The sequence below is a fragment of the Streptomyces sp. NPDC050263 genome, assembly GCF_040655955.1.
GTDB lineage: Bacteria > Actinomycetota > Actinomycetes > Streptomycetales > Streptomycetaceae > Streptomyces.
In genome coordinates, this window is the sequence record NZ_JBFAKW010000065.1 from 3,898 (window position 1) to 53,309 (window position 49,412).

Sequence of the window (49,412 nt, forward strand, 5' to 3'; positions counted from 1 at the left end):
TGGACGCGCCCCGTCCCGGGCCGCCGGGGGTCAGGGGGCACCCCCCCCTGGGCGGGGGGGCCCCGCCCCTAAACCGCCGGCCCAGGTCCGCGACCCTGGCCCGCTCCCCGCCAGGGGCCGCCTCACCCAGCGCCGAAGCCGCGCGCAGCGCACCCGCGCCCGGCAGCTGCCCCCGGCGCGGGGCGGGCAGCGGCACGTCCCGACGCTGCTGTTGCTGGTGGCGTGCCGGGACCGCGTCACCCCCCTGGCTTCCCGCCGCCCCGGCCACGGCGATCTGCACCCCCTGGTCGGCCAGGGCCTGGAGTTCGGTGGCGGCACGGTCGTCGTGCGCGGGCGGCTCGTCGGTGACCAGGCGGGTGATGAGGTCCGTGGGCACGGTCTGGAACATGGTGTCGGTGCCGAGCTTGGTGTGGTCGGCGAGGACGACGACCTCGGCGGCCGCCTGCACCAGCGCCCGGTCCACGGACGCCGACAGCATGTTGGACGTGGACAGCCCGCGCTCTGCGGTCAGTCCGCTCCCGGAGAGGAAGGCCCGCGACACTCTGAGCCCCTGGAGGGACTGCTCGGCGCCGCTTCCGACGAGGGCGTAGTTGGAACCGCGCAGGGTGCCGCCGGTCATCACGACCTCGACCCGGTTTGCATGGGCCAATGCCTGGGCCACCAGAAGGGAATTGGTGACGACGGTCAGTCCGGGCACCCGGGCGAGCCGGCGGGCCAGCTCCTGTGTCGTGGTTCCCGCCCCGACCACAATGGCCTCGCCTTCTTCGACGAAGTTGGCGGCGAGGTCCGCGATGGCGGTTTTTTCGGCGGTCGCGAGATGGGATTTCTGCGGAAAGCCGGACTCTCGCGTGAACCCGCCCGGCAATACCGCACCGCCATGCCGGCGGTCGAGGAGTCCTTCTGCCTCCAGTGCGCGCACGTCCCGCCGCACGGTCACTTCGGAGGTCTGGACGACGCGGGCGAGTTCACGGAGCGACACGGCCCCGTTCGCTCGCACCATTTCGAGGATCAATTGACGACGTTCTGCAGCGAACACGAAACTGACAGTAACGCGGACGACCGTCTGCTTTCAGCTCTTTGCGCCGAATAGTAGAAGTTGTTCGCACAGGGGGACGGGAGGTGGTATAGGGCCCACTTCCGAAAATGACGCGCCGTCAACTCGTCCGCGACACGTCGTCAACCGGCCGTCAACTCCCCGCGCCCGGCGGGGAGTCGAAACCGTCCCGCGCCGGGCCGTCAGGCCTCGCCCGCCGCCTTGCGCGTGTGCAGCTGTCGCGCGACCTCCGCGATCGACCCCGAAAGGGACGGGTACACGGTGAACGCGTTCGCGATCTGTTCGACCGTCAGATTGTTGTCGACGGCGATCGAGATGGGGTGGATCAGTTCCGAGGCGCGCGGCGACACGACCACACCGCCGACGACGATGCCCGTGCCGGGCCGGCAGAAGATCTTGACGAAGCCGTCCCGGATGCCCTGCATCTTGGCGCGCGGGTTGCGCAGCAGCGGCAGCTTGACGACGCGCGCGTCGATCTTGCCGCCGTCGACGTCGGCCTGGCTGTAGCCGACGGTGGCGATCTCGGGGTCGGTGAAGACGTTGGAGGAGACGGTCTTCAGGTTGAGCGGGGCCACCGCGTCGCCGAGGAAGTGGTACATGGCGATCCGGCCCTGCATGGCGGCGACGGAGGCCAGGGCGAAGACGCCCGTCACGTCACCGGCCGCGTAGACGCCGGGGGCGGTGGTGCGGGAGACCTTGTCGGTCCAGATGTGGCCGGACTCGCGGACCCGCACGCCCGCCTCCTCCAGCCCCATGCCCTCGCTGTTGGGGATGGCGCCGACCGCCATCAGACAGTGCGAGCCGGAGATGACCCGGCCGTCGGACAGCGTCACCTCGACCCGGTCGCCGACCCGCTTGGCGGACTCGGCGCGCGAGCGGGCCATGACGTTCATGCCGCGGCGGCGGAAGACGTCCTCCAGGACGGCGGCGGCGTCCGGGTCCTCGCCGGGCAGCACGCGGTCGCGGGAGGAGACCAGGGTGACCTTGGAGCCGAGGGCCTGGTAGGCGCCGGCGAACTCCGCGCCGGTCACACCGGAGCCGACCACGATGAGCTCCTCGGGGAGCTCGGCGAGGTCGTAGACCTGGGTCCAGTTCAGGATGCGCTCGCCGTCGGGCTGGGCGTCCGGCAGCTCGCGCGGGTGGGCGCCGGTGGCGAGCAGGACGGCGTCGGCGACGAGGGTCTCCTCGGTGCCGTCCGCGGCCGTGACGACGACCTTGCGAGAGCCGTCCAGGGCCTGCATGCCCTCCAGCCGGCCGCGGCCGCGCAGCACGCGGGCGCCCGCCCGGGTGACGGAGGCGGTGATGTCGTGCGACTGGGCGAGCGCGAGGCGCTTCACCCGCCGGTTGACCTTGCCGAGGTCGACCCCGACGACCCGGGCCGCCTGCTCCAGCGCGGGGGTGTCGTCGGCGACGATGATGCCCAGTTCCTCGTACGACGAGTCGAAGGTGGTCATCACCTCTGCCGTGGCGATCAGGGTCTTCGACGGCACGCAGTCGGTCAGCACCGACGCTCCGCCCAGACCGTCGCAGTCGACGACGGTCACCTCCGCGCCGAGCTGCGCGGCCACCAGGGCCGCCTCATAGCCGCCGGGTCCGCCACCGATGATCACGATCCGAGTCACGTACTCCATTCTCCCGCACGGCCGACGGTGACACCGCCCCGGGGGCGGGGCGAGGCCGCACTGTTACGGGAGTGACGCGCGCGGGCTGCCGTACTCTCCTCTACATGTCGCTCTACGCCGCGTACGCCGGCAACCTCGACGCGCGGCTGATGACCCGCCGTGCTCCCCACTCGCCGCTGCGCGCCACCGGCTGGCTGAACGGCTGGCGGCTGACCTTCGGCGGGGAGCAGCTGGGCTGGGAGGGCGCGCTGGCCATGGTCGTGGAGGACCCCGCCGCGCAGGTCTTCGTCGCGCTGTACGACGTCGCCCCCATGGACGAGGACTCCCTGGACCGCTGGGAGGGCGTCGGCCTCGGCATCTACCGGCGCGCCCGGGTCCAGGTCCACACGCTGGACGGGACGGAGTCCGCGTGGATGTACGTCCTCGACGGCTACGAGGGCGGCCTCCCGTCGGCCCGCTACCTCGGCGAGATCGCCGACGCGGCGGAATCCGCGGGCGCGCCACACGATTACGTGATGGAGCTGCGGAAACGACCCTGCTGAAAGGGTCTGCTCCATAGACTCGAGGCATCTGCGTACCAACGGGAGAGCGCATGTCGCGGGCTGCCTACGAAGTCTTTTGCACGGTGCAGGCCGCCGAGGCCCGCGACCGGCTCGACGACCGGCAGCGCACCGCGTTCGACAAGGGCATCGCCCTGTTGGCCCGAGACCCGTTCCCTTCCGTGTCACGGCCCATAGGGTCCACCGGCGACGACCGCACGATCCGCCTCACCCAGAACGTCCTCGTGGAGTACACGGTCAGCCGCGGTCGCCTGCTGATCTTCATCGTCGAGGTCTTCAGCGACGAGGACATCCTGATCACGGACGCCTGACCGTCCTCCGATCGCGCTCCCCTCGTTGGAAACGACAAGACAACGATCGCCTTCCGGTGGGCTCTGTCATCTACGCGCGTAGGCCCGAACCGGCTACCCTCAGTCGCGTGAACGCATCTCTTCTCCCGGACGACATCCAGGGCGACCCCCACGCCGCCGCCGACGCCGCGGCCGCGCGCCTGCGCGAACTGACCGGCGCCGAGACCCACGACGTCGCCCTCGTGATGGGCTCCGGCTGGGCGCCGGCCGTGGACGCCCTCGGCGCTCCCGACGCCGAGTTCGAGGTCACCGAGCTGCCCGGTTTCCCGCCGCCCGCGGTCGAGGGGCACGGGGGCAAGGTCCGCTCGTACAAGATCGGCGAGAAGCGGGCGCTGGTCTTCCTGGGCCGCACCCACTACTACGAGGGCCGCGGCGTCGCCGCCGTCGCCCACGGCGTCCGTACGGCGGTGGCGGCCGGCTGCAAGACGATCGTGCTGACCAACGGCTGCGGCGGCCTGCGCGAGGGCATGCGCCCCGGCCAGCCGGTGCTGATCAGCGACCACATCAACCTCACGGCGACGTCCCCCGTCGTCGGCGCGAACTTCGTCGACCTGACGGACCTGTACTCGCCGCGGCTGCGCGCGCTCTGCAAGGAGATCGACGACTCGCTGGAGGAGGGCGTCTACGCCCAGTTCCCCGGCCCGCACTACGAGACGCCCGCCGAGATCCGGATGGCCCGTGTCATCGGGGCGGACCTGGTGGGCATGTCCACGGTGCTGGAGGCGATCGCCGCGCGTGAGGCCGGCGCCGAGGTGCTGGGCATCTCCCTCGTCACCAACCTCGCCGCCGGTATGACGGGTGAGCCGCTGAACCACGAGGAAGTACTTCAGGCGGGGCGCGACTCGGCGACCCGGATGGGGTCGCTGCTCACCCAGGTGCTGGGACGGCTGTAGGCGACCCACCAGGGGGCGCCGCCTCCTGGACGCCCGCTCCTGAAAAACCACGTCTACCGGAGGTTGACCCCCGTGCACGACGATCTCCTCGCCCGAGCCGGCGCCTGGCTCGCGGAGGATCCCGATCCCGAGACCCGCGCCGAGCTGGCGAAGCTCATCGAGGCCGGGGACGTGGGTGAGCTCGCCGTGCGGTTCGGCGGCACGCTGCAGTTCGGCACCGCCGGGCTGCGGGGCGAGCTGGGCGCCGGGCCGATGCGGATGAACCGTTCCGTCGTCATCCGGGCGGCCGCCGGTCTCGCCGCGTACCTCGACGCCGAGGGGCAGCGCGGCGGGCTCGTCGTGATCGGCTACGACGCCCGTCACAAGTCCGCCGACTTCGCCCGCGACACCGCCGCCGTGATGACGGGCGCGGGGCTGCGGGCCGCCGTGCTCCCACGCCCGCTGCCGACCCCCGTCCTGGCGTACGCCATAAGGCATCTCGGCGCGGTCGCCGGGGTCGAGGTCACCGCCAGCCACAACCCGCCCCGCGACAACGGCTACAAGGTCTACCTGGGCGACGGTTCGCAGATCGTGCCGCCCGCCGACGCCGAGATCGCGGCCGAGATCGACGCGATCGTCTCCCTGGCCGACGTGCCCCGCCCAAAGACCGGCTGGGAGATCCTCGACGACGCCGTCCTCGACGCCTATCTGGCCCGCACCGACGCCGTCCTCGCCCAGGGCTCCCCCCGCACCGCCCGGACCGTCTACACGGCGATGCACGGCGTCGGCAAGGACGTCCTGCTCGCCGCCTTCGCCCGCGCGGGCTTCCCGGCGCCGGTCCTCGTCGCCGAGCAGGCCGAGCCCGACCCGGACTTCCCGACCGTCTCCTTCCCCAACCCGGAGGAGCCGGGGGCCATGGAGCTGGCCTTCGCGACGGCCCGCGAGACCCGCCCCGACCTGATCATCGCCAACGACCCGGACGCCGACCGCTGCGCCGTGGCCGTCCCGGACGGCGAGGACTGGCGGATGCTGCGGGGCGACGAGGTCGGCTCGCTGCTCGCCGCCCATCTCGTGCGGCGCGGGGCCACCGGCGTCCTCGCCGAGTCGATCGTCTCCTCCTCGCTCCTCGGCCGGATCGCCGAGAAGGCCGGGCTGCCCTACGAGGAGACCCTCACCGGCTTCAAGTGGATCGCCCGCGTGGACGGCCTGCGCTACGGCTACGAGGAGGCCCTCGGCTACTGCGTGGACCCCGAGGGCGTCCGCGACAAGGACGGCATCACCGCCGCGCTGCTCGTCACGGAGCTGGCCTCCGAGCTGAAGGAGACGGGCCGCACCCTCCTCGACCTGCTCGACGACCTCGCCGTGGAGCACGGGCTGCACGCCACCGACCAGCTCTCGGTGCGGGTGGAGGACCTGTCGGTCATCGCCGACGCCATGCGCCGGCTGCGCGAGCGTCCGCCCGGCTCCCTCGCGGGGCTCGCCGTCACGCGCGCCGAGGACCTCACCCAGGGCACCGACACGCTCCCGCCCACCGACGGCCTGCGCTACACCCTCGACGGCGCCCGGGTCATCGTCCGGCCCAGCGGTACCGAGCCGAAGCTGAAGTGCTACCTGGAGGTGGTCGTCCCCGTGGCCGAGCACTCCGCTCTGCCGGAGGCCCGCGCCACCGCCGACGTCCTGCTCGCGGCGATCAAGCGGGACCTGTCGGCGGCCGCGGGCATCTGAGCAGGTCTCCTGCGCCTGGGGTGCCCTGCTCGGCGCGGAGCAACGCGCACTGCTCCCAGACGCGGGGTCCGGCACGCACAGGTCGGCCCGAAGGCGCCGTCACTTTCCTGCGGTCTGATCCAAACGACCGGCCCAGCCGCGCCGGGCTCCCCGCACGGGAGACCCGGCGCCCGCACCTCGCGAGCCGTCACGCCATCGCGAGCCGTCACGCCATGAGGAACACCGCCGCCGCGCCGACCGCGCCGATGACGACCCCGAGCGGCCACAGCACCCGCCCGCGCTGCCGCTCGTCCCCCACGCCGACCGGCCGCAGCGCCGGGTCCCGCCACATCGCGGTGATCTCGGCGGCCGTCCGCTCGTACGGGTGCGGCCTGCCGAGCCTGCGCTCCAGCCACCGCCAGCGCGGCGAGGCCACCGTCCACTCGTCGAAGGATGCCCTGCGGCTGTCGATCCGCAGCTGGAAACCCTCGCACCTGACGACCCGGAGGTGGTCCCAGGCGATGTGCCGGGTCTCCCGGAAGCCGTTGAACCACAGGCCCTCGCGGTCGGCGGTGATCCGCCAGGCGAGCCGGCGCGGCAGCAGCAGGGCCGCGAGCAGGGTCAGCGCGAGGCCGTAGACGAGCCCCCACCAACCGGACTCCCAGACGGTCACGGCATACAGCACCCCCACCACGGCGGCGAACCGGTCGGCCCACCCCGCACGCCACCGCCGGACCTCCACCGGAGCCCCCGGGCCGGCCTCCTCCGCGACGGCCGTGGCGGCGGCCCGGCGCAACGCCTCGTCATGCGCCTCGTGACCGGCCCTGCTCTTCTCCTCCCGGACCCTCCGCCGGATCGCGCCCGCCGTCATCGGCCGCACGGGCCCCACGGACGCCTCCACCACGGGCGGCTCACCGGCCTCGTCCGAGGCGGCGACGAACACGATCTCGGCGCCGTCGTAGGGGACGCCGTACATCACGCCCTCCCGCAACGGCCCGGCGAGCCCGGCGTCGAGCCGCTCGATCAGTTCCCGAAGCTCGTCGTCGTCATCGTCGTCGTCACCGTCCTCGTCCTCGCCCTCGTCGTCCTCGTCGTCGTCCGCCGAGTCGTCGAGCTCGGAGGTGGCGACCGTGAACAGGGGGCGCAGGGCGGCGATGTCGTCGGCGGCGAAGACCTCGGTGTCGACGTCGCTGTTCTCGCGCAGCAGCACGCGCAGCACCGGGACGGGCGCCCCGCGCAGGGCGAGCGCCCGGCGGCGGCCCAGGGCCCCGGAGACCAGCAGGGTGAGGCCGAGCCCGGCGAGGCCCCACGCGGCCCCCGGGGTCGCCTGCCGGTCGTCGGCACCGCCCCAGAGGTCGGCACTCGCGTAGAGCACCCCGCCGGCGACGACCGTGACGAGCCCGGACCACAGCAGGAACGTGCCGCGTTCCGCCCGTCCGAACATGGCCCCGGACACCACCGCGGTCACGCCACCGGCGGCCGCGAGGCCCTCCGCCCGCTGCCGCCTGCGCGCGACGAGCCGCAGCCAGACGGTCGCCCAGACGCCCACGAACACGGCCGCGAGGCCCAGCCGCAGGCCCCGGTGCAGGTCGCCGAGCGCCAGCACCACGACGAGGGCGGCGGGCGCGAGGACCGCGGCCGCCTCGGGCCGCAGCACCAGCCACACGAGGTGCAGGGCGAGCAGGGCCGCGCCCCACGCGGGCAGCGCGGCGTTCGCGCTCAGCAGACCGGCGCCGGGCACGGCCAGCAGCGACAGCGCCGCGGAGACCGAGAACCGCGCCCGCACGGGCACCCAGGCCGGGGGCAGCGCCCGCGTCCAACGCCCCGCCCGCTCACCGTCCCAGGACGGGCAGCCGTCCGGTATCGCCGAACCGGGCAGCCGCAGCACCCCACCGGAATTCGTACTCATCGCTCCCCCCACGCACATACCCCGGCAGGAAGGCCGGCACGGCGACCGGGGCGAGCGCCGATGATGACGGACGAACCTGTGGCCGGGGAAGCCCCCGCCCGATCATGCCCCGTTCGCCCTGTGGACCGACCCACTACCCCACGGCCAGCAGGATCCCCAGCACCACGGCACCGGCCACCGCCGGTCCGAGGATCTCCCAGGCCCAGCGCACGGTCACCTCGCCCTGGGCGCTCTCGTCCTTCTCGTGCGCCTCCCACAGCTTCCGGAGCTCGTCCATGACCCGGTCGGTCTCGGCCCGCGCGGGCCCGTCCGACCCGGCACGGCCGGCGCGCGACCGTCCGCCGCCGCCGAATCCGCCGAGCGCGCCGAACCCGTCGCCGCTCCGGGAGGCGGTCCGGCCGTCGCGCTGTGCGGCCTGCTCGGCCCGCGCGCGGGTCTCCTGGCGGGTCGCGCGCTTCCGCGCCCGCAGCGAGACGGGGACGGACCACAGCTGGAACTTCTTGCCCGACGCGGCGACGACCTCGTTGGAGTAGCCGGACCGCAGTGAGGCGACCTGCCCCCAGGGCAGCACGATCACCCGGAACGGATTGCGCACCCGCAGCCGGTCCTCGCCCGCGTACACCGCGGGCCGCAGGGTGAAGGCGACGGTCAGCGGCACGGCCAGGATCAGCGCCGCCAGCGCCAGCCAGGGCGTGCGTCCCTCGCCCGCGACGATCGCGTCGATGCCCAGCCAGCCGACCAGCCCCAGCAGCAGCACGCCACCGGCGATGCCCGCGGGCGACCGGTAGATCCGGTCCTTGGTCTCGACCGGCTCCGAGGGCCGTCGCGCTGGTTCCTGCTCTTCCGGGCTCGTCATGGCCCCGATTCTGCCCGACGGCCGCGGCCCGCTCCCACGCGGAGCCCGCGCGCGCGTCGACCTCCCGCGGCGCCTCCCGCGGTACCCCCTGAACGACTTCCGGGGGTGTACACCCGCTACGCGCGTAGATATGCTCGTCTGGTGACCATGCCCACCAATGCACCTGCACCCACGGCAGCACAGGCACTCACGGACGTGACCTCGTCCGACACCTCGCTGCGCCGCTTCCTCCACGGGCTGCCCGGCGTCGACACGGTCGGCCTGGAGGCGCGCGCCGCCGCGCTCGGCACCCGTTCCATCAAGACGACCGCGAAGGCGTACGCCATCGACCTCGCCATCTCGATGGTCGATCTGACGACGCTGGAAGGCGCGGACACCCCGGGCAAGGTCCGGGCGCTCGGCGCGAAGGCGGTCCGCCCCGACCCGACCGACCGGACGACCCCCAGCACGGCCGCGGTCTGCGTCTATCCCGACATGGTGGCCGTCGCCAAGGAGGCCGTCGCGGGCTCCGGCGTCAAGGTCGCCTCGGTCGCCACCGCCTTCCCGGCCGGCCGTGCCGCCCTCCCCGTGAAGCTGGCCGACGTGCGCGACGCGGTCGCCGCCGGCGCGGACGAGATCGACATGGTCATCGACCGCGGGGCGTTCCTCGCGGGCAGGTACATGAAGGTGTACGACGAGATCGTCGCCGTGAAGGAGGCCTCCGGGGCGGCCCGCCTCAAGGTCATCTTCGAGACGGGCGAGCTGTCGACGTACGACAACATCCGACGGGCGAGCTGGCTCGGCATGCTGGCCGGGGCGGACTTCATCAAGACCTCCACCGGCAAGGTCGCCGTCAACGCCACCCCCGCCAACACCCTGCTCATGCTGGAGGCCGTACGCGACTTCCGGCGGCAGACCGGCGTCCAGGTCGGGGTGAAGCCCGCCGGCGGCATCCGCACCACCAAGGACGCGATCAAGTTCCTCGTCCTGGTGAACGAGACCGCGGGCGAGGACTGGCTGGACAACCACTGGTTCCGCTTCGGCGCCTCCTCGCTGCTGAACGACCTGCTGATGCAGCGTCAGAAGCTGGCCACCGGCCGCTACTCCGGCCCCGACTACGTGACGGTGGACTGATCACCATGGCTTCGGTATTCGAATACGCACCGGCGCCCGAGTCCCGCTCGGTCGTCGACATCGCCCCCTCCTACGGCCTGTTCATCGACGGCGAGTTCGTCGAGGCGGCCGACGGCAAGGTCTTCAAGACGGTCAGCCCCAGCACGGAGGAAGTGCTGTCGGAGATCGCCCAGGCCGGCGCCGAGGACGTGGACCGCGCGGTGAAGGCCGCCCGCAAGGCCTTCGAGAAGTGGTCCGAGCTGCCGGGCTCCGAGCGCGCGAAGTACCTCTTCCGCATCGCCCGCATCATCCAGGAGCGCAGCCGCGAGCTCGCCGTCCTCGAGACCCTGGACAACGGCAAGCCGATCAAGGAGACGCGCGACGCCGACCTCCCCCTGGTCGCCGCGCACTTCTTCTACTACGCGGGCTGGGCCGACAAGCTCGACCACGCCGGTTTCGGCGCCTCGCCGAAACCGCTGGGCGTCGCGGGCCAGGTCATCCCCTGGAACTTCCCGCTGCTGATGCTGGCGTGGAAGATCGCCCCGGCGCTCGCCACCGGCAACACGGTCGTGCTCAAGCCCGCCGAGACGACCCCTCTGTCGGCGCTGTTCTTCGCGGACGTCTGCCGTCAGGCGGGCCTGCCCAAGGGCGTCGTCAACATCCTCCCCGGCTACGGCGACACGGGTGCCGCGCTGGTCGCGCACCCGGACGTCGACAAGGTCGCCTTCACCGGCTCCACGGCAGTCGGCAAGGAGATCGCGCGCACGGTCGCGGGCAGCCGCAAGAAGCTCACCCTCGAACTGGGCGGCAAGGGCGCCAACATCGTCTTCGACGACGCGCCGATCGACCAGGCGGTGGAGGGGATCGTCAACGGGATCTTCTTCAACCAGGGGCAGGTCTGCTGCGCGGGCTCCCGGCTCCTCGTCCAGGAGTCGATCCAGGACGAGCTGCTGGACTCGCTGAAGCGCAGGCTGTCGACGCTCCGCCTCGGCGACCCGCTCGACAAGAACACGGACATCGGCGCGATCAACTCCGAGGAGCAGCTCTCCCGGATCACCTCGCTCGTCGAGCAGGGCGAGGCGGAGGGCGCCGAGCGCTGGTCGCCGGCCTGCGAACTGCCCACCGCCGGTTACTGGTTCGCGCCGACGCTGTTCACCAACGTCACCCAGGCCCACAAGGTCGCCCGCGACGAGATCTTCGGCCCGGTCCTGTCGGTCCTCACCTTCCGCACGCCGGACGAGGCGGTGGCCAAGGCCAACAACACGCCGTACGGCCTGTCGGCGGGCATCTGGACGGAGAAGGGCTCGCGCATCCTCGCGGTCGCGAACAAGCTGCGTGCCGGTGTCGTCTGGTCCAACACGTTCAACAAGTTCGACCCGACGTCGCCGTTCGGCGGTTACAAGGAGTCGGGCTTCGGCCGCGAGGGCGGCCGTCACGGCCTGGAGGCGTACCTCGATGTCTGATCGCTTGACTGTGCTGAAGACCTACAAGCTGTACGTCGGGGGCAAGTTCCCGCGTTCCGAGAGCGGCCGGGTGTACGAGGTGACGGACTCGAAGGGCAAGTGGCTGGCCAACGCGCCGCAGTCCTCCCGCAAGGACGCCCGTGACGCGGTCGTCGCCGCCCGCAAGGCGTTCGGCGGCTGGGCCGGGGCCACGGCGTACAACCGCGGCCAGGTCCTCTACCGCGTCGCGGAGATGCTGGAGGGCCGCCGGGACCAGTTCACCCGTGAGGTCGCCGACGCCGAGGGCCTGTCGAAGTCCAAGGCCGCTCTGCAGGTGGACGCGACGATCGACCGCTGGGTCTGGTACGCGGGCTGGACCGACAAGATCGCCCAGGTCGTGGGCGGCGGAAACCCGGTCGCGGGCCCGTACTTCAACCTCTCCTCCCCCGAGCCCACGGGCGTGGTCGCGGTCCTGGCCCCCCAGGAGTCGTCGTTCCTGGGCCTGGTGAGCGTCCTCGCCCCGGTGATCGCCACGGGCAACACGGCGATCGTGATCGCGAGCGAGAAGTCCCCGCTGCCCGCGCTCTCCCTCGCCGAGGTGCTGGCCACCTCCGACGTCCCCGGCGGAGTCGTCAACGTCCTCTCCGGCCGTACGGCGGAGATCGCGACGTCCCTGGCCGCGCACCAGGACGTCAACGCGATCGACCTGGCCGGCGCCGACGAGGCGCTGGCCAAGGAGCTGGAGATCGCGGCGGCCGACAACCTGAAGCGCGTCCTTCGTCCACAGCCTGTGGACGACTGGTCGGCGACTCCGGGCACGGACCGCATGACGGCCTTCCTGGAGACGAAGACGGTCTGGCACCCGACGGGCTCGCTGGGCGCGTCGGGCTCGGCGTACTAGGGCCTGTCCGGCCCCGAGTCGCGGAAGCCGCGTCGTCCCTCCGTCCGGGGGCGACGCGGCTTCCGTCCATGAAAAAGCAGTCAGCCGCCCAGCAGCTTCGTCGCCTCGCCCAGTACCGGGATCGAGCCGATCGACTGCGCCTGCGCCACCGGCCCGGTCAGCATCTGGGAGGTGATCGGCCGGAAGTCGGCGAGCTGGGTGCCGACGCCGTTGTCGAGGGGGTCGACGCCGGTGCCCGCGAGGGGGTTGGGCTTCAGACCGGAGACCGCGCCGGTGACGTACGTCAGGGAGCCGAGCGCGCCCTGCACGCCCGCCTGCGGGTCGATCTGCCCGATCGACGTGGGGCGCGTCCGCATCACGTCGAGGACGGGCTCTCCGGTGGCCGCGGCGGCACTGCCGGCGCCCGCCCCCAGCGCCACTGAGGCGGTCGCGAGGGCGGCGAGGGCGCGCCGGCCGGTGGAGGTCTCGGGGGAGTCGTGTCGGGCCATCGCGATGCCGCCTTCTGGTGCGCAAGGTGATCGGGTCGACACGAAGGGTAGTTGAGGTGTGACGCGCGCATCAAAGCCGACCCGCGGGGTCGTTGACGGGCGGGGGCATGCCCCACACTGGTGTCCCGTGACCTCCCAACCGCCCATACCGACGCGAGTCGTGCTGCTCTGCGGCCCTTCCGGCTCCGGCAAGTCCCTGCTCGCCGCCCGCTCCGGCCTCCCGGTGCTGCGGCTCGACGACTTCTACAAAGAGGGCGACGACCCGACGCTGCCGCAGGTCGCCGGGAGTTCCGACATCGACTGGGACCACCCCGACTCGTGGGACGCGGACACGGCCGTCGCCGCGATCGTGGAGCTGTGCGGCACGGGCCGGACGAACGTTCCCGTGTACGACATCTCGCTCAGCGCCCGCACCGGCGAGGAGGCGGTCGACATCGGGCGGACCCCGCTGTTCATCGCGGAGGGCATCTTCGCCGCCGAGATCGTCAACCGCTGCCGGGAGCTGGGCGTCCTGGCCGACGCGCTGTGTCTGAGCCGCGGCCCGGTGAAGACCTTCCGCCGCCGTTTCCTGCGCGATCTGAAGGAGGGCCGCAAGTCGGTGTCCTTCCTGCTGCGCCGGGGCTGGCGGCTGATGCGCGCCGAACGCTCCATCGTGGCCCGCCAGACCGCGCTCGGCGCGTACGCCTGCGACCGTGACGAGGCGATGGGCCGGCTGGCCGCCGCGGCGGCGGGCCGACAGACCTCGACGGCACGCACGGCCGCGTAAGCGCTCCGCCGGAAGCGCCGCGCTGTGCCGTCGACCGTCTGCGACACCGTCGCGGCTGGTCGCGCGGTTCCCCACGCCCCTTCAGGGCGCTGCCGAACCGCAGCGGATTTCGCCCGACCTGCTCAGGACGTGCTCAGGACCTGCTCAGGGCAGGTCCCGGGTACAAAAAAAGCGGGACTGGACGGACCCCCCGGCCCTCCAGTCCCGCTCCCCCGTGCTCCCCCGTGCTCCCCCGTGTCCCCCCGGGTGGTGCTTCCCCTGTACTGCGCGGTACCGCTCCCCTGACGTCCCCCGTCGGGCCCCCGGATACCGCCCCCCTGTTTTCCCCTATTTTCCCCTGTTTCCCCCGTTCACCTTCAGGCGACAAGCTCCCCGAAGGCGTCTTCCTCGTCACGGCCGAAGCTGAGGACCTCGTCCTCGCGCAGCCGGCGGAGCGACCGCCAGATGCTGGACTTCACCGTGCCGACACTGATGTCGAGGATCTCCGCGATCTCCGGGTCGGTGCGGCCCTCGTAGTAGCGCAGGACCAGCATCGTCCGCTGGAGTTCGGGCAGCCGGGCCAGCGCCTGCCACAGGACCGCGCGCAGTTCGGTGCCGCGCATCGCGTCCGTGTCGCCGGGCGTCTCCGGCAGCTCCTCGGTCGGGTACTCGTTCAGCTTGCGGCGGCGCCACGCGCTGATGTGCAGGTTCGTCATGGTGCGGCGGAGGTATCCGCCGACCGCGGCCTTGTCACTGATCCGGTCCCACGCCCGGTACGTCGAGAACAGCGCGCTCTGCAGCAGGTCCTCGGCCTCGAAGCGGTCACCGGTGAGGTGATAGGCGGTTGCGTACAGGGAGGCGCGGCGCTCCTGGACGTAGGCGGTGAACTCCGCCTCCGTCAGCGAGCGACGCTCCCCCGTGTCCTCCCCGTACGCGGCTCCCCCGGCAGTGCCCACAGCGGCGACCGCCGCGGGCTGTTCCCCCGTGCGAGCGTCAACCACCGTCATGTACCCGGTGTGCTGACGCCCGGCGCCGCGAGCGCACCCCCGCCCGCTCACGGCACCGGACTTCTCGGAACCCCGGTTCACGTCGTGCAGGCGCGTGATCACTGCGCTGGTGCTCATACCGTGCAGCGTGTTCATCTCGCGCCCCCCGTCGTGGACTTGCCGGTGTTCGGTCTCTTGCCCCGTGACCAAAAGATTGCCCGGGCCACTTCATCGCCGTGTCCGCCGACTGTCACAGACCTGTCACAGGGGCCTGTCATCGTGGGACCACAGATCGTTCACAGCCGTCGGCAGTACGTCCGTCGACTTGGTCCTCGCAGGTCACCGTGGGACGCTGCCGGGATGACTCTCGGCATGGCGATTCCCGGCATGGTGCTGTTCGACTCCCGCCTCCGCGCTTCGACGCGGACGCGGTAGCGGCCACCCTTCCTCCCGACCTCACACGCCCCGCCCGCAGCGGCGTCCGGCGCCGGTCGGGCCTGCTCGATCCGTGCGCGCCGCTCCTCCTCGTCCTTCGTCGAAGTGCCCTTCGTGTCCTGGCATTCACAACCACGAGGAGTACGCACGTGGAGTCCCACCCCGCCCCGGCCACACCCGAGAACGTCGTCGACGCCGACGACCGGATGCGCACCGCCACCGCCCACCGCCTCGCCCGCGAGGGCACGTCCCTGCTGTGGCGGGGCGACTTCCAGGGCGCCCGCCAGTTGCTGCGGGCGATGGACCGCCGGATCGGCGGCGGTCCCGCCTCCCCCGACCCCGCGGAGGCCTACCGCCGCCACCGGCGCTCCCGGGCCCACCGCGCCCGCGTCCTGGACCGGCTGCTGGTCGAACTGACCGCCGAGCACACGGTCGCCCTGCGCCGGGCCCCCGACGTCCGAGAGGCCTGCGACGCGGCCTACGGACCACCCGCCGACCCGCGCCTGGTCCCGCTGCGGGAGCTGCTGGGGGTGATCGGCGCCCACCAGTGGCGGCTGAAGGGCGTCGAGGTCCCGGCGCTGGGCGCCCGCATCCACCCCCACTACGGCGTCTTCGCGCCGACCAGGAGCGAGTACGTCGACCTCGTGGCGCAGGCTCCCCTGCCGCCGGTGGTCCTGCGGAATCCCGCTGTGGCCACGGCGTTCGACCTGGGCACCGGTACCGGCGTCCTCGCGGCGGTGCTGGCCCGCCGGGGCGTCGGCCGGGTCGTCGGCACGGACGCCGGTCCGCGCGCGCTGGCCTGCGCCACGGACAACGCCCGCCGGCTGGGCCTGGACGGACGGATCGAGGTGACCGGCCCGTGTCTGTATCCGGATCGCGGCGGCCGGGCCGAACTCGTCGTCTGCAATCCCCCGTGGCTGCCCGGGCGGCCGACGTCGGAGATCGAACTGGGGGTCTACGACGAGGAAGGCAGGATGCTGCGAGGGTTCCTGGGAGGTCTCGTGGAGCACCTGCGGCCGGGCGGCGAGGGCTGGCTGGTGCTGTCGGACCTGGCCGAGCAGCTCGGTCTGCGGACCCGTGACGAACTGCTCGGGCTCGTCGAAACCGCAGGTCTGCGGGTTGCGGGTCGGATCGATGTACGACCCAGGCACACGCGTTCGAAAGACGTCTCCGACCCCTTGTTCGCGGCCCGTGCCGCGCAAACCACCTCCCTCTGGCGCCTGAGCCCTGCCCCATAGGTCGAACGACAGGCCCCTCATGGGCCAGAATGAGCCCGTGCCTTCCCTGTTGCTGATCGAGGACGACGACGCCATCCGTACGGCCCTGGAGCTCTCACTGACGCGCCAGGGGCACCGGGTGGCGACCGCTGCGAGCGGTGAGGACGGTCTGAAGCTGCTGCGCGAGCAACGGCCGGATCTGATCGTGCTGGACGTCATGCTGCCCGGCATCGACGGTTTCGAGGTGTGCCGGCGCATCCGGCGCACCGACCAGCTGCCGATCATTCTCCTCACCGCCCGCAGCGATGACATCGACGTGGTCGTCGGGCTGGAGTCCGGCGCCGACGACTACGTCGTCAAACCTGTGCAGGGGCGGGTGCTGGACGCCCGCATCCGGGCCGTGCTGCGGCGCGGCGAGCGCGAGTCGAACGACTCGGCGAGCTTCGGCAGCCTCGTCATCGACCGTGCCGCGATGACGGTGACGAAGAACGGCGAGGATCTCCAGCTGACCCCGACCGAGCTGCGGCTGCTGCTCGAACTGAGCCGGCGGCCGGGGCAGGCGCTGTCCCGGCAGCAGTTGCTGCGGCTGGTGTGGGAGCACGACTACCTGGGCGACTCGCGGCTGGTGGACGCGTGCGTCCAGCGGCTGCGGGCCAAGGTGGAGGACGTTCCGTCGTCCCCGGTGCTGATCCGTACCGTGCGTGGTGTGGGCTACCGCCTGGACGCCCCTCAGTGACGGAGGCCGGAGGGGGGCTCCGCGGCTGGTCCGCGGTGCGCAAGGGAAGACTGTCGGGGCTGCGGCTCACCAGCCTGCGGCTGCGGCTCGTGGTCGTGTTCGGGGCGGTGGCGCTGACGGCCGCCGTGTCCGCGTCCGGCATCGCGTACTGGCTCAACCGCGAGGCGGTGCTCACCCGTACCCAGGGCGCGGTGCTGCGGGACTTCGAGCAGGAGATGCAGAACCGGGCGGGTTCGCTGCCCGAGCATCCCTCGCAGGACGAGCTCCAGCACACCGCCGGGCAGATGGCCAACAGCAGCCAGCGCTTCAGCGTGCTGCTGGTGGGCTCGGACTCGACCGGCATGACCGTGTACGGCAACTCGGGCGGGCTGAACGGGTTCTCGCTGGACGACGTGCCCAAGTCGCTGCGGACGGCCGTCAACAAGGAGCAGGACGTCACCGGCGGCAACAAGTCGCCCTACCACCTGTACTGGCAGCGGGTCGTGGACCACGGGACGCCGTATCTGGTGGCCGGGACGAAGGTGATCGGGGGCGGGCCGACCGGGTACATGCGCAAGTCGCTGGAGCCGGAGGCCAAGGACCTCAACTCGCTGGCCTGGTCGCTGGGGATCGCCACCGCCCTCGCGCTGATCGGCGCCGCGCTGCTCGCGCAGGCCGCCGCCACGACCGTCCTGAAGCCGGTGCACCGGCTGGGGGTCGCGGCGCGGCGGCTCGGCGAGGGGAAGCTCGACACCCGGCTGCGGGTCTCCGGGACCGACGAACTCGCCGATCTGTCACGGACGTTCAACCGGACGGCCGAGGCGCTGGAGAAGCGGGTCGACGACATGGCCGCCCGCGACAACGCCTCGCGCCGGTTCGTCGCCGACATGTCGCACGAGCTGCGCACCCCGCTCACCGCCATCACCACCGTCGCGGAGGTGCTGGAGGAGGAGCTGGACGCCGAGTCGGGCAGCATCGACCCGATGATCGAGCCCGCGGTGCGGCTCGTGGTGAGCGAGACGCGCCGGCTGAACGACCTCGTCGAGAACCTGATGGAGGTCACCCGCTTCGACGCGGGCACCGCGCGGCTGGTCCTGGACGACGTCGACGTCGCCGACCAGATCACCCACTGCATGGACGCGCGCGCCTGGCTGGACTCGGTCGACCTGGACGCCGCGCGCGGCATCCACGCCCTGCTCGACCCGCGCCGGCTCGACGTCATCCTCGCCAACCTGATCGGCAACGCCCTCAAGCACGGCGGGGCGCCGGTACGGGTGTCGGTGTCCGAGGCGGACGACTCGGTCGTCATCGCCGTGCGCGACCACGGGCCCGGCATCCCCGAGGAGGTGCTGCCGCACGTCTTCGACCGGTTCTACAAGGCGAGCGCCTCCCGGCCGCGCTCCGAGGGCAGCGGGCTCGGCCTGTCCATCGCCGTGGAGAACGCCCACATCCACGGCGGCGAGATCACCGCCGCCAACTCCCCGGAGGGCGGCGCGGTGTTCACCCTGCGGCTGCCCCGGGACGCCTCCGAGCTGGCGGAACAGAGCGGCGAGCAGGGCAGGACGGCCGTGCCGGACAAGGGGGACGCATCGTGACCATGGGCCGTGCAGCCGTACGACGGCTGCTCGCCGTGCCCGTGCTGGCCGGCCTGGCCGGTCTGCTGGGCGGCTGCGGCATCCGGGCCACCGAGGTGCCGACCGACTTCGGGCCCGCGCCCTCCCGGGTGCGCTGCTCGCTCACCGAGCCGGACGTCACCTCGCAGGCCGCCCGCGCGGGCGTGCCGGTGCAGGTGTTCCTGCTGTGCGGTTCGTCGCTGGTGGCCGTGGACCGGTCCGTGCGGGTGCCGGACGGCACGCCGGACTCCGAGCGGCGGGTGCTGGTGGCGCAGGGTCTGCTCGACCAGCTCGCCGAGTCGCCGTCGGCCGCCGAGAAGGAGGCCGGGTACACGACGGACGTGCGCGGCGGGATGTCGGTGAGCGGGCCGCGCCCGCGGGACCCGGACGACGCGCTGCGGCTGAGCACCTCGCCCGGGGACCTGACCTCGTTCGCCCTCGCCCAGGTCGTCTGCACGTTCTCCGACTCGGCGGCGGCCGAGGGCGACGGCTCGGTGGTGCTGGGCGGGCCCGGCTCCGATCCGCTGCGCCGCTACGAGTGCACCGACGAGGTCCGCGCCCGCCCCGGCAGCACGGAACCCCCGTCGTCGGCGGTCACGGACGGCGGCTGAGCCGCTCCGCCGAAGCTCGTGTGTCGGACGCCTCATGGCGTGCCCGGCGCGGGTCGTCGTCGCAGGTCACCGTCTGCCGAGGGGCAGTGGCGGGCGGGCCGGACCGTGGACGTCCGCCGGTCGCGGCGGGTGCGCCGGAACCGATCGTGCCGAGGGGCGCGTCTTGGGGGGCGTGCAGCGTCAAGGCTCCATCGGCGGCAGCGCCGCGATCCGCATCCGCGCGACCGGGATTCTCCTCCTGGCCGCCCACCTCGTGTTCGTCGCCTGGGTCACGCTGCGCCCTCTGAACGTTCCCTGGGTGATGCCCGCCAACCTCCATCCGTTCGACGGGATCCGCGCCGATCTGCGGCTGGGCTGGCCCGTGGCGGCCCGGCGGATCGGCGCGGGGCTGGGGCTGCTCGCCCCGCTGGGCGTCCTGCTGCCGCTGGTGCACGGCCGGCTCCGGGTCTCGCCGCTCGCCTCCCTGATCCGTACGGTGACGGCGGGCGCGCTGCTGTCGCTGGGCATCGAGCTGCTGCAGACCGGGGTGCCCGGTCAGGTCGTGGACGTCGACTCGATGCTGCTGAACACGGTGGGGGTGGCCCTCGCGCACGTCGCGGTGGTGCCGGCGGTCCGCGCGTGGCTGCGCCGCAGGGACGAGCTCCGGGAGCCTGCCGCGGTCCGTCAGGAGGAGACGGCTCAGGGTCGGACCCCGAGGATTCCCAGGGTCGGTATCGCCCCGTAGAGCGACGCTTCGTCCCCTTCGTCTCCGTAGCGTTGAAGGCAGATGGAGGACGGCCGCAGGGGCCGCTCCTCCCCCACTCTCGACTTCGCTCGAGCGGGGGCCCATCGCTCACGAAGGAGCCGCAGATGTCCAGCCTCGCCCGCCCCACCAACGGCCGCATGATCGGCGGAGTGTGCGCCGCGCTGGCCCGGCGCTTCGGCACCTCCGCGACCACGATGCGCGTGATCTTCCTGCTCTCGTGTCTGCTGCCCGGCCCGCAGTTCCTGCTCTACATAGCGCTGTGGGTGCTGCTCCCCTCGGAGGACAAGGCGGCCCGCACGGCCTGGTGACGGCCTGGTGACGGCCGTCCACGACAACGCCGTTGGGGCGCACCCGGTGCTTTTCGGGTGCGCCCCAACGGCGTGGTGCGTGACGCGTGCCGCGCCGCTCAGCCCAGCGGGATGCCGTTGATCGGCAGGCCGTGGGTGGGCAGGCCCTGCAGCGGCAGACCGCCGAGCAGCCCTGCGACGGGCGCGGTCGGGCTCCCGGCGAGCAGCTTCTCGGCGACCGGCTGGGCGGCGGCCAGGCCGGCGCCGAGGGCCGGCTGGGCCTGCGTCAGGGCCTGGCCGGCGGCGCCGGGCAGCACCTGGGCCACGGTCTCCGTCGGCAGCGTCTTGGTGATGCCGTCCAGGGCCTGCGTGGCGTCGGGAACGGCGGGGGCGGCGTTCGCGGCGCCCGCACCGACGGCGGCGAAGGCGGCACCGAGAGCGGCGACACCGAGGGTCTTGGCAGCAGACTGCTTCATGATAAATGCGTCCTCGAATGGGATACGGGGAACAGAGCGGTTCTCGACCGTAAACACGAGGAGGGGGCGACGGCAAACATCGAAATGCGGACGGTTGGTGAACACCCGCCCGCATTCCATACCCGCCATCGGTCTGCGATCAGTCCTCCGAGGTCACAGAACCGCTGGTGGAGGCGGTCTGCTGGAACAGCCATTCGGACTTCAGCTCGGCATATCCGGGCTTGATCACGTCATTGATCATGGCCAGTCGTTCATCGAAAGGAATGAATGCTGACTTCATAGCATTGACCGAGAACCACTGCAGATCGTCGAGCGTATAACCGAACGCGTCGACAAGGTGCTCGAATTCCCGGCTCATGCTGGTGCCGGACATCAGCCGGTTGTCGGTGTTGACCGTGGCCCGGAAGTGGAGCCTGCGCAGCAGCCCGATGGGGTGCTCGGCGTAGGAGGCGGCCGCCCCGGTCTGGAGGTTGGAGGACGGGCACAGCTCCAGCGGGACGCGCTTGTCGCGCACGTACGAGGCGAGTCTGCCGAGCTTGACACCGCCGTCGGCGGCGACCTCGATGTCGTCGATGATGCGCACCCCGTGCCCGAGCCGGTCCGCGCCGCACCACTGGAGCGCCTGCCAGATGGACGGCAGCCCGAAGGCCTCGCCGGCGTGGATCGTGAAGTGGTTGTTCTCGCGCTTCAGGTACTCGAACGCGTCGAGGTGCCGGGTGGGCGGGAAGCCGGCCTCCGCGCCCGCGATGTCGAAGCCGACGACGCCCAGCTCCCGGTAGCGGTTGGCGAGTTCGGCGATCTCCAGCGAGCGGGCCGCGTGCCGCATCGCGGTGAGCAGGACGCCGACGCGGATGCGGTGCCCGTTCTCGCGCGCCGTCCGCTCCCCGTCCCGGAAGCCCTCGTTGACGGCCTCGACGACCTGTTCGAGGGTGAGCCCGCCATCGAGGTGCTGCTCGGGCGCGTACCGCACCTCGGCGTAGACGACGCCGTCCTCGGCGAGGTCCTCGGCGCACTCGCGGGCGACCCGGACGAGCGCCTCGCGGGTCTGCATGACGCCGACGGTGTGCGAGAAGGTCTCCAAGTACCGTTCCAGGGAGCCGGAGTCGGCGGCCTCCCGGAACCAGATGCCGAGCTTGTCGGGGTCGGCCTCCGGAAGTTGGGCGTACCCGGTCTCCCGGGCGAGGTCGACGATCGTGCCGGGACGCAGCCCGCCGTCGAGATGGTCGTGCAGCAGAACCTTGGGCGCCCGCCGGATCTGGTCCGAACTCGGGATGATGCCCGCCTGGATGCTCTGGCTCGTCATTTTCGCACTCTAACTCCTACGCGCGTAGACGGCGCGTTGCGCAACTCCGCCGATACGCAACGGTGACCGCGCGGACGGGTGGAGTACACCAGCGCTTCTGACACTGTTCTGTCATGGCACAGGAAGTGACGCCGGTTCGAACGGCCCGGCTGGGAAGGGCGCTCGGCCCGGAACCGACGGCGGTCAGCGGGGTGGTGCTGCTGCTCCCGGGCGGCGAGGAGACCTCAAGTCGCAGACCGTCGCCCCTCTGGGCGGCCGCCTCCGTCCGGGGCCTGGGGCGCAAGCTCACGCGGGCCGGACACGAGGAGGGCCTGGCCGTGCACGCCGTGCACTACCGCTACCGCGGCTGGAACGGCAGCGAGGCCCATCTCGCCGCCGACGCGGCCTGGGCGGCCGACGAGGTCGTCCGGCGGTACGGGGACGTTCCGGTGTGTCTGGCCGGCCTCGACATGGGCGCGCGGGCCGCGTTGCGCGCAGGCGGCCACGAGGCCGTCAACTCCGTGCTGGCGATCGCTCCCTGGCTGCCGGAAGAGGACAGGGCGGCCCCACCCGAACCGGTGAAGCAACTGGCGGGGCGGCGGGTGCTGATCGTGCACGGCACGAACGACGAGCGGTGCGACCCCGAACTGTCGTTCCGGCTCGCGGCGCGGGCGAAGAAGGCGAACCGGGAGGTGTGCCGGTTCGAGGTGCACACGGACGGGCACGGTTTACACCAGTACCGGGCGGAAGTGCTGGCTCTGGCCGAGGACTTCGTGATGGGTGTGCTGTTCGGGCGGGCGTTGGCCCGGCCGGTGGAGGACGCGCTGGCGGCTCCGCCGCCGTTGGGGTTGCGGATGCCGTTGGCCGTGGGGTTCGGTCGGTCGTTGCGGCGGTAGGGGTGGGGGGAGCCTCTGGGGGCCGACCCTGGGGGCTGCCCCTAGGGGGCTTCTGATGGATCTCCGTGGGAGAAGGAGCGGCGTTCGGTGCGTGCTCTCGGTGTGCCGGGCGAGAGTCCTCGTAGCGGAGCTACTGGGGCTTTCGCCCGGTGCGGCGAGAGTGCGTGCCGGGCGTCGCGACGCCGCGGAGATCCATCAGAAGCCCCCTAGGTCGGTAGCAGGCTGCCCCTTTTCGACAGCAGGAACTTCTTGAAGGCTGCTACCGGCGGGGTGTCCGGGTGGCCGTCCAGCCAGGCCACTCCGATCTCTCGGGCCGCTCTCGGCGAGGTGACCGTCAGTTCCACCACCCCGGGGCGGGCCACCGCCGGCGGAGGCAGCAACGCAACCCCCAGGCCCGCCGCCACGAGCCCGCGCAGCGTCTCCGCCTCCTCGCCCTCGAAGGCGATCCTCGGGCGGAAGCCGGCCTCCTTGCAGAGGTCGTCGGTGATGCGGCGCAGGCCGTAGCCGGGTTCCAGGGTCACGAAGGTCTCGTCGGCGGCCTCGGCCAGGCGGACTCGCCTGCGGGCGGCGAGGCGGTGGTCGGCCGGGACGACCAGGCGGAGTTTCTGCTCGTCCAGGCGGCGGGCGACCAGGTCGGGGGCGTCCGGGACCGGGGAGGTCAGGCAGAGGTCCAGTTCGCCGGCGCGGAGGCGTTCGATCATCGCCTCGCCGTAGTTCTGGACGAGGCTGAAGCGGACGCGCGGATGGTCGGCGCGGAAGGCGTGGATCAGGCCGGGGACGGTCTCGGCGCCCATGGTGTGCAGGAAGCCGAACGCGACCTTGCCGGTGGCCGCGTCGGCGTCCGCGCGGACCTCGTCGGCGGCCTTCTCGATCTCGGCGAGCGCGCGATCGACCGAGGTGAGGAAGGTGCGGCCGGCGGGGGTCAACGAGACCGTGCGGCCTCTGCGGGCGAACAGGTCGACGCCCAGGTCCTGTTCGAGGCGGACCATCGCCCGCGAGAGCGTCGACTGCGGGACCTGCATCTCCTGCGCCGCCCGCGTGACGTGCTCGGTGCGGGCGACTCCGGCGAAGTAGGCGAGCCGGGGCGCCAGCAACATCACCATGTCTTCTGTGTCACTGGACGGTGACAGGTGGGGCTGTGACCTGTGTTGATGCACCATGGGAACGATTATGCCGAGTCCGTGCATTGGACGGATGAACCGGGGCGTACGTAGTTTCGAGGCATGTCTCCCGCCAGTACCGGGGCGTCCACGATCGTGGGCGCCGTTCCGACCGTCCCCTCCACCGTCGCCTCCGCCCCCGCCTCCGACTCCGACTCCCGTATGACGCCAGGTGGGCCCGGCTACCGTCGGATGAGCCTCGCGCTCTTCCTCGCCGGTGTGGCGACCTTCGCCCTGCTGTACTCCACGCAGGCGCTGCTGCCGCTGATCTCCGGCGACTTCGGGGTGGCGGCGAGCCAGGCGAGCTGGACGGTGGCGGCGGCGACCGGCGGACTGGCGCTGTTCGTCCTGCCGATGAGCGCACTGTCGGAGCGCTATGGCCGCCGTACCGTGATGACGGCCTCGCTGGGCGTCGCGGTGGGCGTGGGCCTGCTCGTTCCCTTCGCGCCGTCGCTGGGCGCGCTGGTCGTGCTGCGGGCGGTGCAGGGCGCGGCCCTGGCCGGGCTGCCGGCCTCGGCGACCGCGTATCTCGCGGAGGAGGTCCGGCCCAAGGCGCTGGTCACGGCGATCGGCCTGTTCGTGGCGGGCAACAGCGTCGGCGGGATGAGCGGCCGGGTCATCACCGGCTGGGTCGCGCAGGAATGGGGCTGGCGGGTCGCGGTCGGCGCGATCGGCGTGCTGGCGGTGGCCTGCGCGATCGCCTTCCGACTGCTGCTCCCCGCGCCGCGGCACTTCAAGGCCGGTTCGCTCGCGCCCCGGGTGCTGGTCCGGACCGTCCGCGGTCACCTCGCCGACCCGCTGCTGCGTCGGCTGTACGCGATCGGCGCGCTGTTCATGACCGTCTTCGGCGGCGTGTACACGGTCATCGGCTACCGGCTGACGGAGGCCCCGTTCTCCCTCCCCCAGGGCATCGTCGGCTCGATCTTCCTGGTGTACCTGGTGGGCACGGTGTCGGCGTCGACGGCGGGCCGGCTGGTCGGACGGCTCGGGCGGCGCGGGGCGCTGTATCTGGCGGGCGGTACGACCGCCGCGGGTCTGCTGGTGTCGCTGGCGGACTCGCTGGTGCCGGTGCTGCTGGGCCTGGTGCTCATCACGGCGGGCTTCTTCGCCGGGCACGCGGTGGCGTCCTCGGCGGTCAGCCGGACGGCGACGACCGGTCGCGCCCAGGCCTCCGCCCTCTACCAGTCCGCGTACTACATCGGCTCCAGCGCCGGTTCCACGGTCGGGGCGATCGCCTTCCACTCGGGCGGCTGGGCCGGCACGGTCGGCGTGGGCGTCCTGGCGGTGCTCGGCGTCGTGACGATCACGGTGCTCGGGACCCGGGCGGCCCGTCGCCAGACCCTGGTCGCCGCCCACTGAACCATCTGGGTTCCCCCAGCTCAGGGCCGGTTGTCAGTGGTGGCGCGTAGCCTGCGCGCGACAACTGGCTTGAGCAGGGGGCTTGTCCATGGAATTCCGGATCGATCGCGGTGACCTCGTCGAGGCGGTGGCCTGGGCGGCCCGCGCGCTGCCCGCCCGTACGCCCGTGCCGGTGCTGGGCGGTCTGTTGCTGGACGCGGCGGCCGGGCGGCTGAGCGTGTCGGGGTTCGACTTCGAGACGGCGGCGCGGATCGAGACGGACGCCGAGACGGTCGTCGAGGGCCGGGTGCTCGTGCTCGGGCGCAGGCTGCTCGACATCTGCAAGGTGCTGCCGGACGGGCCGGTGAGCTGCTGCCTGGACGGGACGCGGTTCACGGTCGAGGCGGGCGGCACCAGCTTCGGCCTGTCGACCCTGCCGCGCGAGGAGTACCCCACCCCGCCCGCGCCGCCCGAGCCGTACGGCACGGTGGACGCGGCCGCGTTCGCGACCGCCGTCGCCCAGGTCGCGGTGGCGGCGGGCCGGGACGACACCCTTCCGGTGCTGACGGGCGTCCAACTGCGGCTGGACGGCGACGAGATGACGTTGTCGGCGTCGGACCGGTACCGGTACGCGGTGCGGCGGCTGGGGTGGAAGGCGGAGGCGCAGGCGGCAGCCGGGGGTGTGGTGGAGGCGCTCGTGCCCGCCCGGCGGCTGCTGGACGTGGCCCGGTCGCTGGCGAAGTGCGGGGTGGTGCGGGTCGGGTTCGACGGGGCCTCGGGGAGCGGGCCGATCGGGTTCGAGGGCGGGCGGATGCGCTCGGTCGTGCGACCGCTGGACGGGCGGCTGCCGGCCTACGGGAAGCTGTTCGACATGGCGGGGGCGGCGGTCGCCGAGGTGGAGTGCGGGCCGCTGACGGAGGCCGTGCGCCGGGTCGCGGTGGTGGCGGAGGCGAACAGTCCGGTACGGCTGGACTTCTCGGCGGAGTCGGTCCTGCTGCGCGCCGGGTACGGCGACGACGTGGCCACACAGCGGCTGCCCGCCGTGCTGACCGGGGCCGCGGAGGTGACCGTGGCGTTCAACCCGGCGTATCTGCTGGACGCGCTGGCCTCGTTCGAGGCGCCGGGGCTGCGGGTGGAGCTGCTGGGGACCGGACAGCGGGCGCTGCTGGGCGCGGCGGACGCGCCGGACGCCCATCGACATCTGTTGATGTCCGTGAAGCAGCTGGTGTGAGAGCGGCTTGGACTGCGCCTTTGACCTGCACTTTTGTTCACTCGGCGGGCCATTGTCAGTGGGCTGCGATAGCTTCCGAAGTGCTGGGCGCAAAGACGCGTGACAGGACGGCCACAGGGGTGGGTGGACGATGAGCAACAGCACGGCGACGACGACGGAGATCGACGTCGCACTGGAGAAGCACCGGACCGAGCTGACCGGCTACTGCTATCGGATGCTCGGCTCGTCCTTCGAGGCGGAGGACGCGGTGCAGGACACCCTGGTGCGGGCCTGGCGGAGCTACGACAAGTTCGAGGGCCGCGCCAGTCTGCGCTCGTGGCTGTACCGGATCGCGACGAACGTGTGTCTGGACATGCTGACGGCCGGCAACAAGCGGGCCAGACCGATGGACCTGTCCGAGGCCACGCCGCTCGCCCGGGCGGCCCTGTCCCCCCGCCCCGACAACACCTGGCTGGAACCGATGCCCGACGCCCGTGTGCTGCCGACGGTGGAGGACCCGGCCGAGGCGGCGATCGCCAAGGAGTCCGTGCGGCTGGCGTTCATGGCCGTGCTCCAGCAGCTCCCGCCGAAGCAGCGGGCGGTGCTGATCCTTCGGGAGGTGCTGGCGTGGAAGGCGAGCGAGGTCGCCGAGCTGCTCGACACCTCGGTCGCCTCGGTCAACAGCGCGCTCCAGCGGGCCCGGGCGACGCTCGCCGAGCGGGAGGCCGCCGGCGCGGACGCGGCGGTGTCGGACCCGTTGGACGAGGAGCAGCAGAAGCTCCTCGAACGCTATGTGGCGGCCTTCGAGGGCTACGACATGACGGCGCTGACGGCCCTCCTCCACGAGGACGCCATCATGACGATGCCGCCGTTCGACCTGTGGCTGACCGGCCACGACGACATCACCGGCTTCATGACCACGATCGGCTCGGCCTGCGAGGGGTCACGGCTGCTGCCGGTCCAGGTCAACGGGCTGCCGGGCTTCGCGCAGTACAAGCCGGACCCGGAGAAGGGCGGGTTCAGCCCGTGGGCGATCCAGGTCCTGGAGATCTCAGACGGCCGCCTCACCGGGTTCCACTTCTATCTCGACACCCAGCGCTGGTTCCCGCTCTTCGGTCTCCCCCTCCACCTCGAAGCTGAGGCCGACGAGGTCGAGCAGGGCGCGTAGGGCGGGCTCGGGGGCGCGGAGCCTGATGTGTCCCCCGGCCCGCCGGGCGGCGAGCTGGAGCCGCGCCAGCAGCTCGACGGCGGCGAGCCCGGGCGGCCCGATGCCGGCCACGTCGCAGACGACCACCCCGGCGCCCGGGCCGGCGCCGGTGTCCGCCAGCAGCGCCCGTACGTCGTCGTCGAGCCCTGTCACCCGGGTGCGGGCGACAGGGGCGGTCAGGGTGAGCACGGGCGGTGTTTTGGGGTCCACGTGCGGTAGACCCCAAGGCGGGGCTCAACTCATCGGAGCCGGGAAGCCCGCGGTGTCCAGGGCGTACGCGAACGGTTCGGGGAGTTCGATCACCTCGCCGAAGGGGCGGGCGCTCAGCAGCCGGTAGGTCCCGTCCGCGGGCTCCCCGTACAGGGTGACGGTGGGGCCGCCCGGGGCCACGCCGTCGACGAGCAGGTAGAGGGGGACGCCGGCCTGGGCGTAGCCGGCGGCCTTGCGGACCCGGTCGTTGTCGGCGGTGGCCTGCGAGGTGATCTCGACGACGAGCCGGGCGGCCGCCGCGGGGACGAAGTCGTCGCCGGCGACGCCCATCGGCTCCCGGGGCAGCACGACCAGGTCGGGCACATAGAGCCCGAGACGGGCGGGTACGGCGGTGGCGAGCCACTGGTAGACGCCCCAGTTCTCCGGGATGACCTCGTAGAGGCCCCGGGTCAGGCTCTGGGCGATGCCGTGGCCGGCTCCGGCGGTCAGCGGCATGACGGTGACCAGCCCGTCGATGATCTCCGCCCGGCAGCCCTTGGGGACGACGGTGTGCCGCCAGACCCAGACGGCTTCGTCCCAATCGTCGTCCGTCAGGACGTAGTCACCGAAGTGAGCGCTCATGCGCGCCATCCAACAAGCCGGACCGGGCCGGTGGACCTCCACCGGCCCTGTTCACCCGGATGAGGGGAAAGACCAGGTGAGGACGGGTCAGGCGATACGTTCCAGCACCACCGGCGAGGCGGTGAAGGCGGTTCCCGGCGCGTCGATGTCGTAGGCGCCCGCCACCGCCTGGAGCGCGTAGTCGAAGCGTTCCGGGGTGTCGGTGTGGAGGGTCAGCAGAGGCTGGCCCTCCCGCACGGTGTCGCCGGGCTTGGCATGGAGCTCGACGCCCGCGCCCGCCTGCACCGGGTCCTCCTTGCGGGCGCGGCCCGCGCCGAGGCGCCAGGCGGCGATGCCGATGTCGTAGGCGTCGAGGCGGGTGAGGACGCCGGTGGAGCGCGCCTTCACGACGTGCTGTTCCTTCGCCGTGGGCAGCGCCGCGTCCGGGTCGCCGCCCTGGGCCGCGATCATGCGGCGCCAGACGTCCATCGCCGAGCCGTCGGCCAGGGCCTTCGCCGGGTCGGCCTTGATTCCGGCCGCGTCGAGCATCTCGCGGGCGAGCGCGATCGTCAGTTCCACGACGTCCGCCGGACCGCCGCCGGCCAGCACCTCGACCGACTCACGGACCTCGAGGGCGTTGCCGGCCGTGAGGCCGAGGGGGGTGGACATGTCGGTGAGCAGGGCGACCGTCTTCACACCGTGGTCGGTGCCGAGGCCCACCATCGTGGACGCCAGTTCCCGCGCGTCCTCGATCGTCTTCATGAAGGCGCCCGTGCCCACCTTCACGTCCAGGACCAGGGAGCCCGTGCCCTCCGCGATCTTCTTCGACATGATCGAGGACGCGATCAGGGGGATCGCCTCGACCGTGCTGGTCACGTCCCGCAGTGCGTACAGCTTCTTGTCCGCCGGGGCCAGGCCGTCGCCCGCCGCGCAGATCACCGCGCCGGTGCCGTCCAGCACGGACAGCATCTCCTCGTTGGAGAGCAGGGCGCGCCAGCCGGGGATCGACTCCAGTTTGTCCAGGGTGCCGCCGGTGTGGCCGAGGCCGCGGCCCGAGAGCTGGGGGACGGCCGCGCCGCAGGCCGCGACGAGGGGGGCCAGCGGAAGGGTGATCTTGTCGCCGACGCCGCCCGTGGAGTGCTTGTCGGCGGTCGGGCGGGACAGGGTCGAGAAGTCCATGCGCTCGCCGGAGGCGATCATCGCGGCCGTCCAGCGGGCGATCTCGCGGCGGTTCATGCCGTTGAGCAGGACGGCCATGTTCAGGGCGGCCATCTGGTAGTCGGCGACCTCGCCGCGGGTGTACGCGTCGATGACCCAGTCGATCTGCTCGTCGCTGAGCTCACCGCGGTCCCGCTTGGTGCGGATGACGGAGACGGCGTCCATGGCCATGGCTTTCCTTCCGGTGCTGCACGGTGGTGCGATACGACGTTTCAGAAACCGCGCGGCCCCTCTGCGCCAGTCAGAGGGGCCGCGCGGGCGCTACTTGGTGAGGTGGTCCGGGCCGAAGGCCTGCGGGAGCATCTCGGAGAGCGGCAGGATCCCCGCCGGCGTCTCCAGCAGCAGCTCCGCGCCGCCGAACTCGTACAGCAGCTGGCGGCAGCGGCCGCACGGGACGAGGATCTCGCCGCGGCCGTCCACGCAGGTGAAGTGGGTGAGCCTACCGCCGCCGGTGTTCTGCAGCTCCGAGACCAGCCCGCACTCGGCGCACAGGCCGAGCCCGTAGGAGGCGTTCTCGACGTTGCAGCCGGAGACCGTGCGGCCGTCGTCCACCAGGGCCGCGACCCCGACCGGGTAGCCCGAGTAGGGGGCGTACGCACGGAGCATGGCCTCGCGGGCCAGTTCGCGCAGCGCGTCCCAGTCGACGTCGGACCGCGGGGTCACTTGCCCTGGCCCTTCCGGTAGCGCATGCCGTCGGCCTTGGGCATGCGCAGGCGCTGCGCGGACAGCGACAGCACCAGCAGCGTGACGACGTACGGGGTGGCGCCCACGAAGTCGCTGGGGACCTCGTCGGTGAACAGGTACCAGAGGAGGACGAGCGCGGCCACGAGGAGGCTGATGCCGGCCTGCCAGTGCGCCTTGCGGTACAGCTTCCAGCCGGCCAGCCCCGCGAGGAGCACGACCAGCAGGAGCAGCAGCGCGTGGACGGTCTCGCCGCCGTTGCGCAGCTGCAGCGCGTCGGAGTAGCCGAACAGGCCCGCGCCCATGGCGAGGCCGCCGGGACGCCAGTTGCCGAAGATCATGGCCGCGAGGCCGATGTAGCCGCGCCCACCGGTCTGGCCCTCGAGGTAGGTGTGCGAGGTGACCAGCGCGAGGAAGGCGCCGCCGAGGCCGGCGAGGCCGCCGGAGACGGCCACGGCCGCGTACTTGTACTTGTAGACGTTGACGCCGAGGGACTCCGCGGCGATCGGGTTCTCACCGCAGGAGCGCAGCCGCAGGCCGAACGGGGTACGCCACAGCAGCCACCAGCTGCCGACGAACAGCAGCGCGGCGAAGATCGTCACCACGGACAGGTCGGTGACCAGGCCGCCGAGGATGCCCGCGATGTCGGAGATCAGGAACCAGTGGTGGTTCTCGAGGGACTTGAGGCCGTCCGAGAGACCGGGCACGTCGACGCTGGGCAGCGTTTCCACGGGCGGGGACTGCTTGGGGTTGCCGCCCGCGTCCGCCGCGCCGCCTTCCGAGAAGAAGATCTTGGCCAGGTACTGGGTGATGCCCAGCGCGAGCAGGTTGACCGCGACACCCGAGACGATGTGGTCGACGCCGAAGGTGATGGTCGCGACGGCGTGCACCAGCCCGCCGAGGACGCCGAAGCCGACGCCGCACAGCAGGCCGAGCCAGGGGTTGGACTGCCAGCCGATCCAGCCGGCGCCGAAGGTGCCGAGGATCATCATGCCTTCGAGGCCGATGTTGACCACGCCGGAGCGCTCGGACCAGAGGCCGGCCAGGCCGGCGAGGCCGATGGGCACGGCGAGGCCGAGGGCGGCGGACACCTGGCCCTCGGAGGTGAGCTGGTCGGAGCCGGTGATGCTGCGGACCGCGGCGACGAGCAGCAGCGCGCCCGCGACGATCATGAGGATCTGGCCGACCGAGCGGCCCGACCGGGTGCCCGCGGAGTCCGCCTTGGGTGCCGCGGGGGGCGGCGTGTCGGTCATCGTGGCAGTCATCACGCCACCTCCTGCTTCTGGGTCGGGGCGGCGGCCTGGGCGGCGAGCTCGGCACCGACCCGCTGCTGCTGGCGCTTGAGGCCGTAGCGGCGGACGAGCTCGTAGGCGATGACGACGCACAGGACGATGACGCCCTGGATGACGCCGAGGATTTCCTTGTCGTACCCCTCGAACTCGAGGTGGTTGGTGGTGCGCTCCAGGAAGCCCCAGAGCAGCGCGCCGAGGGCGATGCCGACCGGGTTGTTGCGGCCGAGCAGGGCGATGGCGATGCCGGTGAAGCCGATGCCCGAGGGGAAGTCGTTGCTGAACTGGTGGCTGTCGTTGAGCAGGGTCGGCATGCCGATCAGGCCGGCCACCGCACCCGAGATGACCATGCTGGTGGCGATCATCTTCTTGACGGAGACACCGCTCGCGGTGGCGGCGCTCTCGGACTGGCCGACGGTGCGCAGGTCGAAGCCGAACCGGGTGCGGCCGAGCACGAACCAGTACGCGACGCCGACGAGCACGGCGATGACGATGAAGCCCCACAGCACGCCGGCCGGGCCCGTGTCGATGCTGAAGAAGTACGAGGACTCCGGCAGCGGCGTGGTGGAGATGACGGTGCCGCCGCTCTGCAGCTCGGCGAGCTTACCCGGCTGCAGCAGGTAGGCGATGATCGCGGTGGCGATCGAGTTCAGCATGATCGTCGAGATGACCTCGCTGACGCCGCGGGTCACCTTGAGGATGCCCGCGATGGCCGCCCACAGCGCACCGGTCGCCATGGCGCACAGAATGATCAGCGGGATGGCGATCCAGCCGGGCACGGTCAGCGCGCCGCCGAGGACGGCGGCGACGAACGCGGCGATCCGGTACTGACCGTCGACGCCGATGTTGAACAGGTTCATGCGGAAGCCGATGGCCACCGCGACACCCGCGAGGTAGTACGTCGTCGCCTTGTTCAGGATGTAGACCTGGCTGTCGCTGGCGGTGCCGTAGGTCACCATGTCGCTGAAGGCGGCGCCCGGGTTCTTGCCGGTGGCGAGGATGACCAGGGCGGTGACGACGAGCGCGGCGACGATCGCCAGCAGCGGCGCCGCGATGCCGAGGAGCAGCCGCTCCTTGTCGATGCGTTGGGTCAGCTTCTTCATCGGGCGTCGTCCTCGTCGTCCTCTGTGTGCTCCAGGTGGCCGGTGGCCGCACCCGTCATGGCGGAGCCCAGCTCCTCGGGGGTGATCGTGGCGGGGTCGGCATCGGCGACCAGACGGCCGCGGTACATCACCCGCAGGGTGTCGGAGAGCCCGATGAGCTCGTCCAGGTCGGCGGAGATCAGCAGTACGGCCAGGCCCTCGCGGCGGGCCTCGCGGATATGGTCCCAGATCGCGGCCTGCGCACCGACGTCCACGCCGCGGGTGGGGTGGGCGGCGATGAGCAGCTTGGGCGCGTGGCTCATCTCGCGGCCGACGATCAGCTTCTGCTGGTTGCCGCCGGACAGCGAGGCCGCGGTCACGTCGATGCCCGGCGTACGGACGTCGTACGCGTCGATGATGCGTTCGGTGTCGGTCCGGGCGGCCTTGATGTCGAGCAGCTGGCCGCGGGAGTTGGGCTTCTCGGTGACGTGGCCGAGGATGCGGTTCTCCCACAGCGGTGCCTCGAGGAGCAGGCCGTGGCGGTGCCGGTCCTCGGGGATGTAGCCGACGCCGGCCTCGCGGCGGCGGCGGGTGGGGACGTCGGAGATGTCGGCGCCGTCGAGAGTGATGACGCCGGTGTCCGGGTGGCGGATGCCCATGATCGCCTCGACCAGCTCGGACTGGCCGTTGCCCTCCACGCCGGCGATGCCGAGGACCTCGCCCTTGTGGATGGTGAGGGAGATCTCGTCGAGGATGATCCGCTCGACGCCGTCGAGGTCCGTCTGGCTCAGGTGCAGCTTGTCCACCTCGAGCAGCGGAACGTCCGTGACCGTGGACTCCTCGGTCTCCGGAGTGGGCAGTTCGCTGCCGACCATCAGCTCGGCGAGCTGCTTGGGGGTGGTGCCCGCCGGCTCGACCGTGCCGACCGTGGTACCGCGCCGGATGACGGTGATCTCGTCGGCGACGGAGAGGACCTCGCCCAGCTTGTGGGAGATGAAGATGACGGTGAGGCCCTCGGCCTTGAGCTCGCGCAGGTTGTCGAAGAGGGCGTCGACCTCCTGCGGCACCAGGACGGCGGTGGGCTCGTCGAGGATGAGGGTCTTGGCGCCGCGGTAGAGGACCTTGAGGATCTCCACGCGCTGGCGGTCGGCGACGCCGAGCTCCTCCAGGAGGACGTCGGGACGGGCGTTCAGCCCGTAGGCGTCGGAGATCTCCTTGATCTTCGTACGGGCCTTGGCGCCGATGCCGTGGAGCTTCTCCGCACCGAGAACGACGTTCTCCAGGACGGTGAGGTTGTCGGCGAGCATGAAGTGCTGGTGCACCATGCCGATGCCGCGGGCGATGGCGTCGGCGGGGTTGCTGAAGGTGACCTGGTCGCCGTTCACGGTGATGGTGCCCTCGTCCGGCTGCTGCATGCCGTAGAGGATCTTCATCAGGGTGGACTTGCCGGCGCCGTTCTCACCGCACAGGGCGTGGACGGTGCCGGTGCGGACCGTGATGTCGATGTCACGGTTGGCGACGACGCCGGGGAACCGCTTGGTGATGCCGCGCAGTTCGACGGCAGCGGGAGGGCTGGACGCGTTGATGGCGCACTCTCCTGGGGGGAAAGGGGCTGCGTAGGGGAGGGCAGGCGTCGGCGACGCTAGCGCGGCAACTCCGTGCTACACGCGTAGAGTTGACACATTGTTATGGCTCGACGAGGGGGGTTTCGAACACCCCCCTCGTCGAGCCGAGGTCCGGCGGGATCCGTCAGGTCACGGGGTGGTCTTGACCGTGATGGTGCCGTCGACGATCTTCTGCTTGGCTACGTCCAGCTGGGCCTTGATGTCGTCGATGAAGCCACCGCTGGTGGCCAGTCCGACACCGCCCTTGGCGAGCGAGTAGTTGTTGGTGCCGGTCAGCGGCTTGCCGTCGTGCACGGACTTGACGAAGTCGTAGACACCGACGTCGACGTTCTTGATCATCGAGGTCAGGATCGAGTTCTTGTACTTCGCCAGACCCGGGATGTTGTACTGGTCGGAGTCCACTCCGATGGCCCAGGCGCCCTTGGTGCCGGAGACGGCCTCGATCGATCCGTTGCCGGAGGATCCCGCCGCCGCGTAGACGACGTCGGCGCCGTTGTCGAGCATGCCGGACGCGGCCTCCTTGCCCTTGTCGGGGCTGGAGAAGCCGGACAGGTCGGAGCCGTGGGTCAGGTACTGGACGTCGACCTTGACCTTCGGGTTGGTGTCCTTGACGCCCTGGGCGTAGCCCGCCTCGAACTTCTTGATCAGCGGGGTGTCGACGCCGCCGATGAAGCCGACGTGGTTCTTCTTGGTCTTCAGCGCCGCGGCGACACCGGCCAGGTAGGAACCCTGCTCCTCGGTGAAGGTGATGCTGTTGACGTTCTTCGCGTCCACCACCGAGTCGACGATGCCGAAGCTGACCTTCGGGTACTTCGCGGCGACCTTGGTCATCGAGGTGGCGTAGGAGAAGCCGACGCCGACGATGGGGTTGTAGCCGGCGTCCGCCAGGTCGGTCAGGCGCTGCTCACGGTCGGCCTCGGTGTCGGAGGTCTTGGCGGTCAGCTCCTTGATCGAGCCGCCGAACTCGGCCTTGGCCTTGTCGGCGCCGCGCGCGGCGGAGTCGTTGAAGGAACGGTCACCACGGCCGCCGACGTCGAAGGCGAGACCGATCTTGACGCCGCTGCCGCTGCTGCCCGCGGAGGCAGAGGACGAGCTGTCGTTGTCGGAGGAGGTGCTGCCACATGCAGTGGCAGTCATTGCGAGAGCTGCGGTCGCGATACACGCAGCGGAAAGCTTGGCTACCCGGCGCACGGGAAGGCTCCTTCACCTGACCAGCGCCTCGTCGGCGCTTGATGTGAGCACCATGCCAGTGCTCGAGCCGGAACGCCCGGCGGCGTTGGCTTCGCGGCATCGTAACGCGCGTAGATGTCAGAAAAACACCCCCCGCGACGCCGTTATCGATTCGAGGCAAACACCGCCTGAACTCGGCCCCTTGCGGCTTCCCGCCAATGATTTCGAACCGGGGACGAATGGCTTACAACAGTGTTGCGCCGGTAGGCGGAACGACCCTCGCGGGAGCCGTTCCCCCGCCCGTTCAGCTCGTGCGGGTCGTCGCGTCGAGCAGCGCGGCGGCCGTGAAGAGCTCCACGCCGACGGTGATCGCCGACTCGTCCGCGTCGAAGTCGCCCTGGTGCAGATCGCGCACGGTGCGCTCGCCGGGCGGGCGGACGCCGAGTCGGGCCATCGCGCCGGGCACTCGCTCCAGGTACCAGGAGAAGTCCTCGCCGCCCAGGCTCTGCTCGGTGGACTCCACGCCCGCCTCGCCGCGCCGGACGACCATGGCGTCCCGCAGCAGCCCGGTGACGTCCGGGTCGTTGACGACCGGGGGGACGCCCCGCACGTAGTTGATCTCGGACTTGGCGCGGTGCAGGTTGGCGACCTCGTCGATCGCGGCGACGACGATGTCCGGGGCCTGCCGCCACGCCTCGATGTCCAGGCAGCGGACGGTCCCGGAGAGCTCGGCGTGCTGCGGGATCACGTTGGGCGCGTGCCCGCTCTCGATGCGGCCCCAGGTGACGGCGAGCCCGGCGCGGGTGTCGACCCGGCGGCCGACCAGCGCGGGCACGTCGGTGACGACCCGGGCGACCGCCGTGACGAGGTCGGTGGTCAGGTGCGGGCGGGCGGTGTGGCCGCCGGGGCCGTCCAGGGAGATCTCCAGCCGGTCGCAGGCGGAGGTGATGGAGCCCTCGCGCAGACCGATCCGCCCGGCGTCCACGCGCGGGTCGCAGTGCACGGCGATGATCCGGCCGACGCCCTCCAGCGCGCCGCACTCGATGGCGTCGGCGGCGCCGCCGGGCAGCACCTCCTCGGCGGGCTGGAAGATCAGCCGCACCGGGCGCGGCAGCCGGCCCTGCCGGTGCAGCTCCGCGAGGACGAGCCCGGCGCCGAGGACGACGGTGGTGTGCACGTCGTGGCCGCAGGCGTGGGCGCGGTCGGGGACGGTGGACCGGTACGCGCACTCGGTCTTGGTGTCCGGGATGGGCAGCGCGTCGATGTCGGCGCGCAGGGCGAGGACGGGAACGCCGTCCGCCTCCGCGCCCACGGTCCCGATGTCACAGATGAGGCCGGTGCCGATGCCGAGCACGCGTGGCCGGAGCCCCGCCTTCTCGAGGCGGGCCTTGATCGCGGCCGTCGTTCGGAACTCCTGGTTGCCGAGCTCGGGGTGCATGTGCATGTCGCGGCGGAAGGCCACGAGCTCTGCGCGCAGCGCCTCCGGCAGGGTGCCTGGGAGCACACCGGGGAGCGCGTCTTCCCCGGAAGGATCGGCCTCGGACTCTCGGGACATCAGTTGCTTCACCCTCTGAAGGGTAGGACGCCGGGACGGTCGACCGACCTACGATCAACAAAAGTTCAACCCGTCAGGGGAAGAAAAGTCGGTCGCGCGGCGCATGGCTGCTGTGGGCGGTGGGTAAACTCGACCGGCTTTCCGGCAGCCGCCCACACTTCTTCCTTCCTTTCACGGATACCACGGACCACACCCGGCACGCCGTGTCTGTCCACGTACCGGGACCGTGACCGGTGGCCGATCCCGAAATCATCACCCGCACGCGGCCGTTCCGCCACGCAGTGCGACCGGTGGAGGGGTTCCCGCGTGGCCCCGGGGGCCCCTCAGACCGCGCTGACCGCCGCCAGTCTGTGGACGTTTCTTGCCGTTCCCGTCACGCCGGAGAGGAAGCCCTGGGCTCTCGGGGAGGCGTGCTCGGTGAGCCAGGCGGGGTCGATGTCGCAGACCGTGACGCGGACGTCGGTGCCGGAGAGGGCCAGGGGCAGGGTGTGCACGACCGTGGAGGGGAAGCCGAGGACCGTCCGGCCGATGGGGTCCCGGCGGGCGATCAGCTCCAGCGGGAGGTCCGGGCGGACGATCTCGAGGCCGGTCTCGACGGCCAGCCGGTGGAGTTTCTCCGTGCGCTCGCGGCGGTGGGCGAAGCAGCGGGTGACACCGTGCGCCTCGGCCGGCGTCCGGACGGCCTCCAGGTAGTGGTCGGCGTCGACCACGCCCGTCTCCACCAGCGAGGTGCCCACCATGTCCGCGGCCTTCGTCACGCGCGGCGGGCCGAACCGGTCCCGGGTCCAGGCGAAGGAGTTCGCCGTGAGGGTGACGCCGGCGGGGGCCTCCTGTATCGGCATGGAGGAGAAGACCTCGACGCCGCGGGCCGCGCTCGGGGGGAGGCGGCGGGCCCTGGCGGAGACCGGGGCGAAGAGCAGGTCGCGGGGGCCGGAGCGGCCGCGTAATTGGCAGTGGGGTGCGGTGAGTCGACTTACAGCGCAAGCCTGCCGGAACAACCGCCAGGTCGACCTATGCCCGCGCGTATCGCGCCTCGATCCCCGCGATCACCAACTCCAGCCCTTCCCGGAAATGCAGGTCGTAGTCGGCGAAGATCTCCGCGCCCGCCTTCGCCGCCAGGGGGAATTCGCTCATCAGCCGGGCGCGCTCCTCGACGTCGTATCCCTCGCGCCGCTCGTCGGGCAGCGGCTGGACGCCCTGCTCCTCCGTGACGAAGCCGATCGTGTAGAGGTACGTCGTCGAGGTGGCGCGGACCGCCTCCGCGAGGGCGAAGCCGGCGGCCGTGAACAGGCGCAGGCTGTCCTCCATCTGTTCGGCGTGCTCGATGCCGGTGAAGCGTGAGCCGCTGAAGACCTTCGCGCCGTCGCGGTAGCCGCGCAGCGCCTCGCGCAGCCCGTGGTTGGACTTGCGCAGCCGCGCCTGCCAGGTGTCGGCGGGATCGAGGGCGGTGTCGGCGACCATCCGCCGGTACATCTCGGTCGCCATCTCGTCCAGCAGGGCCTGTTTGTCCTTGAAGTGCCAGTACAGGGCGGGCGCCTTCACCTCCAGCTCCTTGGCGATGGCCCGCAGGGTCAGCCCGTCGAGGCCCACCTCGTTCAGGAGCCTGAGTGCGGTGTCCGCGACCCGCTTGCGGTCGAGGGGGGCTCGTCGTCCGGTACTCACACTTGACAGTTTAACGCCGTTAAGGCCACGCTGACGGAGAACGGGACTTAACAACGTTAAGGAGAGACTGGCCGTGCAGCGGACGCAGCAGACACAGACGGACGTACTGATCGTCGGCGCGGGCCCCACCGGCCTGGTCCTCGGCATCGACCTGGCCCGGCGCGGGGTGCACGCCCTGGTGGTGGAGCGGGGCGACGGGCTCGCGCGGGGCTCGCGCGACAAGGGCCTCCAGCCCCGCACGATGGAGGTCTACGACGACCTCGGCGTCCTCGACGAGATCCTCGCCGCCGGAGGGCCGTACCCGGTGGGCATGATCTGGACGGACGGCAGGCAGACCGGCGAGTACCCGATGTTCGACCCGGCGCAGGACGGCGAGGAGGGCTCCCGGTTCACCGGCCCCTGGATGGTCCCGCAGTGGCGCAACCAGGAGATCCTGTCGGCCCGCCTGGGGCAGCTCGGCGGGTCGGTGGCCTTCGGCCGCGAGCTGACGCGGATCGAGCAGGACGAGACGGGCGTGACGGCGTACTTCGCCTCCGGCGGACCGGTCCGCGCCCGGTACGCCGTCGCCGCCGACGGGGGACGCTCGGCGGTGCGGCGGGCGCTGGGCATCGCGATGACGGGCGAAGTGCTCGACCCGAACCCGACACTGGTGGCGGACGTCCGGGTCTCGGGCCTGGAGCGGGCGTGGTGGCACGTCTTCCCGCCGAGCGGGGAGGACTCGGACTTCCTGGCCCTGTGCCCGCTGGCCGGGACGGAGGACTTCCAGCTGGTGGCACGCTTCCCGGCGGGGACGGACCCGGACCTCTCCCCCGAGGGCATCCGCAAGCTCGTCGCCGACCGCACCCACCTCGCCGCCGAGGACGTCACCGAGGTCGGCTGGGCGTCCGACTTCCGCCCGCGCGCCGCCCTGGCCGACCGCTTCCGCGAGGGCCGGATCTTCCTGGCCGGGGACGCGGCGCACGTCCACTCCCCCGCCGGCGGCCAGGGCCTGAACACCAGCGTCCAGGACGCGTACAACCTGGGCTGGAAGCTGGGCGCGGTACTGGGCGGACGAGCCCCCGAGGCGCTGCTGGACACCTACGAGGAGGAACGGCGTCCCATCGCCGCGGACGTGCTCGGCCTGTCGACGGCGATCCACCGCGACGAGGCGAGGCGGGGCGCGGCGACCCGCCAACTGGGCCTGAACTACCGCGGCTCCTCCCTCAGCGTGGAGATCCGCGAGACCCCGGACGGCCTCCGCCCCGGCGACCGGGTCCCGGACCTGACGGTCGACGGCGTCCGCATCTTCGACCGGCTCAGGGGCCCGGACTGGACCCTGCTGACCCTGGACTCCGGCGTGTTCCTGGTCCGCCCGGACGGCTATGTGGGCTGGGCGGGCGCCACGACGGAGGGCATGGACCGCTACGCGGCGGCGGCCGGTGCCTGAGCGTCAGCCGTCGAGAAGGGTGTCTACGGAGAGTTCGACGCGGACACCCACAGACTCCGGAATGGGCACGCTCTGCCCTCGCTCGAAGCGCTGCGGGTCGGGATACTTCCCGTCGGCCGGGTCGGCGTAGAGGAGCACCTCGCCGTGCTTACGGTCCGCGATGAGGTAGGCGGGGATACCGGCCTGGGCGTAGCACTCGACCTTGACATAAAGGTCGTCGGACCAGTTGGAGGAAGTCACTTCGACGACGAGACGGAAGACGTTCGGGGCGTAGTGGTTCTTCGTGACGTGGGCGTCGCGGAAGTCCTCGTCGACGACGGAGAAGTCGGGGATCGCGAAGTCCTCGGGCAACGTGGGCAATCAGAGACCGATGCCCTGCACGTATTCGTGGCCCGATTCAACGAGCCCCGCCCGATCGAAAGCCCTACCCAGCTTCGTCAGCGACAGGGCGTGCGAGCCGTCCGGCGGCGGTGTCGCAGTGAGCCTCCCCTGGAGAATCTCCACGCGGTGCCCAGGCAGTGCACGGGAAAGCTGGTCGGCGGCTTCGCTCAACGTCAGCTCGTGTTGCAGTACGGCCACGGCATCCTCCTTTTCGGGGATCACTCTCCACGAGAGTAACCGGCCGCGCGCGGAGTCCGCCCCCGATCGCCCATTCGGAGGAATCGCCCAGCTCAGAACGCATCCGACGGCACGTACGCGCCCCAGACCTCCCGGAGGGCGTTGCACACCTCGCCCACCGTCGCCCGGGCCCGCAGCGCGTCCTTCATCGGGTACAGGACGTTGGACTCGCCCTCCGCCGCCTTCCGCAGGGCGTCCAGCGCGGCTTCCACCGCCGCTTGGTCGCGCCCCGCCCGCAGCTTCGCCAGGCGTTCCGCCTGCCGGGCCTCGATGGCCGGGTCGACGCGGAGGGGCTCGTAGGGGTCCTCCGCGGCCAACTGGAAGCGGTTGACGCCGACCACGACCCGGTCGCCGGAGTCGGTCTCCTGGGCGATGCGGTACGCGCTCTGCTCGATCTCGTTCTTCTGGAAGCCGTGCTCGATGGCGGACACCGCGCCGCCGAGGTCCTCGACCTTCCGCATCAGCTCGACGGCCGCCGTCTCGACGTCGTCGGTCATCCTCTCCACGACGTACGACCCGGCGAAGGGGTCGACCGTCGCCGTCACGTCGGTCTCGTAGGCCAGCACCTGCTGCGTCCGCAGGGCGAGGCGCGCGCTCTTGTCCGTCGGGAGCGCGATCGCCTCGTCGAAGGAGTTGGTGTGCAGGGACTGCGTGCCGCCCAGGACCGCCGCCAGACCCTGGACCGCGACCCGGACCAGGTTCACCTCGGGCTGCTGGGCCGTCAGCTGGACGCCCGCCGTCTGCGTGTGGAAGCGCAGCATCAGGGACTTCGGGTTCCGCGCGCCGAACTCGTCCCGCATGACCCGCGCCCAGATCCTGCGCGCCGCGCGGAACTTGGCGACCTCCTCCAGGATCGTCGTCCGGGCCACGAAGAAGAAGGACAACCGGGGTGCGAAGTCGTCGACGTCCATGCCGGCCGCGACGGCGGTGCGGACGTACTCGATGCCGTCGGCCAGCGTGAAGGCGATCTCCTGCGCCGGGGACGCGCCCGCCTCCGCCATGTGGTAGCCGGAGATCGAGATCGTGTTCCACTTCGGGATCTCGGCCCGGCAGTACTTGAAGATGTCCGCGATCAGGCGGAGGGAGGGCTTGGGAGGGAAGATGTACGTCCCGCGCGCGATGTACTCCTTCAGGACGTCGTTCTGAATCGTGCCCGTGAGCCGGTCGGCCGGGACGCCCTGCTCCTCGCCGACCAGCTGGTACATCAGGAGCAGCAGGGCCGCGGGGGCGTTGATCGTCATCGACGTCGACACCTTGTCCAGCGGGATCCGGTCGAACAGCACCCGCATGTCCTCGACCGAGTCGACGGCGACCCCGACCTTGCCGACCTCGCCGTGTGCGATCGGGGCGTCGGAGTCGTGGCCCATCTGGGTGGGCAGGTCGAAGGCGACCGAAAGGCCCGTCGTGCCGTGGGCGATCAGCTGCCGGTAGCGGGCGTTGGACTCCACCGCCGTGCCGAAGCCCGCGTACTGGCGCATGGTCCAGGGGCGGCCGGTGTACATCGACGGGTAGACGCCCCGGGTGAAGGGGTACTCGCCCGGCTCGCCCAGCCGCTCGGCCGGGTCCCAGCCCGCCAGGTCCTGCGGCCCGTAGACGGGCTCGATGGGCAGTCCGGACTCCGACTCACGCGCCATTGGTCTGATGCCTCCCGACGAGCGACCACCCCGAAGATCGGATGATCATGATGATTACGCTGAGCCCCGGTCATAACAATGCCGCGCCGTTCGCGAAGCGTCATCCGGGGGGGAACATCCCTGGCATGCGGATGCGGAGATCGATCACCGTCCTGGCCGGCACGGCGGCCCTCGTGACGGTGTGCGGCTGTAGCGTGCAGGCCCCGGGGGCGGACGGAAAGGCCCACCCGCCCGTCCACGCCGACGCCCGGCCGACAGCCTCGGCCGGCGCCCCGGTCACCGGCGCCCGGCCGAGCGGCCCGGGCGAAGCCACCCCCGGCGCCAGGCCTCCCGCGGTCCTGTGGTCCCGCGGCGACACCGGGCGCGACGTGCGCGAGCTCCAGGCCCGGCTGCGGCAGGTCGCCTGGCTCCACACCGGCCCCACGGGGACGTACGACGACAGCACCGTGCGGGCCGTGCAGGGCTTCCAGGGCAAGCGCGGGCTGCCGAAGACCGGGAAGACGGACGCCGTCACCTGGCGGCGGCTGCTGCGGATGACGCGCGAACCGGGAGAGTGGGACCTGTATCTGATGGGCGGTCAGCCGGCCGCCGCGCCCGATCCGCGGTGCCTGACCGGGCGGGTGCTGTGCATCGACAAGACGACCAGGACCCTGCGCTGGATGATCGACGGCCGGACCGTGTCGACGGTGTCGGTCCGCTTCGGCTCGCAGTACACGCCCACCCGGGAGGGTGTGTTCCACGTCTACTGGAAGTCCCGCGACCATGTGTCCACGCTGTACGACTCGCCGATGCCGTACGCGATGTTCTTCAGCGGCGGCCAGGCGGTGCACTACTCGTCCGACTTCGCGGCCCGCGGTTACGCCGGGGCCTCGCACGGCTGTGTCAACGTCCGGGACGAGGCGGCGATCGCGGAGCTCTTCGCGCAGGTGCGCAACGGCGACAAGGTCGTCGTGTCCTGGTAGGCGCAGACGCCCGGGGAGAAGTTGTGGCGCGAGCGGGACCGGGGGAACGTGTCCCGCCCGCGCCGAGCGCACGAGCCGAAGGTACGGGGGGAACCCCGGCTCGGTGCAAGGGCCGATGACCAGTCGGCTCACTTGTTACTGCGCCCCGGCCGCCAAAAACGTCACACCCATCGCGAAAAAACTTCCAAGATCTACGGAGTCGCAGGTCAGAAGCCCCCTAGCGGTGGCCGCGGCCACCGTGCCCACCGCCGTTGCGGCCGTGCTGACCGCGGCCGTCACGGCCGTCGTGGCCCCCGTCGTCATCGTCGTCGGCGTCGTCGCCACCGCTGCCGGGACCGGACTTGTCGCCCAGGTTGCTCCCCGGGGTCAGTCCGTTCTGACCGCCGGAGTCGGTCTGGCCCTTTCCGGTGTCCCGGCCGGAACCGCCGTTGCCGGTGCGGGCGTCGCCGCGGGCGTTCCCCGCGGGGGAGTTGCCGAGGACGCCCGCGCAGTACGCCGGCACGCGCTTCGCGCCGCCGGCCAGGTAGTCCAGGCTCTTGCGACGGTCGGAGTCCAGGGACTTGCCGGCGTTGAGGTCCCGGCAGGACGAGGTCGCGTCGGGCGGCCAACCGCCGCGTGCGTCCGGCGCGGCCACGGCGGGGCCGTCGTCGTCCGCGGTGTCGCCGTCGGACCGGCCGGTCTCGCCGGTCTCGCCGGTCTCACCGCCGTCCGGTGTCGCGGAGTGCTTCGCGCCGCCCGAGAGCTCCGGGGCGGGTGAGACGAGCGGGCGGTCGGGGACCACGGGGGCGGAGACGGACGCCGCGGGGCGGCTCGGTTCGTCGTCGTCGAACGGAATCGGGAGTAAGCCGGACCCGGCCACGACCGCCACCCCGCCGGCCATCCCGACGGCCAACGCCGCGGCCAGCCCCAGCCGCGCAGGCCGCCCCCACCGAGAACGCCGCCCACCCTCGCGACCCCGACCACCGATCTCCACCAGCCCGGCATCAACGTCCCGCCCGACGCCTGCGGCGTCGCCGACGACGCCGTCGAGAGCAGCGGTACCGGGCAGACCGGCCACGCCGGACACGTCGACAACGTCGGCCGAGCCGGGGAAGGCAGCGGCGCCGGAGACATCGGCCGTGCGGTCTGGGCGGGCCGTGTGGGCCGTGTGGTCTGCCAGGTCTGTGCGGTCCGCGTGGGCCTTGCGGAAGGCGGCCAATGCCGCGGCCTCGCCCGGGAGTTCCTCGTCGGCGGGCAGCGGCTCGGCGGCCAGCGCGGACAGCGCGCCCAGCGTCCTGGCGAGCCGTTCGGCCTCCTCGCGGGCGACAGCGATGTCCGGTGACTCACCGCGCAGCAGACGCTCCGCCGTCTCGCGGTCGAGCCACCTGTCCTGCTTGTCGGCCATCACATGTCCTTCTGCGTCCGGGGACGCCCATGCGTCACACCCGCGGACGTCACCGCGCGCGAGCACGATCCTCGCTGAGGCGGCAGTGCGTCGAGCGCCCCGGCCGTCTCCGGATCCTCGCCGAGCAGTTCGGCGAGCTTCTTCAGACCGCGGTGCGCGGCCGTGCGGACGGCGCCGGGCCGTTTGCCGAGCGTCTCGGCGGCCGTCTTGGCGTCCAGTCCCATCACCACCCGCAGGACGACGGCCTCGGCCTGGTCCTGCGGCAGCCGGGCGATGAGCCCGAGGGTGCGGTTCGTGGCCAACGCCTCGATGGCCTCGCCCGCGGTGTCGGACTCGGCGGCCCGACCGGTCAGCTCCGTCTCGTCGGCGACTGTAGCGGGCCGCCGTCCGCGCATGCGTATGTGGTCCAGGGCTCGGTTGCGGGCGATCCGGGCGGCCCAGCCCCGGAAGCGGTCCGCGTCCCCGCTGAACCGCTCGAGATCACGGGCTATCTGCAGCCAGGACTCGGACGTCACGTCCTCGGCGTCGAGATCGCCGACGAGCGTCCGCACGTACCCGAGCAGCCGCGGGTGCACCGTGCGGTACACAGTCCGGAACGCGGTCTCGTCCCCGTTCTGTGCCGCGAGCACCGCGGCTGTCAGCTCCGCGTCGTCCCCCACGTCGTGGTTTCCTCGGTCGATGGATCGCGGTTTCTGGACCGCAGGTCGTTGCGGTGGTCTGCCGCTTGGCCGTCCGGCGCGAAAGGCACGTTACGACCTGAAACCGCCGCTCGTCCATGTCCGTAGAACATGCAACTGACTCGTGACGCTGCGAGGTGTGACAGAAAACGCACTCATGGCGCTGTAGGAAATACGGGCCGCCGCGCGGCCCGTGCCGCGCGACGGCCGGGGCCTCTCCTGTGGGGGGTGGCGGCCCCGGCCGTCTCCGCGGTGTCTCTCGCTCCGGCCTGGGGCGAGGCGCAGCGCCACCGGCCGATGTGACCAACCGTGTGACCAACCGGTCAGGCGCGTCATGTGATCCTCCCCAGCCCGATGCGCGGTCATTGACCGTGGAGGCCGCCGGCCGCTCAACGCATGCATGCAGTTCCTTGGCGAACTTCTCGAAGTCGCGCCGCGCCAGTCCGACCGGGGGGCGTCGGTTGCGTCCATGGAGATGGCGCGGCGACGGTGTTCTGTGATCGCCACGGCCGCCGGCGAAAGGGCCGGCATCGCCTGCGGACTGCGGTGGCCCTCAGAGCAGCGGGTTACAGGCGGGCGTCGTAGGCCCGCGCAGCGGCACCGGCCTATGAGACGGCCAGTCGTCGGAACCTGCTGTGGTGGAACACCAGGGGTTCGCGATCGGGTTCGGCCTTCAGACCGTGGATTTCGAGCAGGACGATCGTGTGGTCGCCTCCGGGGAGTTCGGCGTGCAGCGAGCAGTTCAGCCAGAGACTGGCACCGTGGATGTACACGCCGCCGTCGTCGTCGGCATCCCAGTCGACTCCCGCGAACCGGTCGCCCTCCTTGCTGGCCAGCGCCCGGCAGATCGTGTCCTGTCCCTCGGCAAGCACGCTCACGCCCACACGGCCCCGTCGGCGCAGTTTGGGCCATGTCGTGGAGGTGTCCTGCACGCAGACCGATATCAGGGCAGGTGACAGGGAGACGGGGGTGAAGGTGCTCGCGGCCATGCCCACCGGTGTGCCGGAGTCGAGTGCGCACACGGCGGTCACCCCGGACGGGAAGCAGCCGAAAGCCTGGCGCAGCAGGGCGGAGTCGGTCGGTGTCGCGTTGAGAGGGCTCATCGGGGGCCACCCTTCCGGTGTCGGCGTACGGGGTGCGGCAGCACTGCAGCGCGGATCGCGCGGGTTTGCAGGACGGGGGGTCAGTGGCGTATGCATTGCTTCCTCGGGGGTGCCAGGTGTCAGTTCTGTCCCGACAGGACCGCGCCGAGTTGCCGCATCGCGCCTGTGTTGCCGACCACGTGCTGGGAGACGCAGCGGACATCGCGCCAGCGGCGCTGCAGCGGACTGGTGCTGTAGAGGCCCGCGCTGCCCGAGAGGGTCATGATCTCGTTGAGGATCCGGATGCCCTCGTGATGGATGTGCTGGGTGGTGCCTTTGTAGCTGAACCACTCGGCAGGAGTGGGTGCCTCTCCCCCGAGAGCACGGTCCATGACGATGCGTCCGGTCTGCTCCGACAGGGCGGCCAGCGCCGCCGCCCGCAACTGCAGCTCGGCGAACTTCTCCTGGAACACCGGGTCCTCCCCGAGCAGCGCCCTGGGGTTGAACGCCGGCCGCTTGGTGACGGCGAGTTCGGCGAGATCGTCGAGTGCACCGTCGAGAGCGCCGAGGACGACGGCGTCGTGCGAGGCTCCGGTGGGTGAATAGGGCAAGTCGTAAAGGGGAGCGGGGATGTTGTTGTCGCCGAACATCGGACCCGTGTGGTGCTCGGGCACGAAGACGTCGTCCATCGTGAAGTCGGTGCTCTGAGTGGCACGCAGGCCGACCGCGTCCCAGGTGTCGAGGAACGTGGCCTGTTCCGGCCGGAACAGCGCGACGCGTATGTCCGGGCGGCCGTCCGGCAGTGGAGGCGCCCCTTCGACCAGGAAACCTCCGAGCATCCAGTCCGGGGTGAACGGGCCGCTCGCCAGCGGCCAACGGCCACTGATCCGGTAGCCTCCCTCCACCTGCCTGGCCAGCCCCTTCGGAGCCACCGCTCCTCGGAGCATCAGGTCCGCGCCGCCACCGAACACCTCTTTCTCCAGCGTCTCCCGCGGCAGCGACCGTACGAAGAACCACGCCATCGAAGCGGCCTGGACGGTCCAGCCGGTCGATCCGTCGGCTCGGGCGATCTCCCGCACCACCCGGGCCCCCTCCAACAGCCCGAGTTCCTCCCCGCCCCACACCCGGGGCAGGGCCATCCGGAACACTCCCGCCTCGCGCAGCGCGACGACGAGCTCCGCCGGAACCGCCCGGGCGTCCTCTCCCTCGGCGGAGCGTGCCGCGATGTCGGGAAGGAGAGCACGGACGCGGTCGAGCACGCTGTCGCCGGTTCCTCGGTCCTCGGATGGTGTGGTGTCAAGAAGCGTGGTCATGAAGGGTCTCCTAGCTGGACGTGCGGGGGCCTGCTCGTATACCGAGCCTTTTCCACAGGTGAGCTGCGGCTTAGGATGACACCCGCGTCACGGCCAGGAAAACCAGAAATTTCCTATAAGGCTTATTGAGAGTCCCCATAGCAGCAGGAGAGAAATGGCTGCCACTTTTTCCCTCCGCCAACTGGAATACTTCGTCGCTGTGGCGGACACCGGCTCGATGAGCGCGGCAGCGGTGCGGTGCCATGCCTCCCAGGCGAGCATCTCCACAGCGATCGCCGACCTCGAACGCCGTCTCGGCGTCCAGTTGCTGGTACGACGCCGGGCGAAGGGTGCCACTCTCACGGAGGCCGGCAGCCGGATCCTCGGACGCGCCCAAGCCATGTTGGCTCAGGCCGACGAGATCACGGCCAGCGCCCAGGCCGAGGAAGGTCAACTGGCCGGCCGCCTGACAGTTGGTTGCTATGCGGCCCTGACGCCTTTCCTGATCCCGCTTCTGGTGGACGGATTCACCCGGCTTCACCCGGCGGTCAACCTGGAGCTGATCGAGGGCCAGCAGGACGAAATGCGAGAAGCACTGGTCCAGGGCTCGTGCGACGTGGCCCTGTTGTACGCGTTCGGTGACGAGGCCGGACTGTCCTGCACGACGCTCCGCTCCAGCCGTCCGTACGTCATCGTGTCCGCCGGCCACCCGATGGCCGGACGAACGGCCGTCTCGCTCGCCGAACTGGTGGACGAGCCACTGATCATCTACGCGGAGCCGCCCGCCCGGCAGAACGCCGACCACTGGTTCTCCCTGGCCGGAGCACGGCCGAACATCCGGTACCGGACCTCGAGCATCGAGGCGGTCCGCAGCATGGTGGCCCGCGGCCTCGGCTTCGCCACGTTGATCCAGTCCTGGCCGACCGACACGAGCATCGAAGGACTCCCCCTGGCGTCCGTGCCGCTCAGCGACCCGCTGGACGACGTCGAGCTCGTGATCGCCTACGCTTCGAACGTCACTCCCACACACCGGGCCCGCGCGTTCCTCCAGTACGCCAGGGAAACCCTCGCCGCCCCGGGCAGGCCGCGGACAACGGACTGAATTGCGTCCGGCGTTCATCGCCGCTTGCCGCTCCGCAGCGTTCGCAAGGAGAGCCTCGCTGACCGGTCGAGTCTTGGTGCGGACCCCGGGGCAGGCACGAGAGGCGAAGGCGTCCGGGCGGCATCGCGGCCCGAGAGCCGGGCTGGGGACCAGACCATCTGGCCAGACCAACAGGTGAGGTGAGGGGCGGGCCTTGTAAAGGAACGGTTCCGGTGGTGGCCGGGTTCCCGTTGGCCGAGATCGCCTCGACCACGGGATGGTGCAGCCTTCGTGGACCTAGTGCCGCGGCAGGCAACGTTTGCCCGTCAAGGAGCGGCGTCCGGTGCGTGCTCTCGGTGTGCCGGCCGGAAGTCCTCGTACTGGACGTACT

The 49,412-nt window shown here is 71.5% G+C and carries 46 protein-coding genes and 2 pseudogenes; 21 read left to right on the forward strand and 27 right to left on the reverse strand.

The genetic code is table 11. The features are described from left to right. Window positions 1–73 precede the first annotated feature (73 nt). Window positions 74–1,000 (reverse strand): annotated as a pseudogene (locus tag AB0J04_RS26365) (DeoR/GlpR family DNA-binding transcription regulator); the annotation flags it as partial. A gap of 236 nt (window positions 1,001–1,236) precedes the next feature. Continuing rightward, window positions 1,237–2,685, reverse strand: a complete 1,449-nt coding sequence (locus tag AB0J04_RS26370; RefSeq protein ID WP_363171025.1) for an NAD(P)H-quinone dehydrogenase — start codon at window positions 2,683–2,685, stop codon at window positions 1,237–1,239. Between the two features lie 95 nt (window positions 2,686–2,780). Between AB0J04_RS26370 and AB0J04_RS26375 the strand changes: the two genes are divergently transcribed. The 4 genes from AB0J04_RS26375 (at window position 2,781) to AB0J04_RS26390 (ending at window position 6,183) form a co-directional block, all read left to right on the forward strand. Continuing rightward, window positions 2,781–3,218, forward strand: coding sequence for a gamma-glutamylcyclotransferase (locus tag AB0J04_RS26375; protein WP_351908833.1), 438 nt, complete (start codon window positions 2,781–2,783; stop codon window positions 3,216–3,218). A 50-nt stretch (window positions 3,219–3,268) separates the two neighbouring features. Next, window positions 3,269–3,547 (forward strand): hypothetical protein, encoded by a 279-nt coding sequence (locus AB0J04_RS26380; RefSeq protein ID WP_363171026.1) that lies wholly within the window; start codon window positions 3,269–3,271, stop codon window positions 3,545–3,547. 107 nt (window positions 3,548–3,654) lie between these two features. After that, window positions 3,655–4,479 (forward strand): purine-nucleoside phosphorylase, encoded by an 825-nt coding sequence (locus tag AB0J04_RS26385; RefSeq protein WP_363171027.1) that lies wholly within the window; start codon window positions 3,655–3,657, stop codon window positions 4,477–4,479. A 72-nt stretch (window positions 4,480–4,551) separates the two neighbouring features. Beyond that, the gene (locus AB0J04_RS26390; RefSeq protein ID WP_363171028.1) at window positions 4,552–6,183 is read left to right on the forward strand and encodes a phospho-sugar mutase; all 1,632 of its coding nucleotides are present in this window, start codon (window positions 4,552–4,554) and stop codon (window positions 6,181–6,183) included. Between the two features lie 205 nt (window positions 6,184–6,388). On the opposite strand, the gene AB0J04_RS26395 is transcribed toward AB0J04_RS26390, so the two are convergent. Together AB0J04_RS26395 and AB0J04_RS26400 are read right to left on the reverse strand one after the other, a co-directional pair. Continuing rightward, window positions 6,389–8,071 carry a hypothetical protein gene (locus tag AB0J04_RS26395; RefSeq protein ID WP_363171029.1) on the reverse strand — a complete coding sequence of 561 codons (1,683 nt, stop codon included), beginning with the start codon at window positions 8,069–8,071 and terminating at the stop codon, window positions 6,389–6,391. A gap of 133 nt (window positions 8,072–8,204) precedes the next feature. Continuing rightward, entirely contained in the window at window positions 8,205–8,927 is a 723-nt protein-coding gene (locus tag AB0J04_RS26400) for a PH domain-containing protein (RefSeq protein ID WP_363171030.1), read from the reverse strand. A 147-nt stretch (window positions 8,928–9,074) separates the two neighbouring features. Between AB0J04_RS26400 and deoC the strand changes: the two genes are divergently transcribed. Genes deoC through AB0J04_RS26415 form a run of 3 tightly spaced genes read left to right on the forward strand, consistent with a single transcriptional unit; the run spans window position 9,075 to window position 12,362 of the window. Beyond that, window positions 9,075–10,040 (forward strand): deoxyribose-phosphate aldolase, encoded by a 966-nt coding sequence (deoC, locus tag AB0J04_RS26405; RefSeq protein WP_363171063.1) that lies wholly within the window; start codon window positions 9,075–9,077, stop codon window positions 10,038–10,040. 5 nt (window positions 10,041–10,045) lie between these two features. Next, entirely contained in the window at window positions 10,046–11,482 is a 1,437-nt protein-coding gene (locus tag AB0J04_RS26410; protein ID WP_363171031.1) for an aldehyde dehydrogenase family protein, read from the forward strand. Next, entirely contained in the window at window positions 11,475–12,362 is an 888-nt protein-coding gene (locus AB0J04_RS26415) for an aldehyde dehydrogenase family protein (RefSeq protein WP_363171032.1), read from the forward strand. The genes AB0J04_RS26410 and AB0J04_RS26415 overlap by 8 nt, the downstream gene beginning before the upstream one ends. An 80-nt stretch (window positions 12,363–12,442) precedes the next feature. Here the strand turns inward: AB0J04_RS26415 and AB0J04_RS26420 are convergent, their stop codons facing one another. Continuing rightward, window positions 12,443–12,850, reverse strand: a complete 408-nt coding sequence (locus AB0J04_RS26420; protein WP_363171033.1) for a hypothetical protein — start codon at window positions 12,848–12,850, stop codon at window positions 12,443–12,445. A 58-nt stretch (window positions 12,851–12,908) separates the two neighbouring features. On the opposite strand from AB0J04_RS26420, the gene AB0J04_RS26425 reads away from it, so the two are divergent. After that, complete coding sequence (locus AB0J04_RS26425; RefSeq protein WP_363171034.1) at window positions 12,909–13,616, forward strand: uridine kinase; 708 nt, start codon at window positions 12,909–12,911, stop codon at window positions 13,614–13,616. Window positions 13,617–13,972: 356 nt separating this feature from the next. Here the strand turns inward: AB0J04_RS26425 and AB0J04_RS26430 are convergent, their stop codons facing one another. After that, window positions 13,973–14,737, reverse strand: coding sequence for a SigE family RNA polymerase sigma factor (locus AB0J04_RS26430; RefSeq protein ID WP_363171035.1), 765 nt, complete (start codon window positions 14,735–14,737; stop codon window positions 13,973–13,975). A gap of 485 nt (window positions 14,738–15,222) precedes the next feature. Between AB0J04_RS26430 and AB0J04_RS26435 the strand changes: the two genes are divergently transcribed. From AB0J04_RS26435 to AB0J04_RS26460, 6 genes are all read left to right on the forward strand, one after another. Further along, the gene (locus AB0J04_RS26435; RefSeq protein WP_363171064.1) at window positions 15,223–16,254 is read left to right on the forward strand and encodes a class I SAM-dependent methyltransferase; all 1,032 of its coding nucleotides are present in this window, start codon (window positions 15,223–15,225) and stop codon (window positions 16,252–16,254) included. A gap of 37 nt (window positions 16,255–16,291) precedes the next feature. Further along, complete coding sequence (afsQ1, locus tag AB0J04_RS26440) at window positions 16,292–16,969, forward strand: two-component system response regulator AfsQ1 (protein ID WP_351908791.1); 678 nt, start codon at window positions 16,292–16,294, stop codon at window positions 16,967–16,969. Beyond that, the gene (locus AB0J04_RS26445; RefSeq protein ID WP_363171036.1) at window positions 16,966–18,543 is read left to right on the forward strand and encodes a HAMP domain-containing sensor histidine kinase; all 1,578 of its coding nucleotides are present in this window, start codon (window positions 16,966–16,968) and stop codon (window positions 18,541–18,543) included. Before afsQ1 ends, AB0J04_RS26445 begins: the two co-directional genes overlap by 4 nt. A 2-nt stretch (window positions 18,544–18,545) precedes the next feature. Beyond that, window positions 18,546–19,172, forward strand: a complete 627-nt coding sequence (locus tag AB0J04_RS26450; protein ID WP_363171065.1) for a hypothetical protein — start codon at window positions 18,546–18,548, stop codon at window positions 19,170–19,172. Window positions 19,173–19,344: 172 nt separating this feature from the next. Then, window positions 19,345–19,896: a VanZ family protein gene (locus AB0J04_RS26455; protein WP_363171066.1), complete on the forward strand. Its 552-nt coding sequence runs from the start codon at window positions 19,345–19,347 to the stop codon at window positions 19,894–19,896. A 125-nt stretch (window positions 19,897–20,021) separates the two neighbouring features. Then, window positions 20,022–20,225, forward strand: coding sequence for a PspC domain-containing protein (locus AB0J04_RS26460; protein WP_190150823.1), 204 nt, complete (start codon window positions 20,022–20,024; stop codon window positions 20,223–20,225). 98 nt (window positions 20,226–20,323) lie between these two features. Here the strand turns inward: AB0J04_RS26460 and AB0J04_RS26465 are convergent, their stop codons facing one another. Then, on the reverse strand, window positions 20,324–20,680 hold the full coding sequence (locus tag AB0J04_RS26465) for an ATP-binding protein (protein WP_363171037.1): 357 nt from the start codon (window positions 20,678–20,680) through the stop codon (window positions 20,324–20,326). A gap of 139 nt (window positions 20,681–20,819) precedes the next feature. Next, entirely contained in the window at window positions 20,820–21,983 is a 1,164-nt protein-coding gene (locus AB0J04_RS26470) for an adenosine deaminase (RefSeq protein WP_363171038.1), read from the reverse strand. 113 nt (window positions 21,984–22,096) lie between these two features. On the opposite strand from AB0J04_RS26470, the gene AB0J04_RS26475 reads away from it, so the two are divergent. Then, window positions 22,097–22,858, forward strand: a complete 762-nt coding sequence (locus tag AB0J04_RS26475; RefSeq protein WP_363171039.1) for a prolyl oligopeptidase family serine peptidase — start codon at window positions 22,097–22,099, stop codon at window positions 22,856–22,858. 206 nt (window positions 22,859–23,064) lie between these two features. Here AB0J04_RS26475 and AB0J04_RS26480 read toward each other — a convergent pair whose 3' ends face one another. Continuing rightward, window positions 23,065–24,018 carry a LysR family transcriptional regulator gene (locus AB0J04_RS26480; protein WP_363171040.1) on the reverse strand — a complete coding sequence of 318 codons (954 nt, stop codon included), beginning with the start codon at window positions 24,016–24,018 and terminating at the stop codon, window positions 23,065–23,067. Window positions 24,019–24,081: 63 nt separating this feature from the next. On the opposite strand from AB0J04_RS26480, the gene AB0J04_RS26485 reads away from it, so the two are divergent. The 3 genes from AB0J04_RS26485 (at window position 24,082) to AB0J04_RS26495 (ending at window position 27,734) form a co-directional block, all read left to right on the forward strand. Further along, complete coding sequence (locus AB0J04_RS26485; RefSeq protein WP_363171041.1) at window positions 24,082–25,377, forward strand: MFS transporter; 1,296 nt, start codon at window positions 24,082–24,084, stop codon at window positions 25,375–25,377. Between the two features lie 88 nt (window positions 25,378–25,465). After that, the gene (dnaN, locus tag AB0J04_RS26490) at window positions 25,466–26,587 is read left to right on the forward strand and encodes a DNA polymerase III subunit beta (protein ID WP_363171042.1); all 1,122 of its coding nucleotides are present in this window, start codon (window positions 25,466–25,468) and stop codon (window positions 26,585–26,587) included. A 130-nt stretch (window positions 26,588–26,717) separates the two neighbouring features. Beyond that, window positions 26,718–27,734, forward strand: coding sequence for a sigma-70 family RNA polymerase sigma factor (locus tag AB0J04_RS26495; RefSeq protein ID WP_363171043.1), 1,017 nt, complete (start codon window positions 26,718–26,720; stop codon window positions 27,732–27,734). On the opposite strand, the gene AB0J04_RS26500 is transcribed toward AB0J04_RS26495, so the two are convergent. The 11 genes and pseudogenes from AB0J04_RS26500 to AB0J04_RS26550 form a co-directional block, all read right to left on the reverse strand. Continuing rightward, window positions 27,618–27,983, reverse strand: a complete 366-nt coding sequence (locus AB0J04_RS26500) for an STAS domain-containing protein (protein WP_363171044.1) — start codon at window positions 27,981–27,983, stop codon at window positions 27,618–27,620. The two genes, AB0J04_RS26495 and AB0J04_RS26500, sit on opposite strands and share 117 nt — an antisense overlap. A gap of 24 nt (window positions 27,984–28,007) precedes the next feature. Next, a complete protein-coding gene (locus AB0J04_RS26505; RefSeq protein ID WP_363171045.1) occupies window positions 28,008–28,604 on the reverse strand; it encodes a Uma2 family endonuclease in 597 nt (198 codons plus the stop codon). Window positions 28,605–28,691: 87 nt separating this feature from the next. Continuing rightward, on the reverse strand, window positions 28,692–29,972 hold the full coding sequence (locus tag AB0J04_RS26510; RefSeq protein WP_363171046.1) for a thymidine phosphorylase: 1,281 nt from the start codon (window positions 29,970–29,972) through the stop codon (window positions 28,692–28,694). Window positions 29,973–30,062: 90 nt separating this feature from the next. Continuing rightward, the gene (locus tag AB0J04_RS26515; RefSeq protein WP_363171047.1) at window positions 30,063–30,464 is read right to left on the reverse strand and encodes a cytidine deaminase; all 402 of its coding nucleotides are present in this window, start codon (window positions 30,462–30,464) and stop codon (window positions 30,063–30,065) included. Continuing rightward, complete coding sequence (locus AB0J04_RS26520; RefSeq protein WP_363171048.1) at window positions 30,461–31,747, reverse strand: ABC transporter permease; 1,287 nt, start codon at window positions 31,745–31,747, stop codon at window positions 30,461–30,463. Before AB0J04_RS26520 ends, AB0J04_RS26515 begins: the two co-directional genes overlap by 4 nt. Continuing rightward, on the reverse strand, window positions 31,747–32,874 hold the full coding sequence (locus tag AB0J04_RS26525; protein ID WP_363171049.1) for an ABC transporter permease: 1,128 nt from the start codon (window positions 32,872–32,874) through the stop codon (window positions 31,747–31,749). Before AB0J04_RS26525 ends, AB0J04_RS26520 begins: the two co-directional genes overlap by 1 nt. Beyond that, window positions 32,871–34,406, reverse strand: coding sequence for an ABC transporter ATP-binding protein (locus AB0J04_RS26530; protein ID WP_363171067.1), 1,536 nt, complete (start codon window positions 34,404–34,406; stop codon window positions 32,871–32,873). The genes AB0J04_RS26525 and AB0J04_RS26530 overlap by 4 nt, the downstream gene beginning before the upstream one ends. 201 nt (window positions 34,407–34,607) lie before the next feature. Beyond that, complete coding sequence (locus AB0J04_RS26535) at window positions 34,608–35,669, reverse strand: BMP family ABC transporter substrate-binding protein (protein WP_363171050.1); 1,062 nt, start codon at window positions 35,667–35,669, stop codon at window positions 34,608–34,610. A 283-nt stretch (window positions 35,670–35,952) separates the two neighbouring features. After that, window positions 35,953–37,203, reverse strand: a complete 1,251-nt coding sequence (locus tag AB0J04_RS26540) for an amidohydrolase (RefSeq protein ID WP_363171051.1) — start codon at window positions 37,201–37,203, stop codon at window positions 35,953–35,955. A 323-nt stretch (window positions 37,204–37,526) separates the two neighbouring features. Further along, window positions 37,527–38,144 (reverse strand): annotated as a pseudogene (locus AB0J04_RS26545) (hypothetical protein); the annotation flags it as partial. A gap of 70 nt (window positions 38,145–38,214) precedes the next feature. Beyond that, window positions 38,215–38,865: a TetR/AcrR family transcriptional regulator C-terminal domain-containing protein gene (locus AB0J04_RS26550; protein WP_363171052.1), complete on the reverse strand. Its 651-nt coding sequence runs from the start codon at window positions 38,863–38,865 to the stop codon at window positions 38,215–38,217. 73 nt (window positions 38,866–38,938) lie between these two features. Between AB0J04_RS26550 and AB0J04_RS26555 the strand changes: the two genes are divergently transcribed. Further along, window positions 38,939–40,291 (forward strand): FAD-dependent monooxygenase, encoded by a 1,353-nt coding sequence (locus AB0J04_RS26555; RefSeq protein WP_363171053.1) that lies wholly within the window; start codon window positions 38,939–38,941, stop codon window positions 40,289–40,291. A gap of 3 nt (window positions 40,292–40,294) precedes the next feature. On the opposite strand, the gene AB0J04_RS26560 is transcribed toward AB0J04_RS26555, so the two are convergent. The 3 genes from AB0J04_RS26560 to AB0J04_RS26570 all read right to left on the reverse strand — a co-directional run bounded on the left by AB0J04_RS26560 (window position 40,295) and on the right by AB0J04_RS26570 (window position 42,543). Further along, window positions 40,295–40,651 carry a Uma2 family endonuclease gene (locus tag AB0J04_RS26560; protein ID WP_363171054.1) on the reverse strand — a complete coding sequence of 119 codons (357 nt, stop codon included), beginning with the start codon at window positions 40,649–40,651 and terminating at the stop codon, window positions 40,295–40,297. Further along, on the reverse strand, window positions 40,652–40,870 hold the full coding sequence (locus AB0J04_RS26565) for a hypothetical protein (protein WP_363171055.1): 219 nt from the start codon (window positions 40,868–40,870) through the stop codon (window positions 40,652–40,654). A gap of 92 nt (window positions 40,871–40,962) precedes the next feature. After that, a complete protein-coding gene (locus AB0J04_RS26570) occupies window positions 40,963–42,543 on the reverse strand; it encodes a methylmalonyl-CoA mutase family protein (protein ID WP_363171056.1) in 1,581 nt (526 codons plus the stop codon). Window positions 42,544–42,668: 125 nt separating this feature from the next. Between AB0J04_RS26570 and AB0J04_RS26575 the strand changes: the two genes are divergently transcribed. Continuing rightward, the gene (locus tag AB0J04_RS26575; protein WP_363171057.1) at window positions 42,669–43,505 is read left to right on the forward strand and encodes a L,D-transpeptidase family protein; all 837 of its coding nucleotides are present in this window, start codon (window positions 42,669–42,671) and stop codon (window positions 43,503–43,505) included. Window positions 43,506–43,722: 217 nt separating this feature from the next. Here AB0J04_RS26575 and AB0J04_RS26580 read toward each other — a convergent pair whose 3' ends face one another. The 4 genes from AB0J04_RS26580 to AB0J04_RS26595 all read right to left on the reverse strand — a co-directional run bounded on the left by AB0J04_RS26580 (window position 43,723) and on the right by AB0J04_RS26595 (window position 47,961). Beyond that, the gene (locus tag AB0J04_RS26580) at window positions 43,723–44,889 is read right to left on the reverse strand and encodes a hypothetical protein (RefSeq protein ID WP_363171058.1); all 1,167 of its coding nucleotides are present in this window, start codon (window positions 44,887–44,889) and stop codon (window positions 43,723–43,725) included. After that, window positions 44,889–45,548 (reverse strand): RNA polymerase sigma factor, encoded by a 660-nt coding sequence (locus AB0J04_RS26585; RefSeq protein ID WP_363171059.1) that lies wholly within the window; start codon window positions 45,546–45,548, stop codon window positions 44,889–44,891. The genes AB0J04_RS26580 and AB0J04_RS26585 overlap by 1 nt, the downstream gene beginning before the upstream one ends. A 623-nt stretch (window positions 45,549–46,171) precedes the next feature. Beyond that, a complete protein-coding gene (locus AB0J04_RS26590; protein ID WP_363171060.1) occupies window positions 46,172–46,669 on the reverse strand; it encodes a flavin reductase family protein in 498 nt (165 codons plus the stop codon). A gap of 119 nt (window positions 46,670–46,788) precedes the next feature. Continuing rightward, window positions 46,789–47,961, reverse strand: coding sequence for an acyl-CoA dehydrogenase family protein (locus tag AB0J04_RS26595; protein ID WP_363171061.1), 1,173 nt, complete (start codon window positions 47,959–47,961; stop codon window positions 46,789–46,791). 154 nt (window positions 47,962–48,115) lie between these two features. Between AB0J04_RS26595 and AB0J04_RS26600 the strand changes: the two genes are divergently transcribed. Then, window positions 48,116–49,042: a LysR family transcriptional regulator gene (locus tag AB0J04_RS26600; protein WP_363171062.1), complete on the forward strand. Its 927-nt coding sequence runs from the start codon at window positions 48,116–48,118 to the stop codon at window positions 49,040–49,042. The last annotated feature ends 370 nt before the right edge of the window (window positions 49,043–49,412 follow it).

Bases quoted from the DNA above. Each gene is read 5' to 3' on its own strand.
- AB0J04_RS26475 (WP_363171039.1), top strand. From the start codon at position 22,097: ATGGCACAGGAAGTGACGCCGGTTCGAACGGCCCGGCTGGGAAGGGCG.
- AB0J04_RS26495 (WP_363171043.1), top strand. From the start codon at position 26,718: ATGAGCAACAGCACGGCGACGACGACGGAGATCGACGTCGCACTGGAG.
- AB0J04_RS26395 (WP_363171029.1), bottom strand. From the start codon at position 8,071: ATGAGTACGAATTCCGGTGGGGTGCTGCGGCTGCCCGGTTCGGCGATA.
- AB0J04_RS26415 (WP_363171032.1), top strand. From the start codon at position 11,475: ATGTCTGATCGCTTGACTGTGCTGAAGACCTACAAGCTGTACGTCGGG.
- AB0J04_RS26450 (WP_363171065.1), top strand. From the start codon at position 18,546: ATGGGCCGTGCAGCCGTACGACGGCTGCTCGCCGTGCCCGTGCTGGCC.
- AB0J04_RS26510 (WP_363171046.1), bottom strand. From the start codon at position 29,972: ATGGCCATGGACGCCGTCTCCGTCATCCGCACCAAGCGGGACCGCGGT.
- AB0J04_RS26505 (WP_363171045.1), bottom strand. From the start codon at position 28,604: ATGAGCGCTCACTTCGGTGACTACGTCCTGACGGACGACGATTGGGAC.
- AB0J04_RS26465 (WP_363171037.1), bottom strand. From the start codon at position 20,680: ATGAAGCAGTCTGCTGCCAAGACCCTCGGTGTCGCCGCTCTCGGTGCC.
- dnaN (WP_363171042.1), top strand. From the start codon at position 25,466: ATGGAATTCCGGATCGATCGCGGTGACCTCGTCGAGGCGGTGGCCTGG.
- AB0J04_RS26575 (WP_363171057.1), top strand. From the start codon at position 42,669: ATGCGGATGCGGAGATCGATCACCGTCCTGGCCGGCACGGCGGCCCTC.
- AB0J04_RS26570 (WP_363171056.1), bottom strand. From the start codon at position 42,543: ATGGCGCGTGAGTCGGAGTCCGGACTGCCCATCGAGCCCGTCTACGGG.
- AB0J04_RS26410 (WP_363171031.1), top strand. From the start codon at position 10,046: ATGGCTTCGGTATTCGAATACGCACCGGCGCCCGAGTCCCGCTCGGTC.
- AB0J04_RS26595 (WP_363171061.1), bottom strand. From the start codon at position 47,961: ATGACCACGCTTCTTGACACCACACCATCCGAGGACCGAGGAACCGGC.
- deoC (WP_363171063.1), top strand. From the start codon at position 9,075: ATGCCCACCAATGCACCTGCACCCACGGCAGCACAGGCACTCACGGAC.
- AB0J04_RS26525 (WP_363171049.1), bottom strand. From the start codon at position 32,874: ATGAAGAAGCTGACCCAACGCATCGACAAGGAGCGGCTGCTCCTCGGC.
- AB0J04_RS26470 (WP_363171038.1), bottom strand. From the start codon at position 21,983: ATGACGAGCCAGAGCATCCAGGCGGGCATCATCCCGAGTTCGGACCAG.
- AB0J04_RS26540 (WP_363171051.1), bottom strand. From the start codon at position 37,203: ATGTCCCGAGAGTCCGAGGCCGATCCTTCCGGGGAAGACGCGCTCCCC.
- AB0J04_RS26480 (WP_363171040.1), bottom strand. From the start codon at position 24,018: ATGGTGCATCAACACAGGTCACAGCCCCACCTGTCACCGTCCAGTGAC.
- AB0J04_RS26520 (WP_363171048.1), bottom strand. From the start codon at position 31,747: ATGACTGCCACGATGACCGACACGCCGCCCCCCGCGGCACCCAAGGCG.
- AB0J04_RS26435 (WP_363171064.1), top strand. From the start codon at position 15,223: ATGCGCACCGCCACCGCCCACCGCCTCGCCCGCGAGGGCACGTCCCTG.
- AB0J04_RS26600 (WP_363171062.1), top strand. From the start codon at position 48,116: ATGGCTGCCACTTTTTCCCTCCGCCAACTGGAATACTTCGTCGCTGTG.
- AB0J04_RS26485 (WP_363171041.1), top strand. From the start codon at position 24,082: ATGTCTCCCGCCAGTACCGGGGCGTCCACGATCGTGGGCGCCGTTCCG.
- AB0J04_RS26420 (WP_363171033.1), bottom strand. From the start codon at position 12,850: ATGGCCCGACACGACTCCCCCGAGACCTCCACCGGCCGGCGCGCCCTC.
- AB0J04_RS26430 (WP_363171035.1), bottom strand. From the start codon at position 14,737: ATGAACACGCTGCACGGTATGAGCACCAGCGCAGTGATCACGCGCCTG.
- AB0J04_RS26400 (WP_363171030.1), bottom strand. From the start codon at position 8,927: ATGACGAGCCCGGAAGAGCAGGAACCAGCGCGACGGCCCTCGGAGCCG.
- AB0J04_RS26460 (WP_190150823.1), top strand. From the start codon at position 20,022: ATGTCCAGCCTCGCCCGCCCCACCAACGGCCGCATGATCGGCGGAGTG.
- AB0J04_RS26590 (WP_363171060.1), bottom strand. From the start codon at position 46,669: ATGAGCCCTCTCAACGCGACACCGACCGACTCCGCCCTGCTGCGCCAG.
- AB0J04_RS26380 (WP_363171026.1), top strand. From the start codon at position 3,269: ATGTCGCGGGCTGCCTACGAAGTCTTTTGCACGGTGCAGGCCGCCGAG.
- AB0J04_RS26375 (WP_351908833.1), top strand. From the start codon at position 2,781: ATGTCGCTCTACGCCGCGTACGCCGGCAACCTCGACGCGCGGCTGATG.
- AB0J04_RS26370 (WP_363171025.1), bottom strand. From the start codon at position 2,685: ATGGAGTACGTGACTCGGATCGTGATCATCGGTGGCGGACCCGGCGGC.
- AB0J04_RS26580 (WP_363171058.1), bottom strand. From the start codon at position 44,889: ATGGCCGACAAGCAGGACAGGTGGCTCGACCGCGAGACGGCGGAGCGT.